The sequence below is a fragment of the Megasphaera jansseni genome (assembly GCF_047974155.1).
Classification (GTDB): Bacteria; Bacillota; Negativicutes; order Veillonellales; family Megasphaeraceae; genus Megasphaera.
Map to the genome: position 1 here is coordinate 1 of NZ_JBHYRR010000029.1, position 42,362 is coordinate 42,362.

General features: G+C 54.6%; 44 protein-coding genes, 1 tRNA gene, 1 rRNA gene and 1 other annotated feature. Of the genes, 12 read left to right on the forward strand and 34 right to left on the reverse strand.

Annotated elements, in window-relative coordinates; translation table 11 throughout:
* Positions 1-65: ribosomal RNA gene (locus tag ACE418_RS10640) — 16S ribosomal RNA — on the reverse strand; the annotation flags it as partial.
* Between the two features lie 781 nt (positions 66-846).
* Here ACE418_RS10640 and ACE418_RS10645 point away from each other — a divergent pair.
* Genes ACE418_RS10645 through ACE418_RS10655 form a run of 3 tightly spaced genes read left to right on the forward strand, consistent with a single transcriptional unit; the run spans position 847 to position 3,081 of the window.
* The gene (locus tag ACE418_RS10645) at positions 847-1,629 is read left to right on the forward strand and encodes a basic amino acid ABC transporter substrate-binding protein (protein ID WP_020309993.1); all 783 of its coding nucleotides are present in this window, start codon (positions 847-849) and stop codon (positions 1,627-1,629) included.
* 3 nt (positions 1,630-1,632) lie between these two features.
* On the forward strand, positions 1,633-2,277 hold the full coding sequence (locus ACE418_RS10650; RefSeq protein ID WP_416450590.1) for an HAD family hydrolase: 645 nt from the start codon (positions 1,633-1,635) through the stop codon (positions 2,275-2,277).
* Between the two features lie 18 nt (positions 2,278-2,295).
* Positions 2,296-3,081 carry a basic amino acid ABC transporter substrate-binding protein gene (locus ACE418_RS10655; protein ID WP_416450628.1) on the forward strand — a complete coding sequence of 262 codons (786 nt, stop codon included), beginning with the start codon at positions 2,296-2,298 and terminating at the stop codon, positions 3,079-3,081.
* Positions 3,082-3,359: 278 nt separating this feature from the next.
* Here the strand turns inward: ACE418_RS10655 and ACE418_RS10660 are convergent, their stop codons facing one another.
* From ACE418_RS10660 to ACE418_RS10715, 12 genes are all read right to left on the reverse strand, one after another.
* The gene (locus ACE418_RS10660; protein WP_416450591.1) at positions 3,360-4,667 is read right to left on the reverse strand and encodes a hypothetical protein; all 1,308 of its coding nucleotides are present in this window, start codon (positions 4,665-4,667) and stop codon (positions 3,360-3,362) included.
* Positions 4,657-5,592 carry a DNA-binding protein WhiA gene (gene whiA / locus ACE418_RS10665; protein WP_298586324.1) on the reverse strand — a complete coding sequence of 312 codons (936 nt, stop codon included), beginning with the start codon at positions 5,590-5,592 and terminating at the stop codon, positions 4,657-4,659. The genes ACE418_RS10660 and whiA overlap by 11 nt, the downstream gene beginning before the upstream one ends.
* 14 nt (positions 5,593-5,606) lie before the next feature.
* Positions 5,607-6,953: a gluconeogenesis factor YvcK family protein gene (locus tag ACE418_RS10670; protein WP_416450592.1), complete on the reverse strand. Its 1,347-nt coding sequence runs from the start codon at positions 6,951-6,953 to the stop codon at positions 5,607-5,609.
* An 11-nt stretch (positions 6,954-6,964) separates the two neighbouring features.
* A complete protein-coding gene (gene rapZ, locus ACE418_RS10675; RefSeq protein WP_416450593.1) occupies positions 6,965-7,870 on the reverse strand; it encodes an RNase adapter RapZ in 906 nt (301 codons plus the stop codon).
* 21 nt (positions 7,871-7,891) lie between these two features.
* Positions 7,892-8,692 carry a Cof-type HAD-IIB family hydrolase gene (locus ACE418_RS10680; RefSeq protein ID WP_416450594.1) on the reverse strand — a complete coding sequence of 267 codons (801 nt, stop codon included), beginning with the start codon at positions 8,690-8,692 and terminating at the stop codon, positions 7,892-7,894.
* A complete protein-coding gene (locus ACE418_RS10685) occupies positions 8,692-9,081 on the reverse strand; it encodes a hypothetical protein (protein WP_416450595.1) in 390 nt (129 codons plus the stop codon). The genes ACE418_RS10680 and ACE418_RS10685 overlap by 1 nt, the downstream gene beginning before the upstream one ends.
* A gap of 86 nt (positions 9,082-9,167) precedes the next feature.
* The gene (locus tag ACE418_RS10690; RefSeq protein ID WP_416450596.1) at positions 9,168-9,770 is read right to left on the reverse strand and encodes a DivIVA domain-containing protein; all 603 of its coding nucleotides are present in this window, start codon (positions 9,768-9,770) and stop codon (positions 9,168-9,170) included.
* 25 nt (positions 9,771-9,795) lie between these two features.
* Complete coding sequence (locus tag ACE418_RS10695) at positions 9,796-10,581, reverse strand: YlmH family RNA-binding protein (protein ID WP_416450597.1); 786 nt, start codon at positions 10,579-10,581, stop codon at positions 9,796-9,798.
* Between the two features lie 16 nt (positions 10,582-10,597).
* Entirely contained in the window at positions 10,598-11,107 is a 510-nt protein-coding gene (locus tag ACE418_RS10700) for a cell division protein SepF (protein ID WP_416450598.1), read from the reverse strand.
* A 15-nt stretch (positions 11,108-11,122) separates the two neighbouring features.
* Positions 11,123-11,806, reverse strand: a complete 684-nt coding sequence (locus ACE418_RS10705) for a YggS family pyridoxal phosphate-dependent enzyme (RefSeq protein WP_014015161.1) — start codon at positions 11,804-11,806, stop codon at positions 11,123-11,125.
* A gap of 126 nt (positions 11,807-11,932) precedes the next feature.
* Positions 11,933-12,739 (reverse strand): peptidoglycan editing factor PgeF, encoded by an 807-nt coding sequence (pgeF, locus tag ACE418_RS10710; RefSeq protein ID WP_416450599.1) that lies wholly within the window; start codon positions 12,737-12,739, stop codon positions 11,933-11,935.
* On the reverse strand, positions 12,732-14,468 hold the full coding sequence (locus ACE418_RS10715; RefSeq protein ID WP_416450600.1) for a radical SAM protein: 1,737 nt from the start codon (positions 14,466-14,468) through the stop codon (positions 12,732-12,734). The genes pgeF and ACE418_RS10715 overlap by 8 nt, the downstream gene beginning before the upstream one ends.
* 377 nt (positions 14,469-14,845) lie before the next feature.
* Between ACE418_RS10715 and crcB the strand changes: the two genes are divergently transcribed.
* Complete coding sequence (gene crcB / locus ACE418_RS10720; RefSeq protein ID WP_416450601.1) at positions 14,846-15,226, forward strand: fluoride efflux transporter CrcB; 381 nt, start codon at positions 14,846-14,848, stop codon at positions 15,224-15,226.
* A 689-nt stretch (positions 15,227-15,915) separates the two neighbouring features.
* Here crcB and ACE418_RS10725 read toward each other — a convergent pair.
* From ACE418_RS10725 to ACE418_RS10795, 15 genes are all read right to left on the reverse strand, one after another.
* A complete protein-coding gene (locus ACE418_RS10725; protein WP_416450602.1) occupies positions 15,916-17,358 on the reverse strand; it encodes a sodium:solute symporter family protein in 1,443 nt (480 codons plus the stop codon).
* A gap of 117 nt (positions 17,359-17,475) precedes the next feature.
* Positions 17,476-17,685: a binding site (T-box leader), on the reverse strand.
* A 95-nt stretch (positions 17,686-17,780) separates the two neighbouring features.
* On the reverse strand, positions 17,781-18,884 hold the full coding sequence (locus ACE418_RS10730; protein ID WP_416450603.1) for a secretin and TonB N-terminal domain-containing protein: 1,104 nt from the start codon (positions 18,882-18,884) through the stop codon (positions 17,781-17,783).
* 18 nt (positions 18,885-18,902) lie between these two features.
* Complete coding sequence (locus ACE418_RS10735; protein ID WP_416450604.1) at positions 18,903-19,493, reverse strand: hypothetical protein; 591 nt, start codon at positions 19,491-19,493, stop codon at positions 18,903-18,905.
* Positions 19,477-20,472, reverse strand: a complete 996-nt coding sequence (galE, locus tag ACE418_RS10740) for a UDP-glucose 4-epimerase GalE (RefSeq protein WP_416450605.1) — start codon at positions 20,470-20,472, stop codon at positions 19,477-19,479. The genes ACE418_RS10735 and galE overlap by 17 nt, the downstream gene beginning before the upstream one ends.
* A gap of 15 nt (positions 20,473-20,487) precedes the next feature.
* Positions 20,488-21,930 (reverse strand): glucose-6-phosphate isomerase, encoded by a 1,443-nt coding sequence (locus ACE418_RS10745; protein WP_416450606.1) that lies wholly within the window; start codon positions 21,928-21,930, stop codon positions 20,488-20,490.
* Positions 21,931-22,427: 497 nt separating this feature from the next.
* Complete coding sequence (locus ACE418_RS10750) at positions 22,428-23,195, reverse strand: amino acid ABC transporter ATP-binding protein (protein ID WP_416450607.1); 768 nt, start codon at positions 23,193-23,195, stop codon at positions 22,428-22,430.
* An 11-nt stretch (positions 23,196-23,206) separates the two neighbouring features.
* Positions 23,207-23,857, reverse strand: a complete 651-nt coding sequence (locus ACE418_RS10755) for an amino acid ABC transporter permease (RefSeq protein ID WP_289123120.1) — start codon at positions 23,855-23,857, stop codon at positions 23,207-23,209.
* Between the two features lie 211 nt (positions 23,858-24,068).
* A complete protein-coding gene (locus ACE418_RS10760) occupies positions 24,069-24,872 on the reverse strand; it encodes an amino acid ABC transporter substrate-binding protein (RefSeq protein WP_416450608.1) in 804 nt (267 codons plus the stop codon).
* Positions 24,873-24,884: 12 nt separating this feature from the next.
* Entirely contained in the window at positions 24,885-25,682 is a 798-nt protein-coding gene (locus ACE418_RS10765) for an amino acid ABC transporter substrate-binding protein (RefSeq protein WP_416450609.1), read from the reverse strand.
* 152 nt (positions 25,683-25,834) lie between these two features.
* On the reverse strand, positions 25,835-26,341 hold the full coding sequence (locus ACE418_RS10770) for a hypothetical protein (protein ID WP_416450610.1): 507 nt from the start codon (positions 26,339-26,341) through the stop codon (positions 25,835-25,837).
* Positions 26,338-26,673: a hypothetical protein gene (locus ACE418_RS10775; RefSeq protein WP_416450612.1), complete on the reverse strand. Its 336-nt coding sequence runs from the start codon at positions 26,671-26,673 to the stop codon at positions 26,338-26,340. Before ACE418_RS10775 ends, ACE418_RS10770 begins: the two co-directional genes overlap by 4 nt.
* A 9-nt stretch (positions 26,674-26,682) precedes the next feature.
* Positions 26,683-27,585 carry a hypothetical protein gene (locus tag ACE418_RS10780; RefSeq protein WP_416450613.1) on the reverse strand — a complete coding sequence of 301 codons (903 nt, stop codon included), beginning with the start codon at positions 27,583-27,585 and terminating at the stop codon, positions 26,683-26,685.
* 10 nt (positions 27,586-27,595) lie between these two features.
* Positions 27,596-28,540 (reverse strand): phosphodiester glycosidase family protein, encoded by a 945-nt coding sequence (locus ACE418_RS10785; protein WP_292262139.1) that lies wholly within the window; start codon positions 28,538-28,540, stop codon positions 27,596-27,598.
* A gap of 23 nt (positions 28,541-28,563) precedes the next feature.
* The gene (locus ACE418_RS10790) at positions 28,564-29,376 is read right to left on the reverse strand and encodes a polysaccharide deacetylase family protein (protein WP_416450614.1); all 813 of its coding nucleotides are present in this window, start codon (positions 29,374-29,376) and stop codon (positions 28,564-28,566) included.
* A gap of 18 nt (positions 29,377-29,394) precedes the next feature.
* Entirely contained in the window at positions 29,395-30,372 is a 978-nt protein-coding gene (locus tag ACE418_RS10795) for a C-terminal binding protein (protein WP_416450615.1), read from the reverse strand.
* Between the two features lie 138 nt (positions 30,373-30,510).
* Here ACE418_RS10795 and ACE418_RS10800 point away from each other — a divergent pair.
* Positions 30,511-30,599 (forward strand) — tRNA-Ser (locus ACE418_RS10800).
* Between the two features lie 174 nt (positions 30,600-30,773).
* Here ACE418_RS10800 and ACE418_RS10805 read toward each other — a convergent pair.
* Together ACE418_RS10805 and ACE418_RS10810 are read right to left on the reverse strand one after the other, a co-directional pair.
* Positions 30,774-31,967 (reverse strand): tyrosine-type recombinase/integrase, encoded by a 1,194-nt coding sequence (locus ACE418_RS10805; protein WP_416450616.1) that lies wholly within the window; start codon positions 31,965-31,967, stop codon positions 30,774-30,776.
* Positions 31,968-32,056: 89 nt separating this feature from the next.
* A complete protein-coding gene (locus tag ACE418_RS10810; RefSeq protein ID WP_292105562.1) occupies positions 32,057-32,698 on the reverse strand; it encodes a helix-turn-helix domain-containing protein in 642 nt (213 codons plus the stop codon).
* Positions 32,699-32,834: 136 nt separating this feature from the next.
* Here ACE418_RS10810 and ACE418_RS10815 point away from each other — a divergent pair, with 136 nt between their 5' ends.
* The 7 genes from ACE418_RS10815 (at position 32,835) to ACE418_RS10845 (ending at position 37,029) form a co-directional block, all read left to right on the forward strand.
* Positions 32,835-33,071 (forward strand): helix-turn-helix domain-containing protein, encoded by a 237-nt coding sequence (locus ACE418_RS10815; protein ID WP_416450617.1) that lies wholly within the window; start codon positions 32,835-32,837, stop codon positions 33,069-33,071.
* Positions 33,055-33,252 carry a hypothetical protein gene (locus ACE418_RS10820; RefSeq protein ID WP_416450618.1) on the forward strand — a complete coding sequence of 66 codons (198 nt, stop codon included), beginning with the start codon at positions 33,055-33,057 and terminating at the stop codon, positions 33,250-33,252. Before ACE418_RS10815 ends, ACE418_RS10820 begins: the two co-directional genes overlap by 17 nt.
* Before the next feature lie 50 nt (positions 33,253-33,302).
* On the forward strand, positions 33,303-33,539 hold the full coding sequence (locus ACE418_RS10825) for a hypothetical protein (RefSeq protein ID WP_416450619.1): 237 nt from the start codon (positions 33,303-33,305) through the stop codon (positions 33,537-33,539).
* 202 nt (positions 33,540-33,741) lie between these two features.
* Positions 33,742-34,140 carry a hypothetical protein gene (locus ACE418_RS10830; RefSeq protein WP_416450620.1) on the forward strand — a complete coding sequence of 133 codons (399 nt, stop codon included), beginning with the start codon at positions 33,742-33,744 and terminating at the stop codon, positions 34,138-34,140.
* Positions 34,141-34,626: 486 nt separating this feature from the next.
* Positions 34,627-35,055 carry a hypothetical protein gene (locus ACE418_RS10835; protein ID WP_416450621.1) on the forward strand — a complete coding sequence of 143 codons (429 nt, stop codon included), beginning with the start codon at positions 34,627-34,629 and terminating at the stop codon, positions 35,053-35,055.
* Between the two features lie 691 nt (positions 35,056-35,746).
* Positions 35,747-36,229, forward strand: coding sequence for a hypothetical protein (locus tag ACE418_RS10840; RefSeq protein WP_416450622.1), 483 nt, complete (start codon positions 35,747-35,749; stop codon positions 36,227-36,229).
* Between the two features lie 323 nt (positions 36,230-36,552).
* Complete coding sequence (locus tag ACE418_RS10845; RefSeq protein WP_416450623.1) at positions 36,553-37,029, forward strand: hypothetical protein; 477 nt, start codon at positions 36,553-36,555, stop codon at positions 37,027-37,029.
* Between the two features lie 781 nt (positions 37,030-37,810).
* Here ACE418_RS10845 and hydE read toward each other — a convergent pair.
* From hydE to trmB, 4 genes are read right to left on the reverse strand one after another with little or no spacing between them, the layout of a single operon-like run.
* A complete protein-coding gene (hydE, locus tag ACE418_RS10850; protein WP_416450624.1) occupies positions 37,811-38,890 on the reverse strand; it encodes a [FeFe] hydrogenase H-cluster radical SAM maturase HydE in 1,080 nt (359 codons plus the stop codon).
* 24 nt (positions 38,891-38,914) lie between these two features.
* Positions 38,915-40,180 (reverse strand): uracil permease, encoded by a 1,266-nt coding sequence (gene uraA, locus ACE418_RS10855; RefSeq protein WP_416450625.1) that lies wholly within the window; start codon positions 40,178-40,180, stop codon positions 38,915-38,917.
* Between the two features lie 21 nt (positions 40,181-40,201).
* Positions 40,202-41,494: an FtsW/RodA/SpoVE family cell cycle protein gene (locus tag ACE418_RS10860; protein WP_416450626.1), complete on the reverse strand. Its 1,293-nt coding sequence runs from the start codon at positions 41,492-41,494 to the stop codon at positions 40,202-40,204.
* A complete protein-coding gene (trmB, locus tag ACE418_RS10865; RefSeq protein ID WP_416450627.1) occupies positions 41,448-42,152 on the reverse strand; it encodes a tRNA (guanosine(46)-N7)-methyltransferase TrmB in 705 nt (234 codons plus the stop codon). The genes ACE418_RS10860 and trmB overlap by 47 nt, the downstream gene beginning before the upstream one ends.
* Positions 42,153-42,362 lie beyond the last annotated feature (210 nt).

Here is a 42,362-nt window from a genome sequence, read left to right on the forward strand (position 1 = left end):
TCGACTTGCATGTGTTAAGCACGCCGCCAGCGTTCGTCCTGAGCCAGGATCAAACTCTCCATGATATATGGAAGAGCGTTTGGCTCTTGTTTATTGATTGGTATTACTCATTGTTTGACGTTCTATAAAATAGAACCTCGCACGTTGGCGTTCATTCAGTTCATTGTTCAGTTTTCAAAGGTCATCGTTGTCATCACCGGGTGGCGACGACTTGTTTATTTTAACAAACTCAGAAGAGCTTGTCAAGGATGAATTTGAATTTTTTTTAAATTCAAACTTCCTGCTGCGTCAGGGTCTTGCCCGACAGCTCATTTAGTATACTACTGTGTAAAGGAATTGTCAAGGATTTTTTTCAAATCCTTGACGCAGGCCGCCGGTCGCTGTTCGCAGGCCGCGAACCATCGCCTGTAGCGATGCGTTCATCGTTCACCGTTCGTCGTTCATCGTTCGTCGTTGCTCCATAACGTATTCGCAGGTCGCAGGTCGCAAAACCATAGAAAGCGCCGGTCGCAGGCCGCAGGCCGCAGGTCGCAAAACCATGCCACATTGACTCGTCACGTATATCGTCAACTGTTCGCGGCGGGCCGCTCAAGGCTCCCTTCATAGGGGAGCTGGCCGCCAAAGGCGGTCTGAGAGGTTAAAGGCTGGCCCCGGTTGGGGCGTTTTTTTACGAGCCGAGGGTTACTCGAGGCGATGAGCTCCGGCCTGCGGCCTGCGAACGGCGGCCTGCGGGCTCGCAACAGCGCGCCCTTTCCACTTGTACTTTTTGCGCTATATATAGTATAATTATGTCGAGTACTTGTATTTTATATTTCCTTATTAGGCAATGAACAGGAGTTGTTACGCATGAACAAAAAATGTTTAGCTCTGGCAGCCGCTGCCATGGCGGCTGTAACGCTGGTCGCCGGCTGTGGTTCTTCGGCAGACAAAAAGGATGGCGCTTCGGGAGATCAGAAAACCCTCGTCGTCGGCATGGAACCGACGTTCCCGCCTTTTGAATTCACGGAAAATGACAAATATATCGGCTTCGATATCGATTTAGCCAATGCCATCGGCGAAAAGATGGGCACAAAAGTCGAAGTCAAGAGCCTCGGTTTCGACGCCCTCATCCCGGCCTTGCGCAGCGGCCAGATCGACATGATCGCTTCCGGCATGGACGCTACGCCGGAACGGCAGAAACAGGTTTCCTTTACGGAACCGTATTTCCAGGATGGCTATTCCGTCGTCGTCCGCAAGGATAACACCAACATCAACGGCTTTGACGACCTCAAGGGCCGCACCGTCGGTTCCCAGGTCGGCACCAAGGGCGTAGACCTGGCTACGGAAGCCGGTGCTACGGTCAAACAGTATGACGCCAACAGCCAGGGCTGGATGGAACTGCAGAGCGGCACGTGTGACGCCGTCGTCATCAACACATCGGTCGCCCTCTATTACATGAAAGAAGGCGGCGATAAAGATCTGAAGATCGTCGGCGACGCCAAGAAAGCCGATGCCGGTATCGCTATGGCTGTATCCAAGGATAAACCGGAACTCCTGGAAAAGGTCAACAAAGCCCTGGCCGACCTCAAAGCCGACGGGACTTACGCCAAACTGTACAAGAAATGGTTCGGCGTCGATCCGAAGGCATAACCCATGTATAAAGCCTACGTATTCGATTTCGACTATACCCTGGCCAATTCGGAAAAGGGTATCGTCATGTGCTTCCAGCTCCTCTTCGAGGCCGAAGGCTATGACGGTATCCCGGAAGAAGATATCCGCCGCACGATCGGCATGACTATGTATGACGCCATGGCCCTCCTGACCGGTGAAACGGACCCGGACCGCGTCAATGCCCTGATCCGGGAATACAAAGTCCGCTTCTCCGATAAGTACATGACGGCCAACACCCATCTCTACCCGCAGACCCTGCCGACGCTCCGCGCCCTGAAAGACGCCGGCGCCTTGTGCTGCATCGCATCGACCAAGACCCGGTCGCGTATCGGCGAGACGCTGCGGAAATACCAGATGGAAAATCTCATCGACCTCGTCGTCGGCGTGGAAGATGTTGCCAAGGCCAAACCGGCACCGGACGGAATCAACGCTGTCTGCCGCCATTTCAGCCTGGATAAAAAGGACGTCCTCTACATCGGCGACAATACCATCGACGCCAGGGCCGCCCAAAATGCCGGCGTCGCCTTTGCCGCCGTGACGACGGGAACAACGACGAGCCAGGAATTCGCGTCCCTGCCCCATGTGGCAATCATGAAGGATCTCAGCGAAATCCTTACTATTCCCTAATTGGAGGAACCTATTATGATGAAGAAAAAAGTTACGACCCTCGTCGCTGCCTCGCTGGCAGCCCTGACCCTTCTCGCCGGCTGCGGCTCCAACGGCACAGCCGATAAAAAAGATGGCGCAGCCAAAGGCGACAAGACCCTGATTGTCGGCACGGAACCGACATTCCCGCCTTTTGAATTCACGGAAAATGAAAAAGATGTCGGCTTCGACATCGACCTGGCCCAGGCCGTCTGCGATAAGCTGGGCTACAAGATGGAAGTCAAGAACCTCGGCTTCGACGCCCTCATCCCGGCCTTGAAGAGCGGCCAGATCGACCTCATCGCCGCTGGCATGGACGCAACGGATGAACGGAAGAAACAGATCGACTTCACCGACGTCTACTACCAGGGCGGCTACACCATCGTCGTCCCGACAGGCAATACGGACATCACCGGCTATGACTCCATCGCCGGCAAGACCGTCGGCGCCCAGGTCGGTTCCAAGGCCGCCGATTACGCCAGAGAACACGGCGCCAACGTCAAGGAATTCGATACCAATACCCAGGGCTGGATGGAACTGGAAGCCGGTACGTGTGATGCCGTCTCCATCGATAAAGCCGTCGCCCAGTATTACCTCCAGCAGGGCGGCAAGGATAAGCTCAAGATTGTCGGCGACCCCATCACATCCCGCGGCGTAGCCATGGGCATCAGCAAGGATAAACCGGAACTGAGCAAACAAGTCAACGAAGCTTTGAAGGAAATCAAAGCCGACGGAACGTACGCTAAAATCTATAAGAAATGGTTCGGCGAAGAACCGAAGCAGTAAAAAAAAGGCTTGTCGCACATGCGACAAGCCTTTTTTTGCACTGTAGGGGTCGCCACGTGGGCGACCCGCCGGGTATTCGGCGACGCGCTCCCCGGGCTGGAAAATTCCACATATTCCAGACGGGCTCGCCACGTGCGAGCCCCTACAATAAAATCACGAGATTCCTGCTACAAACTACAAACTCCGCACTACAAACTATAAAGCAAAAGAACCTCTCCGGCCCGTTGGGCCACCTCCCCTATGAGGGGAGGCTTTACGAGCCACTAGCCACGAACTACTTATTTTTTATCCTTTTTCTGGAGTTTGGCCAGGCGGTCTTTTAAGGACAGGAATTGGCCCTGGTTGTCGGACTGGAGTTCGGCTTCGGGCTGGATGGTCTGGTCTTTATAGGCAGCTTTGCGTTTGGCGGCTTCGGCAGCGGCTGCGGCCCGGCGTTCTTTGGCTTCTCTGTCGGCCTGGACGGCTTCGCGGATGGGCTGGAGCTTACTATCTGGGACGACGAGGAAGCGGACCGGCAGGTTAGCTGCTCCCGGCGGCATAATATGGATGGTCATATCTGTCCCGGCCGGGAAGGTATCGACGTATTCCATGGCATACGGGTCATTGAGGCCCATGGAATGGCGGTTCCGCGGCAGTTCGACGATTTTCTTGTCTTCGCCCCGCTGGGGATCGCTGTAGATGAGTTCCGTTACGCCGGCATATTCGCCGCCCTGGGGATTGAAATACAGGTGGATGTTCCCGGTACCAGTCGTGCGCAGGTGGATGGTGTAATCGACGCCGTAGTTGCCCGTGTCTTCCGAGGCCCGGTTATCCATGACATCGCGGCCCTGGAGGAAACGGTCCCAGACGCCGTCGGCCAAAAGGATATAGCCGATGCCGCTGTCCGTCGAATACGGAATGAGCGTGCTCAGGTAACGGTCCTTGCCGTGGAAAGTGCCGCGCAGCTGAACAGAGTCACTGGCCAGGTACTGCTGCTTGCGGATGAAGGCGACCGGGTCTTCCTGCGGCGGCAGGATCATGGACGACAGGATCATCGGTTCCGGCAGGCTGACATTGACGATGCCCGAAAAGAGCTGGTCCGGCCGGACGACGGTCTCATTGAGGCGCTGGCCGACGACGGCATAGCCATGAGCCGGGACGTTGATCTTATTAACCGTCATATTGCCTTCATAGTACATGGTCGACAGTTCCTTGCCGACCTGGTAGTAGTCCGTGCTGGGCCGCGTGTACTGATAGCCCTGGAGGATCGCTTCCAGCGGATACGGATGCGGGTTGTAGAGCATAGCTACGATTTTCCGGTTATACGGGTGCTGGTTGACATGATAGAAATAGAGGCGCACGTCGCCGCTGACCGTATCCCCGTAGAGGATCCCGTCACCATCGGCGTATTCCGGACTATCCGAGAGGAGCAGCGTCCCCGTATCGACAGGGGCTGTCATGGAAATAGGAAGCATACGCTGGGCGACGACGCGGTCCATGACGTCCGGGTCGTCGACAGCGGGCAGATCCGCTGCCAAAACGCCGGCCAAAGGCAGACAGGCCGTCAGCAGGCCGGCTATATAGGTACATAGTTTCTTAAATTTCATCTTCTCGTTGACCTTCTATCTGTTTCGCTATATCAGCGATTTTTTTAAAACGATGGGACAAACCCGACTTGGTCAATCCCGACTGGGCTGCCAGTTCACTCATGGAGGCTTCGGGATTGGCCATGCGCAGTTCCGCCGCTTCCCGCAGCTTCGGCGACATGCGCTGGTACAGGCCCGATTCCTGGATACAGGTAATAGCCCGGCGCTGGCGCACGGCGGCATCGACAGTCTTCTGGAGGTTGGCCGTCTCGCAGTTGACGACGCGGTTGACATTATTGCGCATCCCCTTGACGACGCGGACGCTTTCAAACTTGAGATACGCCTGGGCCGCGCCGATATACTGCAGGAACTGGGATACCCCATTCCCTTCTTTGATGTAGACTAAATAATCGCCCTTGCGGTCTGTCGTCTTAGCCGGCAGGCGGAAGCGGCGCATGATTTTCAACAACTTTTCAGCAAAAGCGGCATTGCCCGTCACCAGTTCCAGGTGATAGTCGCCTTTGGGCTGATTGACGGACCCGCCACCCATGAAAGCGCCCCGCAGGAAAGCCCGCTGGCAGTCCGTCTTCTTGAGGTCGATGGCCGAGAACTCCGTATCCGTCGGGAACAGGGACAAATCCCGCAGGATGGCCGTGCTTTCCGGCGACGGCGACACGCGCAGGATGTAGTAATTCTTCTTGCGCAGGCGCAGTCCCTGGCGGACCCGGACTTCAGGCCGGACCGGGAACGATTCCATCCACATCTTCAGGGCCTTGCGGGCGACGGCATTATTGGACGTACTGAACTCGATGCCGATGGTCCCACGTGAGCCGAGGATGAGCGAGCCGCCCATGCAGAGCAGCGCTGCCAGTTCGGCAAAACGGCAGGCGGCATTTTCCGGCTTGCAGTGGGCGATTTCGTTTTTCACTTCTTCTGCAAAAGACAATAGGACGCCGCCTCCTAACGATGGTTGAATGTGTAACGTTTCAAATAGTAATGCAAGAGCTCCGGCGACAAATCGGTCCGCAGGGCATTGATCAGATCAAAGAGGACATTGGCCAGCTTCTTCGTATCGTGGGTGGCACTGTTTTCCTTGTTGATGAGATCCGACAGGATAAGCGTCGCACCGGTCTGGCCGACTTCCTTCTTATCGATTATGACCGGATGGGATCCGTGGGCGACATAGCGCTGGAGGACGGCCGGATCGACGTCGCCGTTATTGGCGATGACGAAATCGATGACCTTGCCGCCGGCCTGGCGGTTGATGGCCTTGATGTGGTCGGATACGGTGTAATCGTCCGTTTCCCCGGGCTGGGTCATGACATTGCAAATATAGATTTTCGGCGCCTTGCTGGTGCGGACGGCCTGGACGATATCGGGCACGCAGAGATTGGGCATGATACTCGTATAGAGGCTGCCCGGTCCGAGGACAATGGCATCGGCATCCTTGATTGCGTCGACGGCCGACTGGATGGCCTTCGGATGTTCCGGCGTCGTAAAGACGCGTTTGATCTTGCCGTGGGCATGGGGGATCTGTGATTCCCCTTCGACGATGCGGCCGTCGGTCATTTCGGCGTTGAGGCGGAGCTTTTCCGCCGACGACGGGATGACCTTGCCGCGGACGCGCAGGACCTTGCTGGTCGCATCCATGGCTTCTTCGACGTCGCCCAGGACTTCGATAAGGGCGGCGATGAACAAGTTGCCGAAGCTGTGGCCTGTCAGGTTGCCGGACCCGCCGAAGCGGTGGGCGAAGAGCTTTTCCATGAGCCCTTCCTTATCGGCCAGGGCGACCAGGCAGTTGCGCAGGTCCCCTGGGGCGATGATATCCAAATCCTGGCGGATGCGGCCTGTCGAACCGCCATCATCGGCGACGGTGACGACGGCCGTCAGGTTATAGGTCTTGGCCTTGAGGCCGCGCAGCATGACCGACAGGCCCGTGCCGCCGCCGATGACGACGACTTTCGGCCCTTTGGACAGCTGGAGGTTGGAGAAGATCAGGTCACTGAGGTTCTCCGATTCGCCGGGCATGACAACGCCGATCATGGTGCGGATCAGGCGCCGCGTCGCCCAGGCCATGACGACCAGCCCCAGGAGGATGACCAGGATGCCCATGCTGGCCAGGATCGTATAGTTGTAATGGCCCGTCACTTCGTAGAGCAGGCGGAAAGCCCATTCTTCCAGCGATCCCAGCCATTGGTAGTTAAAGGTCAGGATAATGCCGAAGCTGGAACACATCATGCCCAGGCCGAAAAGAAAGAGCCATCGCTTGATGTGCAATCCCGGATGCAGCCATTTCATAAAACGCATGACAGCACCTCCTACGCTTCGCCTTCATACCCCGGCGCATCTTCTTCGACGTCGTTCTTCTGGATATCCCGGTGTTCGATGGATACGTCGACGCCGTTATCCCTCAAGTGTTTATACATCGCTTCAGCCATACAGACACTGCGGTGCATCCCACCGGTACAGCCGACGGCGATGACCAGCTGGCTCTTGCCTTCCCGTTCATAGTTGGGCAGGAGGAAGTCGATCATATCGAACCACTTTTCCTTATACGTCTGGGTAATGGGGAAACTTTCGACATAATCGCGCACACAGGGCACACGGCCCGATTTATGGCGGTATTCATCGATATAATACGGGTTGGGCAAAAAGCGTACATCTTCGACGATGTCCGCATCGATGGGCATGCCGTGCTTGAAGCCGAAAGAGACGACGGTGACGGTCATGCTCTTCTTGCTGTCCGTAATGGCATAGCGCTTGACCAGAATCTCCTTGAGCTGTTTCGGCTTGAGATTCGACGTGTCGATGATGAAATCGGCTTTCTGGCGCAACGATGCCAGGCGCTTGCGTTCTTCGGCAATGCCCTGGCTGATGCGGCCATGCGGGGCCAGGGGGTGGACGCGGCGCGTTTCCTTATAACGACGTACCAGGGCCTGATCCGACGCCTCGATGAAGACGATTTCGTAGGAAATGCCTTCGGCCTTGAGATCTTTCAGGCACTGGCTCATGGCATCGAAGAATTCACCGCCCCGGATATCGGCGATGAGGGCCACGTGGCGGACCCGTTCGCCGCCTTTGATGCACAGTTCCGCAAACTTGGGAATCAGGACCGGCGGGATATTGTCGATGCAGAAATAACCGATGTCTTCCAGCACCTGGACGGCATGGCTCTTACCGGCACCGGACATACCGGTGATAATGATCAAATGAAAATGGTCCATAAGAACCTCCTATATACAATGTTACAATACAAATTTCTCAACCGCTGCGGCGACGCCGTCGTCATTATTGGACGCCGTGACATAGGACGCGACGGCCTTCACTTCGTCGGCCGCATTGGCCATGGCGACAGGGAAACCGGCGGCTTTGAGCATATCCAGGTCATTCTGGGAATCGCCGAGGGCCATGATTTCATCGGCCGTGATGCCGTAGAGCTCGCCCAGGCGGCGGATTCCCCTGCCCTTGTCGACGCCATTGGGCATGATTTCCAGGAACGTCGGCATGGAAAAGAGGATGTTGAACTGACCAGGGAAGCGTTCCTCGATGAGGGCCTTGCGGGCCACCAGGTCATCGTGTTCGCCCCGGCTGAGGAGCTTGTTGCAGTCGCCCTGGACATGATAGAATTCATCGCCGCAGATGCAGGCCTTGCTGTGCGTGATTTCTTCATAGCCGCGGATCCATTCATCGTCCCGGGCCGTGCGCAGGACGTCGTCGATATAGGTCTGCATCTGCCAGCCCTTTTCCCGGGCCAGGTCGACCAGTTCCTGCGCCGTCTGTTGCGGGATGGCCTGCTGGAAGAGGATTTTCTTCGACTCCAGCGTCTCGATGAGGCCGCCGGCAAAGAGCAGCAGCGGACTGTCGCCGAGGTTCAGGCGGTCGCCGTAAGGCCGGGCCGTCTGATACATGCGCCCAGTCGCGATGGCGACGACGACGCCTTTATCACGGGCTGCCTGCAGCGTCCGGACCGTCCGATCCGACACGCTGCCGTCGCTGCGCAGGAGCGTCCCGTCGAGGTCGATGGTGATCATCCGTACCGGCTTCATCAGGCCTTGTCCCCCTTCCAGTCGAAGACGACACCCTGGCTGGACGGTTCGGCTTCCTTCGGCGCATCGTTGACATACTGCAGGTCGTCGGCATAGCTCTGAGCCAGTTTATCGATTTCCTGCTGCTGGTCCGCCGTAGCCTTGCTGCGGTTCTTCATGGCAGCTGCAATCATTTCCGTCACTTCATAGCGCGTCAGGTTGTACGACGGCGCAAAACGCGTCATCGGCACTCCCGTCAGGCCGGCTTTGGACAGGTCGTAGACGGCTTTGTATTCCCAGGTATTACGGTCTACGGCGTCGAACTGGTTCGGCGCATAGGGATTATAAGCCAGGGCCGCGCTGACCCCCAGGCAGCACCAGACTGCCAGCAAAAGAAAGAATCGTTTCATCGTTGTCCCCCTCTATAAACAAATATACTCCCTGCCGGGTCTAACGTGCGTCATACCTGAAAGAGAGCATATCCATAAAATACGTATTATTGGGCTTTTTTAGCGTCCTTTTCGGCGTCACTGCCGTCGTGGCTGCCATGGTCGGGTACAGCTTTCTGCGCAGCTTCGGCCGAAACGGTGACAGCCGGGGCTGCCGGTTTGACGGCGACCGATTTATCAGCAGCGACAGGAGCCGCATCTTCGCCATCGAGAGCCATGTCGTCGAGCAGCTTGAGCTGGCTGGTCAGGATGGCACGGCACTTGGCACGGTATGCCCCAGTCTGGGCCTTGAGCTTTTCCCATTCCTGCCGGGACTGCTGCAGATTCAGCATCGTTTCGTCGAGCATCTGCTTCTTCTTGCTTTCGGCTTCCTGCAGGATGAGGTCGGCTTCCTTGCGGGCCGAGACTTTGACGTTTTCTGCCGTCTGCTGAGCCAGCATGAGCGTACTGTTCATGGTAGCTTCCATCTTTTCATACTGCGTCAGCTTGTCCTGCAGGCTGTCGCAGCGTTCCTTCAATTCGCAGTATTCACGGTATACCTTTTCATAGTCGCCGGCGATGTTGTTCATAAAGGCGTCGACGTCTTCTTCGCTGTAACCGCGGAAGCCGCGTTTAAATTCTTTGTTGTGAATATCCATTGGTGTAAGCATGGCATTTCCTCCGTGTGAAAAGGAATCACATATACCGTTTCAGCAAGACGCCGATACGGCCCTTCCTCGACGTACCCGTAATTTCGGCCAGTTCCATCCGGCCCTTGCCGCGCAGCGAAATGACATCGCCCTCATTGACGTCCTGGCTCGGCCCCTTGGCAGGCTGCCAGTTGACCTGGACCCGGTCGCCCTTGATGGCTTCGGCCGCCTTGGTACGGGAAATGCCAAAGCCCGAAGATGCAATGGCATCGAGGCGGAGCGATGCGACGGTCGTCTTGATTTCCTTGACCTTTTCCTGGCGCGGCGCAATGTCCGACAGGGGCATCTCTTCGATGGCAATGGATACCATGGCAATTTTAGTGAAATTCTGCTGTAAATACGGGACGAGCTTCGTATCTGCCAAAAGGACGGCGCCGGCATCCTGCATGATGATGTCGCCGAAGCGTTCGCGGCCGACACCGAGGCTCATGAGCGAGCCCAGGACATCGCGGTGCCCCAGGAGCCGGTAGCGGTCATCCCAGGACAGGCGGCAGGCGGTGATGCCGAAATCGACAGGTCCGTCATAGTCGGCGCTGACGAAAGCCAGCTTGACCCGTTCCGCCCCTTCATAGCCGCCAAAAGTCCGGAGGACCAAAGACGGCACGTGGGCCTGGATGGTCTCACCGATCTGGACGGCACCGGGCGATACGAACTCGCTGACAGCATAGGGACGGCCCTTCGCCGTGCTGTCAGCCAAGTCGATAAGGCGGGCGGCGAGCTCGCCATTATCGGTTCCCTGATAATATCGGATGATCCGATCTCTATTCTTCAAACTGATCCCTCAATTACTAGTGCTGCGGCGTGTTGCTGCCGTTGTTGTTATTGTTGTTGCTGTTCCAGGCCAGGGGCGGCGTATTGAAATCACCGTAGTCGTCGCGTTTGCCGTGGTCGACGGTGACGTTGCTCGGTACGCAGAGGAAGATTTCCTTGCCGACCTTCTGGATGTTGCCATCCAGGGCATACGTGGCGCCGCTGACGAAATCGACGACGCGTTTGGCAATGTCGTCCGGCGTCGATTCAAAGTTGATGACGACGGGCTTGCGGTCGCGGATATAATCAGCGATGCTCTGGGAATCGTCAAAGGTTTCCGGTTCGACGATGACCATGCGCAGCGGTTTTTCCTGGGGAGCTGCATAATTGACACCAGAGCGGTGCGGTGCTACGGCCGGTGTGCGGCGTGGTGCGCGTTCTTCTTCCATTTCTTCTTCATCCTCGTATTCATCCGTTTCAAATTCGTCGTCTTCATTGACGCCGCCTACAGTACCAACTAATTTATCCCAAACTTTCTTTACTCCCATGGTGAATACTCCTCCTTAGTAATTACGGGGCCCAAAGATTGCCGTACCTACGCGGACGACATTGGCACCTTCTTCGATTGCTATTTCAAAATCATGGGTCATGCCCATAGACAGGTAACGGATTTGACCTTCCGGAAACTTCGGCTTCATGTCTTCATACAAAGCGTGGGCGATGCGGAATACAGGCCGTACATCCTCTACGTTGTCGTAATTCGGGGCGATGCACATGAGACCCAGGACGCGGACGTGTTCCATGCCCTTGGCCAGTTCGCACATAGCCGGGAAATCTTCGACTTCCATGCCGAATTTGCTTTCTTCGCGGGCCACATTGACCTGCAGGAGAATATCCTGTACCTTGCCGATCTTGCCGGCTTCCTTATCCACAGCTTTGAGCAGATGTTCCGAATCGATCGAGTGGATGAGGTCGAAGTGTTCGACGGCATGCTTGGCCTTATTGGTCTGCAAGTGACCGATTAAGTGCCAGGTCAAATGGTTATCCGGGAACGCTTCCAACTTCTGAAGTGCTTCCTGGACCCGATTTTCACCGACGTCAGTAACACCGCATTTGGCGGCTTCTTCCATCATTTCTACGGGATGATTCTTCGTAACTGCGACAAGCGTAATTTTGTCAGTCCTGCCGACGCGGGCAGCTGCATCGGCAATTCTCTTATTTACTGCCTCAAGATTTTCCTTAATCAAGCCTATCCCTCCGTAGTGCATGTGATTATATATATTCATATATTTATAAAACATTACACTTCTTTTATTATATATAGTTAAGGCTATAAAAGCTAGTCATATTTAAAAATTTGTCCCATCTGCTTTTCACAGGACGGCAAAGGCCCCCATGCGGCCCGTATGACCGCCGTCGCGGCGATAGGAAAAGAACTTCCCTGCCTCGGCAAAGGCGCAGCTGGTCGTGATCTCGATGTGGTCCGGTCTAAGGCCTGCTTCCTCCAGGAGCAGCCGGTTGGCCTGCCATAGATCGACGGACCAGACGCCATCCTTTTCGCCGGCACAGTTCCCATAAGCCGGTCCCAGGCGGCGGAAAGCCATGGCCGTCGCCTCGCTGACTTCGTAATGGGCCCGGGAAATGGACGGCCCTACATAGGCCAGGAGGTCCTTCGGGTCCGACCCGTAAGCCAGACGCATGGCAAAGACCGTCTTGGCCGCCAGGCGCTGCACCGTACCGCGCCATCCGTCGTGGATGACGGCAACGGCACGTTTCACCGGGTCGTAGACGATGACCGGCACGCAGTCGGCGATGCAGAGCAAGAGCGGCACGCCGGGGATGTTGGTCATGATGGCGTCCGTATGGGCCAGGGCGTCAGCATAACTGCCGGCACCGCAGCCGATTTCTGCCGGCCCTACGGCGACGACGTGGTCTTCATGGGTCTGCTGAGCCGTCGTCAGCTTCTGCAGGGGATAGCCCAGGAGCGCGCAGAGACGGCGCCGGTTCTCCAGGACGGCCTTGGGCTGGTCGCCGACGTGGAGAGCCAGGTTCAGCGACGTGAACGGCGCCTCGCTGACGCCGCCGCTCTTGCCGGTCACGCCGTGGCGCAGGCCGGCGTCTGCCAGGAGAGTGCTTTCTTCCCAGCAGATCCCGTTTCCATGTTCTATCCACTTAGTCATGATGTCCTCCACAAATGTGACAGCGCCGGCAGCCATCGAAACAGGGAATGGTGAATTCCCCGGCTTCGGCCTTTTTCAGCTCGTCCGTCAGGTACGTCGGCACCAGTCCCGTGTCGAGCGTATCCCAGGGCATGACGGCATCCGTCGGCCGCTGGTCATACAGAAATCCTTTGATATCGAAATGAAGTTCCTTGGCAGCCCGCTTCCAGCCCTTGACGCCGCCGTATTCGTGGGCCTTGACCAGGAGGTCGCCGACGCGGCGGTCGCCCCGGGACAGGACCCCCTGGATATAGGCCGAGCGCAAAGGCTCGATGAGCAGCTCGATCTGTTTATCCTTCAAGGCCTTCTTGAGGAAATTGAGCCGTTTCTCGACGACCTTCTTTTCCGTCATGGCCATCCACTGGAACGGCGTGAAAGGCTTGGGGATGAAGGGATTGATGCTCAGGGTGATGCGGCTCAGGTTGCCAATGGACGCCATATGCTGCTGGACGCGGCGGGTCATATCGACGATGCCCTGGATATCCTCGTCCGTCTCCATGGGCAGGCCGACCATGATGTACATGCGCACGTGGCGGATACCGGCGGCCGTCGCCAGGTCGATGGAATGGAGCAGGTGCTCTTCGGTGATGCCCTTGTTGATAATGTCCCGCATGTGTTTGCTGCCCGCTTCCGGCGCCAGGGTGATCGTCTTCTGGCCGCTCTCGGCCAGGCCCTTGACGATGGCCGGCGTAATCGAATCGGCCCGCAGGGACGCACAGGAAAAGGCCAGCCCCTGTTCGCGGATGAACGTGACCAGTTCGTCGATATAGGGATAATCGGAAATGGCCGCGCCCATGAGACCGATTTTCTTGCCCAGGGCCTTGCCGCGCAGAACAGCGGACTTGACGTATTCCAGCGGTCGGACGCGGGGCCGGCGGTAACAGTAGCCGGCCATGCAGAACCGGCAGTGGCGGCCGCAGCCCCGGGCGATCTCGATGAGGTACATAGCACCGAACTCCGTATTCGGCGTGGCGATGACCGTTTCCGCCGGCTGCGTCAGCTCGTGCCATTGGCGTTCGACCTTGGCCGGGATGCCCTCTTCCGGGACGATACGCACGACGTGGCCGTCGTCATCGTATTCGTGGCGGTACAGGGACGGCACATAGACGCCGGGCACATGAATGGCCAGATAGCGCAGCAGGTCATGACGGGACAGGCCCTGGGCCCGCGCTTTTCCATAGGCGTCGAGGAAGGTATGGATGAAACGCTCCCCTTCGCCGACCAGGACGACATCGACGAAAGGCGACAGCGGTTCGGCATTGAAAAAGGCGACAGGCCCGCCCATGACGACGAGCGTATCGTCATCGCCGCGGTCGGAGGCCAGGACGGGGATGCGGCCCATTTCCAGGATTGTCGGCACATTGAAATAATCCATTTCAAAACTGACCGACAGGCCGAGGATCTCAAAATCCGACAGGGGCCGGCGGTTTTCCAGGGAAATGAGCGGTTCCCCGGTCTTCTCAAAGACCTTCATGAGTTCCTTGTCCGGCAGGAAGGCCCGTTCACAGAGCCAGTCCTCACGGCCGTTCACTTCGCGGTAGATGATCTGCATCCCCAGATTGCTCATAGCCACGTCATACGTATTGGGATAACAGATAGCCATGGCATGGCGCGTCCCGAAGGGATATTGTACGGCCCCCGTCTCCTGGGCCATCAGAGCATCCAGCGCTTTCTCTACTTGCCAGCTCATGCACACATCTCCCCTTTCGTTCATCGTTCGTTAGGTATCCTATATTGTATCACAGAATGTCCCGATGGGCCAGCAGCGTCTTGCATCGCCTCTCCCATCGTGTTATGGTATTAATTGATGTTCGCAGGCCGCCGTTCGCAGGTCGCAGGCCGCAAAGCCTCCCCTCATAGGGGAGGTGGCCCAACGGGCCGGAGAGGTTGAATTTCCGCACACTACTTCAAAAGCAACCTCTCAGTCAGCTTCGCTGACAGCTCTCCTATGAGGCGAGCCTTGAGAAAGAGCCCCTCAGACCGCAGGCCGCCGCGGTCCCACGGACCGCTTCGGTAGGGGCCGTCCCAAAGAGCGGCCCGCTTATTTCAAAAAAACGGAGTTATATCATGGAAAAAGTCCTCTTCGTCGCCCTCGGCGGCGGCATCGGCGCGGCTTTGCGCTATTTACTCACGGAACTGGCCAACCTCCACGGCGGCGTCTTCTTCCCATACGGTACCATCCTGGCCAACCTCATCGGTTCCTTCTGCATCGGCGTCCTCTTCGTCTTCTTCTCCGAAAGCAGCGATCTGTCGCCCATCGTCAAACTTTTCTTCGTCACCGGCATCCTCGGCGGCTTCACAACCTTCTCGACGTACAACATGGAACTACTGACCTTCGTCCGTACCGGCGCCGTCTTCCCAGCCCTGGCCTATTTCTCGTTCAACGTCATCGGCGGCTTCGTTTGCTGCTGGCTCGGCTTCGCCACCGGCAATGCCCTGTGGAGCTAGGGGTTCGTGGTTCGTGGCTCGTGGTTCGTGGCTAGGAGCGCTTGCGGAAATCCCCTGAATCGCAGGTCGCCGTTCGCAGGCCGCAAAGCCTCCCCTCATAGGGGAGGTGGCCTGAAAGGCCGGAGAGGTTGAATTACCACAGGCCGCGTTTCAAAAGCAACCTCTCAGTCAGCTTCGCTGACAGCTCTCCTATGAGGCGAGCCTTGGGAAAGACCCCCTCCAGACCGCAAGCCTCCCCTCATAGGGGAGGTGGCCCAACGGGCCGGAGAGGTTGAATTTCCACGCAGTGATTTAAAAACAACCTCTCAAGGGAGCAAAAAGAAGCTGTCGCATCGCGACAGCTCCTTTCAAGTTGTTAGTGGCTAGTGGCTAGTTGTTAGTTGTTAGCGGATGGGTTTAAATTTAAAGCTTTTCTCTGCAAACTACAAACTCTGTGCTACAAACTATAAAGTAAACGGGTCATCACATGATGGCAAAAACCTTCGTGCGACAGCCCCTTTTTTACTTTAGGCCGGAAATCACCGTATCGGCCGACCGGTTGCGTTTGCGCTAAGATGGTTGGATATGCGCGCTGGGGCAAGGCGGAGGAAGGAGGCGTAGCCCCATAGCTACGTCGACTGACGACAACGCAGTCCCAGCGTGCAGAGCCGGCCAGATTCGCGCAATAAGCAGCCGGCCGACCGATACTACTAATGTTGTGCCGGTGCACCGACGGTTTTTGTTTCTTCCACCAATCCGTCCGTAGCAATCGCTTTCTTGGATACGAAGCTGATACCGCAGAAGGTGACGGCGCAAACAATCCATTCAGCATAGATGACGTGCGGCAGTACGCGAACGGCCGGAACGAACATCCAGGCGACGAGGACGATGATAGAAGCCAGGATGGTGTAGAATGCAGCCTGACGGGAGCAATATTTCGGAGCATACATGGTCATGAGGACGATGACTGCGAAGGCTGTCATCAGCGACAAGCCAGCCATCAGCGTCGAAATGATACCGCTGATAGTCAGGGCGAAGCCTAACGTCAGCAGGCCCAGGAGCAGGACCGAAATCCGGGTAACGGCCATGTATTTCTTATCGGACATCTGGGGATCGATGAACTGTTTATGGATATCGTGGGAATACAAGGTAGCTGCCGACAGCAGGAGATTGCAAGCCGTGCTGACATCAGCAGCCCACAGCGAAGCCAGCGTGACCCCGGCAATCCAGGGATTGAGGGACATGATAAGTTTCGGCAGAGCCGTCGTCGGCGAAATAGCCGGATACATTTCCGAAGCGATGACACCGAGGAGTGCGGCGATGAAACCGACCGGCAGCATGACCAGGCCGCCGATGATGAAGCCTTTGCGGGCCGTCTGGACATCCTTGGCGCCAAGAGAAATCTGGATGATAGCCTGGAGCGAAACATTGACCGTAATGAGGACGACGATCCAGGTAATGATGGTCATAGGACCAACACCGCTGATGAGGTCCATGGACGTAAGGGACGGAGCCTGGATAGCGACGACGTCGATGCCGCCGGCCATACCCAGGATGAGGAAGGCCGCTACCGTAATGCCGATGTACTGCAAGGTAACATTGAGGACATTGGACTGGCTGGCCGACCACATGCCACCGATGAGGGTAATGCCGATGAAGACGACGGCGCTGGTGAGCATGCCCGTGACCGGCGTGAAGATGTTCGGCATCAAGGCGGCCAGGATGGCGCCGCCTGCCACGTACTGCAAGCTCATGATGACCAGTTGGACCAGGACCTGACAGCCGATACCGGCAATCATGCTGCGGCGGTCATAATACCGTTCCAGCAATTCCGGCACGGTCGTAATATTGAGCTGACGATACTTCTTGGCAACCGTCAGGCCCATGACGATGGCCCCGATGCCCCAGGCAGCCGTATACCAGCCAGCCGATAACCCGACTTTATAAGCCTGTTCAGCCACGCCGATAGTCGAAGCCCCGCCGACGGCCAGGCCAACGATGGACACCATGATAAGGGGCGTCGTCAATTTGCGGCCAGCCAGGACATAGGCTTCTGCCGATGCGGCAGCCTTGCGCTTGACATACCAGCTGATACCGAAGAGAACGCCGATGTACACTAAAATAATGAAGACTTGAATCCCTGTAGTTCCCATAGTAAAAACTCCTCTCTAAAATAATTTCCCGAAAAAAAAGCCGCCCCTCACAAAAGGGACGACTCAGTCGCGGTACCACCCAATTTACCGATAGAAGGATAAAAAAAAGAGTGGTACGCCAGGGACGGAAGATTCCGCGGTACCACCCTAATTATCTCGAATCGATCAACTCATGGCCGTATAACGGCAGCCGCCCCGGTACAGCCTACTCACGTTCAGCCGTACAGTTCAGGAATGAACTTCATGCCTTCTCCCTTATCCCCTCACACCGGCCGGAGACTCTCTGAAAAGTTCAAAGACACTACTTTTTTCCATCACAACTGTTATCAGGAAATCTGTTGTTGAAATGAATTATACAGGAAAATAAAATAAAGTCAAGCAAAATCTGACGAAAAAATCAAAAGAAAATCACGTAAAACGTACTACGAATCAAGTAAAACGTGCGACCTGAGAATCAAGACAATTTCTGTGTTTTTATGCGATTTATAGTGATAGCGGAACAATTTTCCCAACACCGGCAATGACGCCAGAATGGGCACCTTGCGGAAATGCTCGACCTCTTCCCGGCGAATCAGACCGCCGATGACCAAAGGCTCGCCATCGCGCAGACGCACGACCGTCCGGGCCTGGCGCGTCGCAATGCGGTAGGCCTTCATTTCCGGCACAAAAACAGGCGTACTCACTTCCGCCACCAGCTGGGCCGTCACCGAATCATCGGGATGGATCTGCGGCGTGTACGTCAGCTTAATGCCCGCCTCTTCGTACGTCGTGCTTACCATCGTTTCCTTGCCGGACAGATGCTCTGTCTGGACGGGAACCTTATCACCAATGAGGATATGCGCTTCCCGGCCATTGGCAGCGACCATGTGGGGCGAAGCCAAAATATGGGCCTGCCCCTTTTCTTCAAGGGCGTGGATCGTCCCAGCCAGGGAAAAGACGTCGTGGTCCGCTCCGCCTTCTACCGTCGACCAGTTCCACTCGACACCGGTCTGCTTCAGCAAACTGTCATCGACAGAGGCGACCTCTACCGAGACATCGACTTGACGCGCCGGCACATCGAGGCGCTTCACCAGGGACTGGACAGCGGCTTGAACTTGATGCGTCCCGCCGACGACGAGGGTATTCGTATCGCTATGACAGCGCACATCGGCTTCCGGTACGGCTGCCTGAACGGCTTCCTTCAAAACGACCGGGTCGGCATAGCGCAGCGCCCAGGTATGGAATGTCTTGACGCCTTTTCCTGATTTCGCCCCGCTCATCATACGGATAGGGCCGGATTTTTCGTAATACAATCCCTGGCTGTCAGCAATAGCCTGCAAGGCTTCTTCCAAAGTGACGTCATGGAGGTTCAGGGTCAACGAACCCTGCACGCTGTCATCGACGACAAGATTGACATTCCCTGACCGGGCCAGTCCTTCCAATACCGTCCGCGTCGGCACATCCCGCACCTGGACATCGACAGCACCGGCTGTCCATGGACAAAGACAGCAGATGCCGGCTGCCAGCCATTTCTTCCACTCCTTCATAATGCTCCCTGCCTTTCCTTACAAAGGGATTTCAAAAACCCGTCCGTCCCGCTGCAGGCCAGCAGCCTGGCGGTTGACATAGGCGATATACCAGCCGTTCCACCATTCTCCAGCTGCACAAGTCGCCGTTTGTCCCTGCCATTTCAAAATGACCAGGTGATTATCTCCTTCATGGACGGCCCCACAGACGACGGGCAGCATCCATTCTTTTTTCTCTTTTTTAGGCTTTTCCTTAGCTTCTTCAAGCACTGCCGCCGGAACAGGCGGCTGTACCGCTTCAGGCGCAGCAGTCTTCTTCGGCAGACTGCCGGCAAACAAATCAGGTAAGGGCTTATAGCGCAAGGCCGGCCGGACATCGTAGACGAGGTCCCCTTTGCCGTCTTTCCGCTCAGCCTCGTCAGAAGCAGAAAAAACGGGATGCGACCCAGCTTCATGCTGAGCGGCATCCCGTTTCATCTGTTCTTGTCCCTGCGACGGCTCGTCCCACCATATCCAGATGGCGCCAAGGCAGACAAGTATCCCTATATAGGGAAGCCATGTCTTGCGATGCTGAACGATACCGTTCCTTACCTTTTGCAGGACGGACAAGACTCTATTTCTTATCTCCATAACCCTGCGGATGATGCTGATGCCAGTTCCAGGCATCGGCAATGATTTGTTCTACTTTACTGTGTGTCGGCTGCCAGCCTGTGACGCGGCGGATCTTTTCGGATCCGGCGATGAGGATGGCCGGGTCGCCGGCACGGCGCGGTGCTTCTTCGACTTTGAAGTCTTTGCCTGTGACTTTCTTGGCGGCTTCGATCATTTCACGGACGCTGAAGCCGTTCTGAGAGCCTAAGTTGAAGTACTGCGATTCTCCCCCTTCGGCGAGGTACTTGAGGACCCTTACGTGGGCGTCTGCGAGGTCTGTGACGTGGATGTAGTCACGGATGCAGGTACCGTCGGGCGTCGGATAGTCGGTGCCGAAGATCTTGATGCTGTCCCGCTGGCCCAGAGCCGTCTGCAAGATCAGGGGGATGAGGTGTGTTTCCGGTGTGTGGTCTTCACCAATGGTGCCGCTTCCATCGGCCCCGGCGGCATTGAAGTAGCGCAGGGCCACGTAGCGCAGGCCATAGGCCCGGCTGAACTGGGCCAGCATGGTTTCGATCATGAGCTTGGTCTGGCCGTAGACGTTGGTCGGATGGTAGGGCATATCTTCCGTAATCGGCGTCTGTTCCGGTTCGCCGTAGACAGCGGCCGTCGACGAAAAGACGAAGTATTTGACGCCGGCCCGGCGTACGGCTTCCAGGAGGCAGTACGAGCCGACGACGTTGTTGTCGTAATAAATCGTCGGGTTTTCCATGGATTCGCCGACCTGGCTGTGGGCGGCGAAGTGCATGACGGCGTCGATGTTCATGTCTTCCATGATGTGCCGTACCCGGTCGATGTCATGGATGTCGACGACGTAAAAAGGGATTTCTTCGGGGACGGCTGCCCGATGGCCGCGCGAAAGGTTATCGATGACGATGACGTTGTGGCCCTGAGCCAATAAGGCCTTGACTGTATGGCTGCCGATGTAGCCTGCGCCGCCTGTAACGAGAATATTCATGATACTATGCCCCCATTATTGTTCCTGTAATTTTTTCAGGCGGCCGCCGAGGAATTTCTTGTAGACTTCGACGCCGGGCTGGTTGAAGGCGTCGACGTTGGCGTATTCGCCTTCGTAAGCGATGGACAGGCAGAGCATGAACATCAATTCACCCAGGTGATACGGGGTCAGGGCAGGCAGGATGTAGTTGGCACTGGGACGGCCGTCGCCGGCGAGGGCTTCGGCGTTGGAGCTGCGGGCCGCTTCCAGAATCTGGCTCAAAGGCAGGCCGCTGAAGGCAGCGAGTTTCGGGTATTCGTCATAGAGATGGGGAACCGTGACGTCGTCAGGCCAGTTTTCGATGGAGACGAACTGGACGACTTTGTCCTGCGGGCCTTCCTGGTGTTCCTGGGTCTGGGCGTGCATATCCGTCGTGCCGACGGCGACGATCGGCGTGCGGCCGTAGTTGACGACATTGCCCTGTTTGTCCAGGCGTTTGCCAAGGGATTCAGCCAGGAGCTGGATGTACCATTCGGACAGGGATTTCAGGTTGTCTGCATAGGGCATGAGGACTTCCAGGCCGCGGCCATGGTTCTTGCCGGCCAGGAACTTGAGGACGCTGTTGAGGAGGGCCGGGTTCTGCCAGATATCCGGATTCTGGCAGGCGTGGTCCATGTCGCGGGCACCGTCGAGGAACTGGCGGATGTCAAAGCCCGTGAGGGCACCGACGATGAGGCCGACTTCGGAGAAGACGCTGAAACGGCCGCCGACGCCATCGGGAACGTAGAAGATGGGCCAGCCCGATTTCTTGGCCAGGCCGTGGAGCAGCGTTTCTTTTTCGCCGCCGTCGTGGGGGTCCGTAACGGCTACCGTTTCCAGGGCGATGCCGGCGTCATCCATGGCCTGTTTGAGGACCATGTAGTTAGACATGGGTTCAATGGTCGAACCCGATTTGGAAATGACGACGGCCATGACCGTATAGTTCGGTTTGGTGTGGCTGTCGGCCTTGAGGAAATGGATGAGGCCCGTCATTTTATGGGAGTCAACGTTGTTGCCGGCAAAAAAGGCTTTCGGGAAGCCTTTGCGTTCTGCTGTGCTCTTGAGGTTCCAGAATTCGCCGCACTGGACGTCGAAGAGGACCTTGCCGCCGAGATAGGAACCGCCGATGCCGAGGAATACGACGGCGTCTACGCGGTTGCGTGTCGTCCGTGCCAGTTCTTCCAGGGCAAAGATGCGTTCCGGGCTGTTGATGTTGCCGTCTTCGATGTACGGCAGCTGCGGGAAGAGGACTTCTTCCGGTTCGCCGTCTTTCGAGAGATGGCCCGGCATGATGCCGGTCTTGCGCATATTCATAACGGCTTCGTGAGCCTTGGTGTAAACGGGTTCAAAATCCTTGACTTCTTCTTCCGTGACGGCCTTGGGACCATAAAGGTTGGTTACGTCAAAAGTGAATCCAGAACGTAATTTTAATTGGGTCATGTAAACTCCCTACCTTTCGATAGAATAATGTCTTATTCGCGTACGAAATCATTATATCATAAAACGGGGCGCACAGGCTACCTCCTGGACGGCGAAGGGCCCGATGTGGAAAAAGAGGCTGTCGCATTAAGACAGCCTCTTTTTACGTTGATCGTAGGTCGTTCATCGTTTGTCGTATGGGATTAAAAATATCAATCCATCGCGATGAACGATGAACTACGAACGAAAAACTTTTAAGTTGAAGGGGCCTCGCATGATGGCAAAAACCTTCGTGCGACAGCCTCTTTTGCTGTAGGGGCTCGCACGTGGCGAGCCCGCTCACGTAAATAGTTGATAACGGGATTCTTTCATATACCGACGGGCGCCCCACGTTGGTGCCCCTACAATACGACCCACGAGATTCCCGCAAGCGGGCCATGGGCAACCTCTCAGACCGCCTTTGGCGGCCAGCTCCCCTATGAGGGGAGCCTTGCGGCCTGCGAATTGCGATTTTGCCCTCAAAAATGGAGCATGGACTTGAGGAAGTTCTGGGTCCGTTCGTTCTGCGGGTGTTCAAAGACGTCTTCCGGTTTGCCTTGTTCCTGGATGATGCCGTCGGCCATAAAGATGACGCGGTCGGCGACTTCTTTGGCGAAGGCCATTTCGTGGGTGACGATGATCATGGTCATGTGTTCATCGGCGAGCTGTTTGATGGTCCGCAGGACTTCGCCGGTCAGTTCCGGGTCCAGGGCGCTGGTCGGTTCGTCGAAGAGCATGATGTCCGGATCCATGGCCAGGGCGCGGGCAATGGCCACACGCTGCTGCTGGCCGCCGGAGAGGCGCGACGGATAGGCATCGCGTTTGTCCCAGAGGCCGACTTTTTTCAGGAGCTCTTCGGCTTTGGGCATGATGTCTTCGGTCTTCATCTTCTTGACGATGCGCGGCGCTTCCAGGATATTGTCCAGGACAGTCATGTGCGGGAAGAGGTTGAAGTGCTGGAAACACATGCCCATGCGGCGGCAGATGGCCCGGACGTCGGCTGCCGGAGCGTAGACGGCACGATTGCTTCCTTCAGGCGTGCTGACCATGGTCTGGCCGTCGACGACGATGGAACCGCTGTTAATCGTTTCCAGCTGACAGAGACAGCGCAGGAAGGTACTCTTGCCGCTGCCCGACGGGCCGATGATGGAAATGACTTCCCCCGTTTCAACGTGGAGGGTGACGTCTTTCAAGACTTCGAGATTCCCGAAGCTCTTGCGGATATGGTCCATTTCAATAAAACTCATGATAATCCTCCTTATTCATCGTAAACGGCATAGCGTTTTTCCAGATAACCAAAGACCTTGGTCAGGATAAAGGTAAAGAACAGGTAGAAGACGGCAGCGACCAGGAAGGCCGTCGTGTCGAAGTCACGCTGTACGATGGAGCGCGTAATGCGCAGGATGTCGTTCATGGCCAGGATGTAGACCAGGGACGTATCCTTGAGGAGGTTGATCGTTTCGTTCGAGACCGGCGGCAGGACGCGCTTGATGACCTGGGGCAGGATGATGCGGCGCATGGTCTGGACGTAAGTCATGCCCAGGACTTTTGCCCCTTCATACTGGCCGCGATCGATGGACTGGATGCCGCCGCGGAAGATTTCAGCAAAGTACGCGGCATAGTTGAGGACAAAGGCAATGATGGCCGCCGGGAAGGCCGGCAGTTTCAGGCCGTCGATGATGAAAGGCAGGCCGTAGTAGATGAACAAGATCTGCAGCATGAGCGGCGTACCGCGCATGACGTAGATATAAGCGTACATAGCCTTACGCAGGATGGCGATCTTGGAAATACGGCCGATAGCCATGAGGATACCCAAAGGCAGGCTCAGGACGATGGTGATGATGAAAATTTTCAGGGTAATCTGCAGGCCTACGGCAACGGCAGGCACGATGTGAAATAAATAATCCATGTTGACTCCTTTTTGGACTTGATACATATACAGAGGCGGGGCTTCCCCAAAATCCGGTAACGGGCTCGCCACGTGCGAGCCCCTACGATTGGCGGATTGACATATATACAGTATAGGATTCACGCATATACGCAAGGCGGGCCGCCCTTTTGGGCGGCCCCTACATACGGTCCCCATAGGACCGTCGCGAATGCGAACTGCGAATCCCCGCTTACTGTACTTTAATGGTAATATCTTCGTTAAACCACTTCTGGGACAACCTAGTCATTGTACCATCTTCACTCATTTGTTTCAAGACGTCGTTGAGCTTATCCTGCAAGAGCGTATCTTCCTTGCGCATGCCGACGCCGAATTTTTCATCGCCCATCTTGTCGTCGATGACCTTGAACTTGCCCGGTTTCTTGGCCATGTAGTAGCGGCCGACGACGCTGTCGACGAGGATGCCGTCTGTACGGCCGATTTCCAGGTCCATGAAGGCATTGACGAAGTCACCGTATTTCTTGACTTCTGCCAGGGAATCCTTGAATTCGGCATTCTTTTCCAGGGCGTCGATGGAGCTGCTCCCTTCCTGGGTGCCGATGACCTTGCCAGCCAGGCCGGCCCGGTCATTAATGGGCGAATCGGCGCGGACGACGAGGAGCTGGGCGTTATTCATATAGGGCTTGGAGAAAGCAATCTGCTGGGCCCGTTCGTCCGTAATGGTCAGGCCGTTCCAGAGCATGTCGACCTGTTTGCTCTTGAGGGCCGCTTCCTTGCTGTCCCAATCGATAGGCTTGAATTCGACCGGGATGCCCAGGCGCTTGGAGGCTTCCTGTGCCAGGTCGATGTCGAAGCCGACGAGCTGGCCGCTGTCATCGCGGAAGCCCATGGGCGGGAAGTTGTCATCGAGACCGATGACGATCTTGTCGGGCAGTTTCTGTTCTGCCTGTTTATTGGCATTGCCGCCGCAGCCGGCGACCATAGTAACGGCTGCTACAGCCAGGGTGCCCGCAGCCAGTGCTTTTTTCCAATTCATGTAAATTCCTCCTTACATCGTGACGTCGATGCCAAACCATTTTTCAGAAATCTTCTTCGACGTGCCGTCGTTGTGCATGTCTTCCAGGACCTTGTCGATCTGGGCCTTCAGTTCCGTATCGTCCTTACGCATGCCGACACCGCTGGGGATATCAGGATAGCCGACGTCGATGATGCGGAACGGCGCGTTGTTCTTCTTGATGAAGTACGCCGCTGTCGTCTGGGCGACGACGACGGCATCGATGCGGCCGACTTCCAGGTCCATGAAGGACGTGACGTTATCCGAATACTGTTTCAGTTCCTTGAAGGAATCGCGCAGTTCCGGTTCGGCTTCGATGGCTTCCAGGCCGGTGCTGCCCTGCTGGGTGCCGACAATTTTGCCGGCCAGGTCGGCCTTGCCCTGGATGGGCGAGTCGTTCTTGACCAACAGGATCTGCGGGCCGTTTTCATAAGGCCGGGAGAAGAGGATGTTCTGTTCCCGTTCCGGCGTGATGGACAGGCCGTTCCAGATGGCATCGATTTTCTTGCTCTTCAGTTCCGTTTCCTTGCTGTCCCAGTCGATGGGCTTGAATTCGACTTCCATGCCCAGGCGCTTGCTGGCTTCCTTGGCCATGTCGATATCGAAGCCGACGAGTTCGCCGCTTTCATCATGGAATCCGAAAGGCGGGAAGTTGTCATCGAGGCCGATGACGATTTTCCCCTTTTGAGCCGTCGCCCCCTTATCGGCCTGTTTGTCTCCGCCGCACCCGGCGACGAAAGTGGCTGTCAGAAGTGCCGCCATACCGGCAGCTGCGTATTTTTTCCATTCCATGATTATCGCTCTCCCCTTGAGATCATCTAGGCGTACCGTTGTGTACAAGCCTTATTTTACTTTATTTCGTTAAAAAGATAAAGGCTTTAGGGTATAAAAAATCGGCATGTCTCCATGCCGATTCATGCATACCATACATATAAGAGGCACTGTTAGTGGGCGCTGTCGTCATCGTCTGTCTCGTGGGCCTGCTTGATGCGGTCGATGATGCGCTGTTTATTGCGCTTCGAGAGGAACTGCAGGTGCACGGGCAGGACGGCCAGGCCCCCTTCTTCAGCTTCGCCCAGCTGGATTTCCTGCCAGTTGTCGCTGATGACGAAGATATCCTTATAGGGCAGGAAGATGAGGCTCCGTTCTTCATGGAACTGGTCGTCGTAGAACTCATGGAGCGACCGGAACTGACGGCGGACGATGAGGCCCTTCTGGGTGACGTAGCACATGACGTCGTCCTGGCGATGGATGCGCCACAGGCAGAAGGCCAGGACGGCCCAGTTGTCGAGGTGTTCGACCAGGTGCGCTTCCCCCGTCATGAGCCAGAAGAAATAGATGGCCACCAGGAGGAAGAGGCCCTTCATGAAGCCGGAAAACCATTTCGAGTTCTCATAGGCCGCCTCGACGGGACCACAGCGGAAATGCTTTTCCAGGTCTGCCTGTTTCATTTTCTCAGTTTCTTGCTCGTCTTCGGTGCCGTCTTGATGACGACGTTGCGGCCGTCCTTGACGACTTCCAGGGAGATGTCGCCGACGCCGTCCTTGAAGTAAGCCATCTTGATATCCAACAGGATAGAACCGACTTTTTCCTGGAGGTCATCGGTGAAGAACTGGCGGCGGAAATCCGAAGCTGTCTGCTTCTTGGCCGTCTTTTTGGCCTGCGGCTGGCGGACGCTCACTTCGTCGTCTTCCCAGCCCGTCGTTTCAAAGGTCGCTTCTTCTTCGACGCCCTGGAACATGTCTTCGATAGAGCGATTCTTGGGAATCTTATGTTTTGCCATGACAATCACCTACTTCTTTTCCATTTTATCGGATTTTTCCGATGCTTCGTGCATACTGTTCAGGGTAATCTTACTGAAGTCTTCTGGCGTCTTGTACGTCGCGATCTTCTTGAAGCCCACCCGCAGGCGGCCGCGGTAGGCGGCTACGACCTTGTCGTCGTGGTTCATTTCGGCGATGTAGATTTCCTGGCCGTCGATGCCGATGAGACGGAAATTGCCACTCGGCGAGATTTCACGCCAGCTGCTGGTCGCCCCGTCGAACATGTAGACGACGCCGGTGCGCAGGTTGTCGTAGAAGAACGTATCCGAGTCGTAGAAGACAGCGATGCGGCCGATGTTTTCTGCCTGGACGCGGATGCGGCGCGTATCGTAGTTGGCATCGGTCCGGTAGATACGGTATTTATTTTCATCGACCTGGAGCTTCATGTAGACGACGTTGGTCGCCGTCGAATAAGCGACGTCGACGATTTTGCTGTCGGCCGGGGCATCTTCGATAGGCGTATCGAGTTCGCGGTCCGGATAAATCGGGTTGTACTGGGCGATGTAGACGCCGTACTTGCCGGTCTTCTTGTCGCGGCCATAGGTGGCGAAGATAGCCAGGTTACGGTCCGGCAGCCATTCAAAGAAGGATACCTTGCGGCCGTGGAGATTGATGCGCTGGGGATCGTTCTTCTTGCCGGCTTCGTAAATAGTGACCCTGTCGTCGACGATGGTCGCCATGAAGCGCTTGTCATAGGAATAGAAGCTGCGGCCGTTCGGTTCCGTCCCTTCGCCCATGGCTTCCTGCTGATTCGTGCCGCCGATCTGGAAATCCGACGTCGGCGCGAACAAGACCTGGTCCAGATAGAGATAAACAGCAGCCTGGACGGCAATGCCGGCCAGAAAGACTGCAATGAACTTTCGTATTTTCATAGCCTGCCTCCTACTTGACGACGAACGCCGTCGGAATCATGCGTTCACCTAAGAGGTCCGCCGGTTTATTGATGACTTTGCCGTTATAATACAGCGTCGAGCTCGATCCGCCATCCAGGTTGGCCGCGATGACGGCGCCTTCTTCATACATGATATTCTGGATGTCGCGCAGTGTCGCCCCGACGGAATAGCCAGGCTGGCGGCCGTCGATGACCAGGAAGAGGACCGTACCGTCCTTGCGCTGGCCGATGGCCGTACGGGGACCGACGCCCCAGCCGCCGTCGCCATGGGTGATCATCTTTTCGCCGTTGACGATGAGGGCCGGCCCGAAGGAAATGCCTTCAACGACGTCTTTTTCTTTCAGTTCGGCCTTGGAGTAGTTGCCGACGATGAGGTTGCCGTCCTTGGTAAAGCCGACGAATTCATTTTCTTCCTCATCGGACGCATCCTGGCCGAGGAGATATTTGCCATCATGGAGGATGAAACCGTAAGGCTGGCGGCCCGTACCGGTCCCGTTGGCATCATAGAAGCCGCCGGCATTGATGGCCGCTACGGCGCCGACGCGTTCGGCAATGCCGCTGGTCGTGTCGCCTTTTTCATCCATATTTTCAGCCGTCGCGACCTGCACGCGATGCGGATCCGGGATTTCCAGGAGGAATCCCTTGAAACGGCTGGAATCGATATTCTTCAGGGTAAGTGTCGAGTCCGTCCGGGCTTTGAACTTGAACAGTTCCTGCTTCGGCGTCGAGCTGATGCCGCCCAGGATTTCGTCGATTTCTTCCTGCGAAAAAAGCCAGGTGATGTACTGGGGATGACGGCTCTTCAGGATAGCCCCGACGACGGTGCGCTTCAAGTTGTCGAACGGTCCGAAGAGGACGACAAACGGCGATGTCAAGGCGAAGAAAATGGCGACAAAGACAAAAAACTTACCGATTTCTTTTACGTGTTTCCTCATAAGTAACCTCGAAAATAATAAAGTTAGCGTTCTTCATACTGCGGCGTCGTGACGCGCTGCTTGAAGTTTTCTATATCGACGGCATTGCCGATCCAGATGCGCTTGACGGCATACGGGTTATCTCCGTACTTAGCCCAGCCCGGATCCATGGTAAAGGCCAGCTTGATGCCGGCCGCCTTCAGGGCATCGCCGGCGCTCTTCGTATAGCCGCCATAGGGATAGCAGAAATATTCATTGGTAATGCCCAGCTGTTCCTTGAGTTCAGCCTGGCTCTTCTTGATTTCATCGGCAAAGGTACGCCCTGTCATGTCCGTCGCCCGTTCATGGTGATAGCTATGAGACGCAATGGTCAGGCCGGCAGCCTGCATTTCCTTGACCTGCTGCCAGTTCAAGCGCGTCCCCTGATCCGTATCATACGTCGGCACGAAAACCGTCCCGGCAAAGCCATATTCCTTCAAAACAGGCATGACGATGCTGTACGTATCGGGGTAGCCGTCGTCAAAAGTGAGGACGACCGGCCGGACCGGTACGGGCTTGTTATGTACCATATAGTCGTAGAGCTGGTCCAGGGTAATGGGATGGAAATCATTGTCCTTCAAAAATTTCATCTGTTCCCGGAAGTGCGATTCCAAGAGGACCGCATCGTTATCGGGTACATCGCCGATCATATGATACATCAGGACCGGGATGCCCTGCTTGGGCACGGCCATTTCCACCTGTGGCTGCGAATCTTTTTTCGCAGTCGTGGCCGTATCGCCGGCCTGATTCCCAGGCGTACAGCCGGCCAGCATGAAGCAACACAGGATAGCCAGGAAGGCCAGTTTCCATATACGCAAATTGTACAGCCCCTCTCGTTAAGATTCTTCGTTATCCCGCACCGTCACGACGGGCAGCTCATCGTAATGACCGGCCAGGAACAGGCGGATGTAACGTTCGGCATCATCGCGGACGGCCTTGTCGGCTTCGATCGAATGGAAGCAGACATTGGGCGTGAGCAGGAATTCCGGCCGGGCAATCATCTTGAGCAGCATCGGGCTCGGATGTTCCATGGACAATACATCGAGGGCGGCACTGCGGATATGGCCGTCGTCGACAGCATGATAAAGGGCCGCTTCGTCCGCCAGGCCGCCGCGGCAGCAGTTGACGAACATGGAACCTTCTTTCATTTCCTCGAACTGTTCGTCCTGGAATATGTAGCGTGTCGTTTCGTTGAGCGGCATGTGAAGTGATACGACGTCGCTGGTCTGGAGAAGTTTGTCGAAGTCGACGGGACGGACACTGCGTTCCATCATGACCTTTTCACTGACAAACGGATCATAAGCCTGGATCTTGCATCCAAAAGCCTGGAGACGGGCGGCGACGGCACGGCCGACATGGCCAAATCCGACGAGGCCGATGAGATTGCTGCTGACACGGTGGATAGGCCAGGGCACAGACCCGTATTCCCAACGGCTGTTGGTGCGGATATCGCTCTGGTACTCCGGAAGCTGGCGGATGAGGGCCAGGATCATGGCACACGTATGGTCGGCAATATCGTCGACACAGTACGACGTATTGTTGATGACCATGACGCCCTTTTTCCGGGCAGCCGCCAAATCGACATTATCCGACCGCGTCGATAAGACGACGATCAATTTCAAATCGTCCAATTCTTCCAGAAGAGAAGCCGTAATCGGTTCGGATTTACAGATGATGACATCTGCATCTTCGAGCCTGTCGGCCAGTTCTTCTTCATCTCCGGGAGGACAATATTCAACGCGCGCTACATCGCGCAGTCTCTCTCCAAAATCATCTTCATCCTGACGTCCTGTCAAAACACTTATGTGATACATTATCACTGCCCCTTTTCTATAAACAAAAGATTTAGTCATAAAGATACACCTAATTATATACCATATAAAAGTCAATTATCAAGTCCCTGTGCCGTCCTTGACGGAGTTGTAAAAACTCTGCTATAATAGTTTCGTTATGGAAAGGTGTCCGAGTGGTTTAAGGAGCTAGTCTTGAAAACTAGTGATGCGGCAACGCACCGTGGGTTCGAATCCCACCCTTTCCGCCACTGCTTTAGGGGAGCAATGAGAAATATTTCTGAATGTTTCTAGTCGCTTAATCATGCGGATTGTAGGCGATTTTGATAACGAAAGAATGTTTCCCACTGCTCTTTTTTTGCACCCTTTCTGCACTTTTTTTGCACTTTTTTTGCTCACTTACTGCTCACTATTTTGGGCCAGAATCAAATACTGATTCGTTCGAGTTTGGCACGCGTTTCGGCCTTCATGTTCTCCGTGACGTGTGTATAAATCTGTAACGTCGTGTTGGGGTCGTTATGGCCGACCCGTTGCATGATTGCCTTTAACGGCACGTTCATCTCTGCCAGCATACTGATATGGGTATGCCGGAAGATGTGCGTGCTTATTTTTTTGCCCGGAATATGGAGTTTCCGCAACTGACGGTTGATGAATTGGATATTGTACGGCGCGCCCGAACGTGTCGTGAAGACGTAGCCCTTGTCATGGTAGGAACGGCTGATGCAATTCCCTTTACGTCCCCATAATTCCATTTTTTTGTTGTCGGCCTTGAACCAACGGAGAATAGCCAGCGACCGCTGATTCAAGTCCACATCACGATAGGAATAAATGTTTTTTGGCGTGCCGCGCTGTACTTCATCCCCATTGCAACGGCTCTTGACGATAGTCCCGTTGACGTTGAGCTGTTTCTTCTTGAAATCTATGTCCTGCCAGCGCAAGGCCAGCATTTCACCACAACGAAGCCCGGTAAGGCTGATAAATTCCATAGCCAGTGCCACGCGTGGATTGAGGATGCGTAATTGTTCCAAACAGTCTTTCAACTCCTGCCGATTCAAGAATTTGTTGTTGACCCGTTTCAGCTCGTCCGGCGTGGCCGGGCGGCGTTTGAGCTTGATAGCTTCAAAGTCATAGATATTGTCGATGTACCCGGCCTTTTTGGCATACCGCATGACGGCCTTGATAGTCGTCAGCGTGGACGACGAGTACGAGAACGACAGCTTTTCCTTGTAGTACATCGTCTGCACTACCTTTTCGGCAATGGCTGGCGTGAAGTCCACGAAAAGCAGACCGTCTTCCACGCCTTCCAATATGCGCTTGCAATACATCTTGTGATTGTTGTTTGTTTCTTCCTTGACCATGAGCGACGTACTGTCTACCCATTCACGGCAGACCGCTTCCAAGGTCATTGTCATAGCCAGCTCATTATGCTTTTCTTCATTGGTCGCGATAAGCTCGTTGAATTTTTCCATCAACATACTCGCGGCCATCTTCTGAGCATGACGGCTGTTGCTGTTGAGCGTGACAGACAAATGATACTTCTTGCCTGTCCGCTTGTCTGTAAATCGTTCACGATAGACATACCGTGTACCCTTGCTATTGATTTTCTCTTCACACCACATACATAGACTCCTTCCTATCCGTTTCCCATGTCGCCCCTGCTCGCTTCATGAAATCCATCAAGAAAGTTTTTCGTGGATGCGGTTATGATCTATTTCTTTTTGTCAGTACCACCAATACCCTTGATATTGGATTTTTCCAATAATTTGAACAGCGTTTCCTGTAAACTGCCAAGCGTTTTTGTATCGCCTTCCGCTTCCGCTTTCATCATCTTATCTGAAAGCGGCTTCATCTGTTCTAGGAGTTTCATCTGTATTCTTAAATATGCTTGATTTTCTTCTTTATTGAGTTTTCTTTCATAGTCCACTAAAGCATCATGGATGTTATCTGCCCACACTTTTTTCAAATCACGAAATACGTCACATTTGATTTGCTGATATATTTGCTTTAGGTCATCCTCTGTTTTGATATGAAAAGGATATTCCTCGCCCGGTTCGGTTATCTCGTAACGCCACCATGTCGAGCCTTCTTCTTTTAGTTCATATCCAACGTTAGCAAAATCCTGTTTTATCTGCTGTATCGTGGATAATGGGCTCGGCGTGTACCCCATTAATTCATCAATAGATACATGCAGGGTTGAAGCAATCATTGTTAAATTGGCTTCATTAGGCCAGCTTCCTCTTTCATATGTAGCATAACTTGAATAAGGAATGCCAGCGGCCTTTGCAAAGTCTTTTGCCTGTTTGTATCCGGCATTCTGTCTTAGACGTTTCAAATTGTCTTTAAGTGCCATGTAATCACCTGCTTTCACCCTAATAATACATCATCATAGATTTATAGTCAATAAAATACATGTATCCTCTTGACTTTAAACCATGTTCATGAGATAATAGGGCTGTGAAAACCTGTTTTTGAAAGGTGGTGAAAACATGAAAGCAGATTTGTATATTGACCCGGCGAAGCTAAAAATCGCAACAGCTCGTGCTTGTCTGAGCTTTCGTCGTTTAGCTCAACGGGCCGACTTATCGCCAGAAACAGTCACACGCCTCTATCGCAGTAAGTCTGCACGTTGTGTGACCACGGAAACGGCGGGGAAGCTGGCAAGAGCATTGAATGTTGACGTCCTTGATATTTTGAGGAGTGAAGAAAATGAAGGAAACACTTGATTTAGATTTGCTGGCCCGGCTGATTCCTCAACTCGTCGCGCTGGCGAAAAAACATTGGGCCTCGTGTGACTGGCAAGAAGGCGCGCCGACAGAAGTTTTTGCCGATAGCGGCTTTATTTGTATTCGATATGCCAGCGGCGCGTGGTATCACTACGACCTCGACCACGGCACGTGGTTCTGATTTGAAGCCCCTGCTCGCTTCATGGAATCCGTATGAGAGGAGTATTGAGAATGGATTTGAAAATAGTTCGGGTTGATTCGTTCGGACACGAATGGTTGCGGCCTCGTCAACTCGAGGAAAAGTACGGGTTGGGCCGCGTGACCCTCTGGCGGCTACTGTCAGAAATGCGGACGCGCCCAAAATACCGGCGGTCAATCATCGACCTATCCACCAAGCTACGCATTGTCCGGGATAAAGATTTTTTGGAATTTTTGTACAGTCAGAATAAACTTTACTTAAAAAAATGAGGTGATTGCATGAAAAATCAACAGGTATTTTTGCTAAACGTTTCCCGGCCGTCCATGGCAAGAGCAATTCGCCAACACTGCCTGCAATGCAGTGGCAACCAAACGGCGGAAGTCCGCGATTGTGTCGTGACGCGCTGTCCACTTTATCCGTACCGATTTGGATGCAAGCCGAAAGCGGCCTTTAACCGTCTGTCTAGGCGGTATGACCCGGTTTTTATTGAAGAAAGGAAAATTGACCATGACTAACTCTATTCTGCTCGACAAAATCACTGCTCGCATTGGCCGCTACGCAGACGCGTCCGAACGCGCGACCAATCCCGAACATCGCCGCTTTCTCTGGTACTTAATGACCGGGTCTTTCATCGCTTTTGCCGTCGCAAAACAGGCGAACGGCCTAGAAGGCTGGCGGCAGTCTATCGACGAACATATCGCAGTTTTTTCCGACCGTTTGGCAGACACCGACGTGGTGGGCGACAATCGTGTCGGCGTGTTGGCCGCTTTCGTAGCCTTCTTGCTCTGCAAGCTCGATCTGCTCGAAAATCAGCTCGGCCAACATGGCACGCAATCCATTGACGACGTATTCCGTCATCTTTTCTGCTAACAGAAAAAGCCGCTTCCGGGTGACGGCCCGAAAACGGCGGCAGGCAATACCATTGGCGTGGACGTTGCCTGTCTGCATTGTACACGAGAACAAGCCGTCCGTAAAGACGGCAGGTCATATATTTTCGCAGGTAGCGGCAGTTATGCCGCTTCCTGCATGAAAGGGGGAACTTATTTTGTACGTTTTTCAAATCCTCAAACAAGCTGGCGCAATCGGGGAAGGCCGGGCTATGACAAGCCGAGAGCTGATGCGGCGCACGGGCTTGACCCGTCGGGGACTGGTTCGCCGTGTTAACTGGGAAAGGAAGCGGCATCTGATTTGTTCGACGACTTCCGGCGACGGCGGTTACTATCGGCCAGCCAGCCGTGCAGATATTCAGCGTTTTCTAGCCGGGCAGGAACAGCTGATTAAGCGTCATGCGGTGTCCATGCGACTGGCCCGGCGGCTGATGCGGCGACCTTCAAATAATTGACGGGTGGTGGTTACATGAGTCAAAAAGGGCGCAACTGGCCGTCGTGGCAAGCTAGGGACAAAAAAGAAGGCGGCTTCACCTGTATCCCAAAATCAGTGGAAAACAGCCCTGCTTTTCAAGAGCTATCTGGCAATCAGATTCGCTTGCTTTTGCGCTGTTGGCGACGTGGCGACTATAGGGCCAATGACCCATCTCGAAAGCATTTGCCAAGGGATGATTATCCGGGAGTAGACAAGTACCGTCGCGATGAAGTTTTTTATATGGGGCTGGCTGTCGCTGTCAATTACGGATTATACAAGCCAACAAATCGGAAGTATTACACGGATATGAAGGCCCTCGAAAAAGTTGGCTTTATTGAACGGTTAAGCACTGGCAAAAAAACACAATCTCTATCGATTTATAAGCTGTCGGATAAGTGGAAGTCTTACCGCCCAAACGATTAAAATCTCATGTGCCTAATGGGAGAATAATGATTTCCCCTCAAAAGTCGACTAAATGGCTTGATTAAGCCATTAATAGCTATTTTTAATCATTCTCCAATTAGGTGAATAATAGCAGAAAATTTCAACGAAAATCACCTTTCATTCTCCGATTAGGAGAATAATAACACGAGTTAATACGATGGCTAAGCCATTCTCAATATCGTGTTACTTTCTCCCATTAGGCACATATATATAGATATACCATCTCCCCCGTAACTGAGATACGCTAATAGGGAGTATGTGAAGCGGTTCGAGTACACGGGGTATTAGAAGGCCACAATGACGTGAAGTCGGCAATTAACTTGTTGTAAGTGAAGTAATAGGGCTGGCTTGTTGGCTGGCAACTAGATCTATGTCGCGCCCCATAGATTGCAAGCACACGAAAAGCAGTCAGCATGACTAATAATCTAACAAATCAGACACCCTAAAAGGGAAACGGCGGTGACTGCCATATATACGGCCATCCTCATTGGATTCGGCAGGGCTGTGGCCGTCCTACTGGGTCAGCTTTCTGTCCTGCACGTCATCCTGCTATCCTTATATTTTTTAGGCCCTAAAGGAAGCACGGCCTATTCACATGTTTTTAGTGGCCCGATTTTCAGCCACTAAGCCACGTCCCCATGGATGCGGCTATTAGCAAAGGAGAGATAACATGATTAATACGAACAAAACGACCAACTATGAACCGTCCCTCAGTGCCAGTGCAGGACGTTCGGACAAATTCCACGAAGCAACAAAGCGGTTGAGCGATTACCTGTACAGCTTGAACCTGTCGCCAGAAGAAAACGGCACGCTCATTCATTTGCTGTTGGCTGAAATCTTGACGGCAGAACATGACGCGTTTCTGCACGGGCTTCTTCCCTCTCTCATCCATGCCGCTCGTTTAGGGTCGCTCGATGAAACGGCCACCAACAACGAAAAGGCCATCAAGGCCAAATCCGTGGCGAATAGCTACGAATACGGTTTTGGGGTCGGCGCGAACGTGGCCCTGTCGGGAACGGCCATGGATGCGGACGACCTGTCTATCAAGAGTGACTATGACCGTGGATTCAAGGACGGGTACTGTTTGGGCCGCAACGTGTTCAACAGTGACGACTTGAAACTATTAGACGGCGTGTACGAATACGAACAGTAACCTGCAAAGGACGGTCAACGGGCTGGCTACCTGTTGGCCGTTTTTCCATGCTGATTTGAGTATATTTACATAGTCAAACTCATTCCTGTTGGGGTATAATTAAAATAGAAGAAGCTCTATCTATGGCCGGAATGCCGTTACTATTTTGGTAGCTTGCGCCGGAGGTACTGACAGGGCTTCTTTGTTAGTACCTTAGTTTCCCGTGTATGGTATAATCAAAATATGCCACTTAAACGGCCTTTAAAATGTCTTTCATATCGGCCATGACAAATTATACCTGCCGTCGTCGTTCCATCAAAAGAAACGACTGTGACTGCATCAGAATGAAAAAAAACGCATTTTACGAGGTGAGCGACATGCATATCAAAGGACAACGGAAAAGCAACGATAAAAATACCCGGATCGTCGAGTCCATGTTTTACCGCTTCAAAGAAATTGAACAGGCTATCAAGGATGTTCGTATGGATCATAAAGATTGTGGACGTACAGGCCATGCATGGATAAACGACCCGACCGCCACGGCGGCAGTCGATAAGGCCACGGAGCTGAAACGCGTCATCCTGTCGGACGGCACGGAGATAGCCTATCCCGAACGCTGGCTAAAGATAGTCCGGGCCACCTATCAGCATTTGGACAGCCTGCAACAAAAGGTATTCGTCGTCCGCTACATCAAGCACCTGTCATGGAAAGAGTGTGTAGCCCTCAATATTTCAAAGGATACTTTCTATAGCCTGCTCAATGATGCGGTCATCTTTGCCAAGCTGGCGGCGTGCCAGTTGGGCCTCATGCGTGTGATTTGACGTGCCTTTTCCGCATCCACGTGGAAAATAGTAAATCCAAATTTTGGATATAGCTCTTGAAATCCGCCTTTTCCGCATCCACGTGGAAAATAGAGCAGATTCCCATTCCGGGAATTGGCAATCATCGCGAGATTTGAGAGGCCCTAAAAAGGATTCAGAGATTTTGGAGGCCCTAAAAGGGGAGTAGCGTTTTGCGACGCCGTGCGGACGCTCAATAACTTAGCACTTTTATCACCCTTAAAAAGCGATGAGTTATTTTTAATTTGCCTAAATCTGTTTCGACTGCTATAATAGTAGACAAATTAAAGGAATCGACCACCAGTGGACCAGAATGCGTCCGGGCTGAGGTGTTTATACCAGTAAGCCAGTGGTCGGTTCTTTTTTTATTTCCATAAATCGCATCGCCTTTTTAATACTACCGAAAGTTCCGACCCCTGTTCCGCATCCATGTGAAGCCAACAAAAAAGCACCAAGGAATACGCTCTTGATGCTGATAAAAATTTGCAGGGACGACATGGAATTATACCGGGTTGCACTCTTTCTGCACACTTCATAAAATACATAGGCGGAAACGGCTCAACCATGCGAATGTTCCACACTTTCCGCCAGTTTCCAAAAAGGGCTGTCGCACATGCGACAGCCCTTTTTAAGTGGTTAGCAGCTAATGGCTAGTGGCTAGCAAGAGCCCCAATCGGGGCCTTCTTTTACGAGTCACGAGTATCCTGAAGCGATGTTGTCAATCTGATTCTGAAGCGACCGGCGGGGCGCACTTTGGGCGCCCCTACTTCTTATGGAAAAAGTGCGGCGAGTCGCCCCATTGTCCCAGGCCGATGGTGTCGCCTACGGAGGCTACACGGGCGCTGAGGCAGTTCTTGCACTGATCCGGCACTTCGTCGACGCAGGGTTTATTGTCATATAAGAGGTACTGGGGCCGGTATTTTGGGACCGTGACGATGGGCATGAGGACGTTGGCCCCGGCTTTGAGTCCCAGTTCCCGTCCCAGGGGATGGAGAGCCTGGAGGGCCGTCGTAGCGGCGATGTTGACGTCAGGCAGGAAGAGGCGTGTGACGGCAATCATCTTGAGTCCCAGTTCCAGGCGGCGCTTCTTTTCTTCGGCGCTGTCCATGCCGGCAGCCATGACGTCTTTGCCGACTGGCGTGTTGTGGTGGACGACGTAAGGGCCCATGCCGATCATGTCGATGTCCATGTCCCGGTAAAAGAGGATATCGTCAGCCAAATCGCCCATCGTCTGGCCGGGCAGGCCGATCATGTCGCCCGTCCCGACCTGGTAGCCGATACGGCGCAGGCTGTCCAGGCAGTCCTTGCGGACCTGCCAGCGATGATGGCCGTCCTGGGGATGGAGCGTCGCATAGAGCCTGGGATTGCTCGTTTCGATGCGCAGGAGATAGCGGTGGGCGCCAGCGTCGAACCAACGGCGATACGTCTCTTCCGTCTGTTCGCCGACGCAGAGGGTCAGGCCCAATTCACCGTGGCTCAGGGCCTTGATGTCGCGGACGAGGCCTTCGACGTAGTCGATGAATTCTTCATCCTGCCGTTCGCCGGACTGGAGGGTCAGGGATCCGTAACGGTTTTCCCAGGCCCAGCGGGCCATGGCCAGGATATCATTGCGCGGCGTGTCGAAGCGTTCCACTTCGTCATTGCTCTTGCGGATGCCGCAGTATTTACAGTCTTTGATGCAGTAATTGGAAAATTCGACGAGGCCCCGGTAATAGACGACACGGCCCACATTGGCCGCCTTGACGGCATAGGCCGCATCATAGAGAGCCTGGAGTTCATCAGGATCGGTAATCGAGAGCAGCGCGATCAAATCGTCGCGGGTTTTCGGTTGTGAAATTGTCATAGACAGAACTCCTTTCAGGCCGCCTTATTCGTTGGCCCAATGAATCTTTTCAAAGAAAAGGAAGATGAGGCTCATGACCATGGCGACGACCGTAGCCAGGCCCATGCCCTTGAGCTGGACCGGACCGAGGACGATAGTCGCCCCGCTGAGGCCGGAAATCATGGTGACAGCCGTGAGGATGAGGTTCTTCGAGCGCGTATAGTCGACTTTCTTTTCGACGAGCATACGCAGGCCCGAAGCGGCGATGAAGCCGAACAGGAGGATGCAGACGCCGCCCATGACCGGTGTCGGGATGGCGTGGATGATGGCTGCGATCTTGCCGACGAAGGAAAAGAGGATGGCAAAGACTGCGGCCCCGCCGATGACCCAGGTGCTGTATACGCCGGTGATGGCCATGACGCCCATGTTTTCACCGTACGTCGTATTCGGTGTCGAACCGACCAGCCCGGACAGGACGTTGGACAGCCCATCGGCAAATAGGGACCGGTGCAGGCCCGGGTCCTTGATGAGGTCGCGGCCGACGATGTCGCTGGTGACGAAGAGATGGCCCAGGTGTTCGGCCAGGACGACGAAGAGGGCCGGCATGATCATCATGATGGCGCTGATATTGAATTCCGGCTTATAGAAAGTCGGAAGTGCGAACCAGGGCATTTCCTGGACGTGGGTCCAATCGACGACGCCCATGAAGAACGACAGGATATAACCGGCAATGACGCCGATGAGGATGGGGATGATACCGATGAAGCCCCGGCCGAGGACGGTGGCCAGGATGGTGACGACCAGTGTGAACGTCGAGATGATCATAGCCGTTTCATTGGACATGCCCTGGACTTCGCCCATATAGCCGGACATATTCATGGCCAGCGGGGCCAGTTCCAGGCCGATGATGGCTACGATGGAGCCCATGGCAGCCGGCGGGAAGAGGACGTCGATCCACTTGGTGCCGACCTTGTCGACAATGGCCGCCAGGACCATAAAGGACAGGCCGAAGACGATGAAGCCCCCCTGGGCGTCGCCATAGGACATGCCCGGCGTCGAGCAGACGGCCAGGACCGGCGAAATGAAGGCGAAACTCGAACCGAGGTAGGCCGGCAGGCGCCATTTACAAATAGTCAGGTAAAGGAGCGTGCCGACGCCGTTCATGAACAGGGCCGTCGCCGGGTCGACGTGGAGCAGGAACGGGACCAGGACCGTCGAGCCGAACATGGCAAAGAGATGCTGTAAACTCAGGGGAATCGTCGGCAGGATAGGCAGCCGTTCTTCCACATGTATAATTCTTCGTTGTTCCATAAAATCAAAATCCTCCTAAAATCAATGCCGTATAAAGGGCGGCCGCAAGGCCTGCCGGGCCTGATGGGCGCTCATATCCTGCGCCTGGGCCGCGGCGATGTAGTTATCGTAGCTGACGCGCAGCAGCAGCGATGCGGAAATCAAGTTCAAAATAAGGGACGACCCGCCATAGCTGATGAAGGGCAGCGGAACGCCGACGACGGGAAAAAAGTCCGTGACCATAGCCATATTGACCAGGCCCTGGCCGCCGAGAGAAAAGGTGATGCCCATGGCCAGGAACATACCGAATCGGTCCTGACAGGAACCGGCCGCCTGGATGCCGAAATAAATCAGGGCGAAAAACAAGAACAAGACCAGGATGGCCCCCAAAAAGCCCCATTCCTGGCAGAGGATGGCATAGGCAAAGTCCGTATGGGCTTCGGGCAGATAACTGAACTTGCTGATGCCCGTCCCCATGCCCTGGCCCCAGACACCGCCGGAGCCGATGGCGATGAGGCTCTGGCTTATCTGATAACCGATGGTCTTCTTGTATTCATCAGGGTATATCCAGGCCCGGATGCGGTCTTTCTGGTAATCATGACCAAAAAAATAAAAGGCCAGGCCCAGGGCAGCCAGCGTCACGACGATAGAAATACCTAACTTCCACCACGACCAGTGCCGGTCATAGAGCGGAATACCGCTGCACAAGAGCATGAATGCCGGCGGTACAAAGAGCACGATAGCCGTGCCGGCATCCGGCTGGAGCAGGATGACCACAGCCAGGAAGAGGGCTGGCAAGAGGCAAATCAGGCCATAACTCTTGAAGAGCTTCTCTTTTTTCAATAACAACGGCGCCAAATGCTCGATATGCCATTTTTTAGTGAACCGTTCGACGACCGTTTTCTGGTCGCCGTGACATTCCCAAAAGAAAGTCAGCGCCGCAGCCGTACAAATGATAGCCGCCAGTTTCGCGAATTCCGACGGCTGGAAAGACACGGCACCATATCCCAGCCAGCGCTGTGCACCGTTGACGGTGATACCGACGACCTTGACGGCAAAGAGCAGCAGGGCGCTGATCAGGACCAGCGTACCGCACCAGCGGCGCAGCCACTGATAGCCCAATTTCCAGACCCCGGCAGCCGCCAGCAGGCCCAGGACCAGGAAGCCCACCTGCTTCAAGAGATAGCCGTAAATGGTACTTCCGCCATCGAGGACAAAGGTCGAACTGAGGATATTTTCCATACCGATGACAATGAGGCACGAAAAAACCCCAACCAGCCAGAGGACATTAGTCCTCCGGTGCCGGGTCCGGACTGTCAATCTGGGTTTTAACATGAGCAATCACTTCCTTGGGACGCGTAGCGACACAATGGAAAATAGGCTGTCCCTTGGCGCTGAACTTGGCTTCATATTCCGTCATGGCTTCATTCAAAATCGAACTGTTATGGAGATCATACGTCACTTCTGACAAAGGCCAGCCACATTCCCTGAATTCATCGAGGGTGAAATCGAAGAGGCCTGCATTATCGGACTTGAAGTAAATCTGGCCGCCTTCCCGGAGCAGCCGTGCATAGCGGTCGAGGAACCCGCGGTACGTCAGGCGCCGTTTGGCATGGCGTTTCTTGGGCCAGGGATCGCAGAAATTGATGAAGAAACGGTCCACTTCCCCTGGGGCAAAAATATCTTCCAGGCGGGCTACATCAAAGCGCAGGAGCTGGACATTGTCCACTTCGGCAGCGGCGCACTTCTTGCCCGCATAGTAGAGGACGCCGACCTGGATCTCGATGCCGATGAAATTGACATCCTTATGGATCTGGGCCATCTGGGAAATGAAATTCCCCTTCCCCGTCCCCAATTCGACCCACAGCGGCGTATCGGGGTTCTTAAAGAGGGACCGCCATTTCCCCTTATAGCTCTCACAGCTTTCCAAATGGAGAAAATCACTGTAATCCTTGATAGCCTCGTCAATCCACGGTTTTCTTCGTAAACGCATGTTGCCTCCTTATAAAAATAATCCATCGTACAAGAACCCTTCAGACCTGCTGTACAAGCCGAAGGGTTCCATGACTAACTTTTTCAGACTTATTTAATTATAAAAAATGTCGGCGCCGGTGTCAATAAAAACCCGGAAGTTTGACACTTGCTCCTTACTTCATTGAATAAGAAATCCTATAACCAAGCCATTGATAGCTATTTTTTTCGT

Coding starts and splice junctions, on each gene's coding strand:
- rapZ (WP_416450593.1), bottom strand. CDS start 7,870: ATGGACCATTTTCATTTGATCATTATCACCGGTATGTCCGGTGCCGGT.
- galE (WP_416450605.1), bottom strand. CDS start 20,472: ATGAATATTCTCGTTACAGGCGGCGCAGGCTACATCGGCAGCCATACA.
- ACE418_RS10820 (WP_416450618.1), top strand. CDS start 33,055: ATGAAGGAAACACTTGATTTAGATTTGCTGGCCCGGCTGATTCCTCAA.
- ACE418_RS10785 (WP_292262139.1), bottom strand. CDS start 28,540: ATGAGGAAACACGTAAAAGAAATCGGTAAGTTTTTTGTCTTTGTCGCC.
- crcB (WP_416450601.1), top strand. CDS start 14,846: ATGGAAAAAGTCCTCTTCGTCGCCCTCGGCGGCGGCATCGGCGCGGCT.
- ACE418_RS10810 (WP_292105562.1), bottom strand. CDS start 32,698: ATGGCACTTAAAGACAATTTGAAACGTCTAAGACAGAATGCCGGATAC.
- ACE418_RS10840 (WP_416450622.1), top strand. CDS start 35,747: ATGATTAATACGAACAAAACGACCAACTATGAACCGTCCCTCAGTGCC.
- ACE418_RS10645 (WP_020309993.1), top strand. CDS start 847: ATGAACAAAAAATGTTTAGCTCTGGCAGCCGCTGCCATGGCGGCTGTA.
- ACE418_RS10770 (WP_416450610.1), bottom strand. CDS start 26,341: ATGAAACAGGCAGACCTGGAAAAGCATTTCCGCTGTGGTCCCGTCGAG.
- ACE418_RS10680 (WP_416450594.1), bottom strand. CDS start 8,692: ATGAAGCCGGTACGGATGATCACCATCGACCTCGACGGGACGCTCCTG.
- pgeF (WP_416450599.1), bottom strand. CDS start 12,739: ATGACTAAGTGGATAGAACATGGAAACGGGATCTGCTGGGAAGAAAGC.
- ACE418_RS10685 (WP_416450595.1), bottom strand. CDS start 9,081: ATGAAACGATTCTTTCTTTTGCTGGCAGTCTGGTGCTGCCTGGGGGTC.
- ACE418_RS10700 (WP_416450598.1), bottom strand. CDS start 11,107: ATGGGAGTAAAGAAAGTTTGGGATAAATTAGTTGGTACTGTAGGCGGC.
- ACE418_RS10715 (WP_416450600.1), bottom strand. CDS start 14,468: ATGAGCTGGCAAGTAGAGAAAGCGCTGGATGCTCTGATGGCCCAGGAG.
- ACE418_RS10735 (WP_416450604.1), bottom strand. CDS start 19,493: ATGGAGATAAGAAATAGAGTCTTGTCCGTCCTGCAAAAGGTAAGGAAC.
- ACE418_RS10725 (WP_416450602.1), bottom strand. CDS start 17,358: ATGGGAACTACAGGGATTCAAGTCTTCATTATTTTAGTGTACATCGGC.
- ACE418_RS10780 (WP_416450613.1), bottom strand. CDS start 27,585: ATGAAAATACGAAAGTTCATTGCAGTCTTTCTGGCCGGCATTGCCGTC.
- ACE418_RS10730 (WP_416450603.1), bottom strand. CDS start 18,884: ATGAAGGAGTGGAAGAAATGGCTGGCAGCCGGCATCTGCTGTCTTTGT.
- ACE418_RS10660 (WP_416450591.1), bottom strand. CDS start 4,667: ATGAAATTTAAGAAACTATGTACCTATATAGCCGGCCTGCTGACGGCC.
- ACE418_RS10860 (WP_416450626.1), bottom strand. CDS start 41,494: ATGTTAAAACCCAGATTGACAGTCCGGACCCGGCACCGGAGGACTAAT.
- ACE418_RS10845 (WP_416450623.1), top strand. CDS start 36,553: ATGAAAAAAAACGCATTTTACGAGGTGAGCGACATGCATATCAAAGGA.
- ACE418_RS10830 (WP_416450620.1), top strand. CDS start 33,742: ATGACCCGGTTTTTATTGAAGAAAGGAAAATTGACCATGACTAACTCT.
- ACE418_RS10745 (WP_416450606.1), bottom strand. CDS start 21,930: ATGACCCAATTAAAATTACGTTCTGGATTCACTTTTGACGTAACCAAC.
- ACE418_RS10815 (WP_416450617.1), top strand. CDS start 32,835: ATGAAAGCAGATTTGTATATTGACCCGGCGAAGCTAAAAATCGCAACA.
- ACE418_RS10690 (WP_416450596.1), bottom strand. CDS start 9,770: ATGCTTACACCAATGGATATTCACAACAAAGAATTTAAACGCGGCTTC.
- ACE418_RS10755 (WP_289123120.1), bottom strand. CDS start 23,857: ATGGATTATTTATTTCACATCGTGCCTGCCGTTGCCGTAGGCCTGCAG.
- hydE (WP_416450624.1), bottom strand. CDS start 38,890: ATGACAATTTCACAACCGAAAACCCGCGACGATTTGATCGCGCTGCTC.
- ACE418_RS10775 (WP_416450612.1), bottom strand. CDS start 26,673: ATGGCAAAACATAAGATTCCCAAGAATCGCTCTATCGAAGACATGTTC.
- ACE418_RS10805 (WP_416450616.1), bottom strand. CDS start 31,967: ATGTGGTGTGAAGAGAAAATCAATAGCAAGGGTACACGGTATGTCTAT.
- ACE418_RS10655 (WP_416450628.1), top strand. CDS start 2,296: ATGAAGAAAAAAGTTACGACCCTCGTCGCTGCCTCGCTGGCAGCCCTG.
- trmB (WP_416450627.1), bottom strand. CDS start 42,152: ATGCGTTTACGAAGAAAACCGTGGATTGACGAGGCTATCAAGGATTAC.
- ACE418_RS10825 (WP_416450619.1), top strand. CDS start 33,303: ATGGATTTGAAAATAGTTCGGGTTGATTCGTTCGGACACGAATGGTTG.
- uraA (WP_416450625.1), bottom strand. CDS start 40,180: ATGGAACAACGAAGAATTATACATGTGGAAGAACGGCTGCCTATCCTG.
- ACE418_RS10670 (WP_416450592.1), bottom strand. CDS start 6,953: ATGCGTTTTATGAAATGGCTGCATCCGGGATTGCACATCAAGCGATGG.
- ACE418_RS10760 (WP_416450608.1), bottom strand. CDS start 24,872: ATGAATTGGAAAAAAGCACTGGCTGCGGGCACCCTGGCTGTAGCAGCC.
- ACE418_RS10765 (WP_416450609.1), bottom strand. CDS start 25,682: ATGGAATGGAAAAAATACGCAGCTGCCGGTATGGCGGCACTTCTGACA.
- ACE418_RS10650 (WP_416450590.1), top strand. CDS start 1,633: ATGTATAAAGCCTACGTATTCGATTTCGACTATACCCTGGCCAATTCG.
- ACE418_RS10835 (WP_416450621.1), top strand. CDS start 34,627: ATGAGTCAAAAAGGGCGCAACTGGCCGTCGTGGCAAGCTAGGGACAAA.
- ACE418_RS10795 (WP_416450615.1), bottom strand. CDS start 30,372: ATGTATCACATAAGTGTTTTGACAGGACGTCAGGATGAAGATGATTTT.
- ACE418_RS10750 (WP_416450607.1), bottom strand. CDS start 23,195: ATGAGTTTTATTGAAATGGACCATATCCGCAAGAGCTTCGGGAATCTC.